Source organism: Candidatus Accumulibacter sp. ACC012 (assembly GCF_907163155.1).
Classification (GTDB): domain Bacteria; phylum Pseudomonadota; class Gammaproteobacteria; order Burkholderiales; family Rhodocyclaceae; genus Accumulibacter; species Accumulibacter delftensis.
In genome coordinates, this window is record NZ_CAJQUC010000020.1 from 1 (window position 1) to 55,659 (window position 55,659).

General features: G+C 62.1%; 58 protein-coding genes and 1 pseudogene (1 of these 59 only partly in view). 15 read left to right on the forward strand and 44 right to left on the reverse strand.

What is annotated here, in order from left to right; genetic code table 11:
• Positions 1 to 2,084: 2,084 nt before the first annotated feature.
• The 6 genes from QZ648_RS19350 to QZ648_RS19375 all read right to left on the reverse strand — a co-directional run bounded on the left by QZ648_RS19350 (position 2,085) and on the right by QZ648_RS19375 (position 6,948).
• Positions 2,085 to 2,381 carry a hypothetical protein gene (locus QZ648_RS19350; RefSeq protein WP_291998068.1) on the reverse strand — a complete coding sequence of 99 codons (297 nt, stop codon included), beginning with the start codon at positions 2,379 to 2,381 and terminating at the stop codon, positions 2,085 to 2,087.
• Entirely contained in the window at positions 2,344 to 2,457 is a 114-nt protein-coding gene (locus tag QZ648_RS19355) for a hypothetical protein (RefSeq protein WP_291998021.1), read from the reverse strand. Before QZ648_RS19355 ends, QZ648_RS19350 begins: the two co-directional genes overlap by 38 nt.
• A complete protein-coding gene (locus QZ648_RS19360) occupies positions 2,454 to 2,591 on the reverse strand; it encodes a hypothetical protein (protein ID WP_291998022.1) in 138 nt (45 codons plus the stop codon). The genes QZ648_RS19355 and QZ648_RS19360 overlap by 4 nt, the downstream gene beginning before the upstream one ends.
• 3,245 nt (positions 2,592 to 5,836) lie before the next feature.
• Positions 5,837 to 5,965: a hypothetical protein gene (locus tag QZ648_RS19365; protein WP_291998023.1), complete on the reverse strand. Its 129-nt coding sequence runs from the start codon at positions 5,963 to 5,965 to the stop codon at positions 5,837 to 5,839.
• 6 nt (positions 5,966 to 5,971) lie between these two features.
• Positions 5,972 to 6,601, reverse strand: coding sequence for an ATP-binding cassette domain-containing protein (locus tag QZ648_RS19370; protein ID WP_366144204.1), 630 nt, complete (start codon positions 6,599 to 6,601; stop codon positions 5,972 to 5,974).
• A gap of 137 nt (positions 6,602 to 6,738) precedes the next feature.
• Positions 6,739 to 6,948 carry a hypothetical protein gene (locus QZ648_RS19375; protein WP_291998024.1) on the reverse strand — a complete coding sequence of 70 codons (210 nt, stop codon included), beginning with the start codon at positions 6,946 to 6,948 and terminating at the stop codon, positions 6,739 to 6,741.
• On the opposite strand from QZ648_RS19375, the gene QZ648_RS19380 reads away from it, so the two are divergent.
• Positions 6,941 to 7,102, forward strand: a complete 162-nt coding sequence (locus tag QZ648_RS19380; protein ID WP_291998025.1) for a hypothetical protein — start codon at positions 6,941 to 6,943, stop codon at positions 7,100 to 7,102. The two genes, QZ648_RS19375 and QZ648_RS19380, sit on opposite strands and share 8 nt — an antisense overlap.
• Positions 7,103 to 7,195: 93 nt before the next feature.
• Here the strand turns inward: QZ648_RS19380 and QZ648_RS19385 are convergent, their stop codons facing one another.
• The 17 genes from QZ648_RS19385 to QZ648_RS19465 form a co-directional block, all read right to left on the reverse strand.
• Positions 7,196 to 7,345: a hypothetical protein gene (locus tag QZ648_RS19385; protein WP_291998026.1), complete on the reverse strand. Its 150-nt coding sequence runs from the start codon at positions 7,343 to 7,345 to the stop codon at positions 7,196 to 7,198.
• Between the two features lie 226 nt (positions 7,346 to 7,571).
• Positions 7,572 to 8,462, reverse strand: a complete 891-nt coding sequence (pstA, locus tag QZ648_RS19390; protein WP_291997356.1) for a phosphate ABC transporter permease PstA — start codon at positions 8,460 to 8,462, stop codon at positions 7,572 to 7,574.
• Between the two features lie 3 nt (positions 8,463 to 8,465).
• Positions 8,466 to 9,413: a phosphate ABC transporter permease subunit PstC gene (gene pstC, locus QZ648_RS19395; RefSeq protein ID WP_169067324.1), complete on the reverse strand. Its 948-nt coding sequence runs from the start codon at positions 9,411 to 9,413 to the stop codon at positions 8,466 to 8,468.
• Between the two features lies 1 nt (position 9,414).
• Positions 9,415 to 10,500 (reverse strand): PhoU domain-containing protein, encoded by a 1,086-nt coding sequence (locus tag QZ648_RS19400; protein WP_291998027.1) that lies wholly within the window; start codon positions 10,498 to 10,500, stop codon positions 9,415 to 9,417.
• Positions 10,501 to 10,590: 90 nt separating this feature from the next.
• On the reverse strand, positions 10,591 to 11,466 hold the full coding sequence (locus QZ648_RS19405; protein ID WP_291998028.1) for a phosphate ABC transporter substrate-binding protein: 876 nt from the start codon (positions 11,464 to 11,466) through the stop codon (positions 10,591 to 10,593).
• Positions 11,467 to 12,313: 847 nt separating this feature from the next.
• Positions 12,314 to 13,483: a VWA domain-containing protein gene (locus tag QZ648_RS19410; protein ID WP_291998029.1), complete on the reverse strand. Its 1,170-nt coding sequence runs from the start codon at positions 13,481 to 13,483 to the stop codon at positions 12,314 to 12,316.
• A gap of 35 nt (positions 13,484 to 13,518) precedes the next feature.
• Positions 13,519 to 14,361 carry a MoxR family ATPase gene (locus tag QZ648_RS19415; RefSeq protein ID WP_169067328.1) on the reverse strand — a complete coding sequence of 281 codons (843 nt, stop codon included), beginning with the start codon at positions 14,359 to 14,361 and terminating at the stop codon, positions 13,519 to 13,521.
• Between the two features lie 94 nt (positions 14,362 to 14,455).
• Positions 14,456 to 14,884, reverse strand: coding sequence for a DUF1841 family protein (locus tag QZ648_RS19420; RefSeq protein WP_169067329.1), 429 nt, complete (start codon positions 14,882 to 14,884; stop codon positions 14,456 to 14,458).
• Positions 14,865 to 16,037, reverse strand: coding sequence for an FIST C-terminal domain-containing protein (locus tag QZ648_RS19425; protein ID WP_169067330.1), 1,173 nt, complete (start codon positions 16,035 to 16,037; stop codon positions 14,865 to 14,867). The genes QZ648_RS19420 and QZ648_RS19425 overlap by 20 nt, the downstream gene beginning before the upstream one ends.
• Positions 16,034 to 16,687 carry an endonuclease III gene (gene nth, locus QZ648_RS19430; RefSeq protein ID WP_169067331.1) on the reverse strand — a complete coding sequence of 218 codons (654 nt, stop codon included), beginning with the start codon at positions 16,685 to 16,687 and terminating at the stop codon, positions 16,034 to 16,036. The genes QZ648_RS19425 and nth overlap by 4 nt, the downstream gene beginning before the upstream one ends.
• A 21-nt stretch (positions 16,688 to 16,708) precedes the next feature.
• On the reverse strand, positions 16,709 to 17,404 hold the full coding sequence (locus QZ648_RS19435) for an electron transport complex subunit E (RefSeq protein ID WP_169067356.1): 696 nt from the start codon (positions 17,402 to 17,404) through the stop codon (positions 16,709 to 16,711).
• Positions 17,404 to 18,102, reverse strand: a complete 699-nt coding sequence (gene rsxG, locus QZ648_RS19440; protein ID WP_291998030.1) for an electron transport complex subunit RsxG — start codon at positions 18,100 to 18,102, stop codon at positions 17,404 to 17,406. Before rsxG ends, QZ648_RS19435 begins: the two co-directional genes overlap by 1 nt.
• Positions 18,099 to 19,124, reverse strand: coding sequence for an RnfABCDGE type electron transport complex subunit D (locus QZ648_RS19445; protein ID WP_169067333.1), 1,026 nt, complete (start codon positions 19,122 to 19,124; stop codon positions 18,099 to 18,101). Before QZ648_RS19445 ends, rsxG begins: the two co-directional genes overlap by 4 nt.
• Positions 19,121 to 20,959, reverse strand: coding sequence for an electron transport complex subunit RsxC (rsxC, locus tag QZ648_RS19450; protein WP_291998065.1), 1,839 nt, complete (start codon positions 20,957 to 20,959; stop codon positions 19,121 to 19,123). Before rsxC ends, QZ648_RS19445 begins: the two co-directional genes overlap by 4 nt.
• 108 nt (positions 20,960 to 21,067) lie before the next feature.
• The gene (gene rsxB, locus QZ648_RS19455) at positions 21,068 to 21,619 is read right to left on the reverse strand and encodes an electron transport complex subunit RsxB (RefSeq protein WP_169067334.1); all 552 of its coding nucleotides are present in this window, start codon (positions 21,617 to 21,619) and stop codon (positions 21,068 to 21,070) included.
• A 13-nt stretch (positions 21,620 to 21,632) separates the two neighbouring features.
• Complete coding sequence (rsxA, locus tag QZ648_RS19460) at positions 21,633 to 22,217, reverse strand: electron transport complex subunit RsxA (protein WP_169067335.1); 585 nt, start codon at positions 22,215 to 22,217, stop codon at positions 21,633 to 21,635.
• Positions 22,218 to 22,314: 97 nt separating this feature from the next.
• Positions 22,315 to 23,370, reverse strand: a complete 1,056-nt coding sequence (locus tag QZ648_RS19465) for a quinone-dependent dihydroorotate dehydrogenase (protein WP_169067336.1) — start codon at positions 23,368 to 23,370, stop codon at positions 22,315 to 22,317.
• A gap of 311 nt (positions 23,371 to 23,681) precedes the next feature.
• On the opposite strand from QZ648_RS19465, the gene QZ648_RS19470 reads away from it, so the two are divergent.
• The 3 genes from QZ648_RS19470 to QZ648_RS19480 are packed head-to-tail and all read left to right on the forward strand — an operon-like array spanning position 23,682 to position 25,869.
• Positions 23,682 to 24,503, forward strand: a complete 822-nt coding sequence (locus QZ648_RS19470; protein ID WP_291998031.1) for a substrate-binding domain-containing protein — start codon at positions 23,682 to 23,684, stop codon at positions 24,501 to 24,503.
• An 11-nt stretch (positions 24,504 to 24,514) separates the two neighbouring features.
• Positions 24,515 to 25,207 (forward strand): ABC transporter permease, encoded by a 693-nt coding sequence (locus QZ648_RS19475; RefSeq protein WP_291998032.1) that lies wholly within the window; start codon positions 24,515 to 24,517, stop codon positions 25,205 to 25,207.
• Complete coding sequence (locus QZ648_RS19480) at positions 25,204 to 25,869, forward strand: ATP-binding cassette domain-containing protein (protein ID WP_169067339.1); 666 nt, start codon at positions 25,204 to 25,206, stop codon at positions 25,867 to 25,869. Before QZ648_RS19475 ends, QZ648_RS19480 begins: the two co-directional genes overlap by 4 nt.
• A gap of 55 nt (positions 25,870 to 25,924) precedes the next feature.
• Here the strand turns inward: QZ648_RS19480 and truB are convergent, their stop codons facing one another.
• From truB to QZ648_RS19560, 15 genes and pseudogenes are all read right to left on the reverse strand, one after another.
• A complete protein-coding gene (truB, locus tag QZ648_RS19485; protein WP_169067340.1) occupies positions 25,925 to 26,818 on the reverse strand; it encodes a tRNA pseudouridine(55) synthase TruB in 894 nt (297 codons plus the stop codon).
• Positions 26,815 to 27,201, reverse strand: coding sequence for a 30S ribosome-binding factor RbfA (rbfA, locus tag QZ648_RS19490; RefSeq protein WP_169067341.1), 387 nt, complete (start codon positions 27,199 to 27,201; stop codon positions 26,815 to 26,817). Before rbfA ends, truB begins: the two co-directional genes overlap by 4 nt.
• 86 nt (positions 27,202 to 27,287) lie before the next feature.
• Positions 27,288 to 30,221 (reverse strand): translation initiation factor IF-2, encoded by a 2,934-nt coding sequence (gene infB / locus QZ648_RS19495; RefSeq protein WP_291998033.1) that lies wholly within the window; start codon positions 30,219 to 30,221, stop codon positions 27,288 to 27,290.
• Between the two features lie 19 nt (positions 30,222 to 30,240).
• Entirely contained in the window at positions 30,241 to 31,713 is a 1,473-nt protein-coding gene (nusA, locus tag QZ648_RS19500; protein ID WP_169067343.1) for a transcription termination factor NusA, read from the reverse strand.
• 14 nt (positions 31,714 to 31,727) lie between these two features.
• Entirely contained in the window at positions 31,728 to 32,195 is a 468-nt protein-coding gene (gene rimP, locus QZ648_RS19505) for a ribosome maturation factor RimP (protein WP_169067344.1), read from the reverse strand.
• Between the two features lie 142 nt (positions 32,196 to 32,337).
• Positions 32,338 to 33,057, reverse strand: a complete 720-nt coding sequence (locus tag QZ648_RS19510; protein WP_336511700.1) for a ribosomal large subunit pseudouridine synthase B — start codon at positions 33,055 to 33,057, stop codon at positions 32,338 to 32,340.
• A 244-nt stretch (positions 33,058 to 33,301) separates the two neighbouring features.
• Positions 33,302 to 33,892: an SMC-Scp complex subunit ScpB gene (scpB, locus tag QZ648_RS19515; RefSeq protein ID WP_169067346.1), complete on the reverse strand. Its 591-nt coding sequence runs from the start codon at positions 33,890 to 33,892 to the stop codon at positions 33,302 to 33,304.
• Positions 33,870 to 34,697, reverse strand: a complete 828-nt coding sequence (locus tag QZ648_RS19520; RefSeq protein ID WP_248595466.1) for a ScpA family protein — start codon at positions 34,695 to 34,697, stop codon at positions 33,870 to 33,872. Before QZ648_RS19520 ends, scpB begins: the two co-directional genes overlap by 23 nt.
• A gap of 41 nt (positions 34,698 to 34,738) precedes the next feature.
• A complete protein-coding gene (locus QZ648_RS19525) occupies positions 34,739 to 35,941 on the reverse strand; it encodes a tryptophan--tRNA ligase (RefSeq protein WP_291998034.1) in 1,203 nt (400 codons plus the stop codon).
• Positions 35,942 to 35,958: 17 nt separating this feature from the next.
• Positions 35,959 to 36,624, reverse strand: coding sequence for a site-2 protease family protein (locus QZ648_RS19530; protein WP_291998035.1), 666 nt, complete (start codon positions 36,622 to 36,624; stop codon positions 35,959 to 35,961).
• Positions 36,625 to 36,637: 13 nt separating this feature from the next.
• On the reverse strand, positions 36,638 to 37,264 hold the full coding sequence (locus QZ648_RS19535; protein ID WP_169067350.1) for an L-threonylcarbamoyladenylate synthase: 627 nt from the start codon (positions 37,262 to 37,264) through the stop codon (positions 36,638 to 36,640).
• 15 nt (positions 37,265 to 37,279) lie between these two features.
• Positions 37,280 to 38,203, reverse strand: a complete 924-nt coding sequence (locus QZ648_RS19540) for a 3',5'-nucleoside bisphosphate phosphatase (protein ID WP_291998036.1) — start codon at positions 38,201 to 38,203, stop codon at positions 37,280 to 37,282.
• Positions 38,204 to 38,335: 132 nt separating this feature from the next.
• Positions 38,336 to 38,530 (reverse strand): hypothetical protein, encoded by a 195-nt coding sequence (locus QZ648_RS19545; protein WP_291998037.1) that lies wholly within the window; start codon positions 38,528 to 38,530, stop codon positions 38,336 to 38,338.
• Positions 38,518 to 39,569: pseudogene (locus tag QZ648_RS25150) on the reverse strand (peroxidase family protein). The gene QZ648_RS19545 and the pseudogene QZ648_RS25150 overlap by 13 nt, the downstream one beginning before the upstream one ends.
• 275 nt (positions 39,570 to 39,844) lie before the next feature.
• Complete coding sequence (locus QZ648_RS19560) at positions 39,845 to 40,255, reverse strand: universal stress protein (protein WP_169067354.1); 411 nt, start codon at positions 40,253 to 40,255, stop codon at positions 39,845 to 39,847.
• 694 nt (positions 40,256 to 40,949) lie between these two features.
• On the opposite strand from QZ648_RS19560, the gene QZ648_RS19565 reads away from it, so the two are divergent.
• On the forward strand, positions 40,950 to 42,245 hold the full coding sequence (locus QZ648_RS19565; RefSeq protein WP_291996641.1) for an ISL3 family transposase: 1,296 nt from the start codon (positions 40,950 to 40,952) through the stop codon (positions 42,243 to 42,245).
• Between the two features lie 267 nt (positions 42,246 to 42,512).
• Here QZ648_RS19565 and QZ648_RS19570 read toward each other — a convergent pair whose 3' ends face one another.
• Positions 42,513 to 43,322 (reverse strand): class I SAM-dependent methyltransferase, encoded by an 810-nt coding sequence (locus QZ648_RS19570; RefSeq protein WP_291998039.1) that lies wholly within the window; start codon positions 43,320 to 43,322, stop codon positions 42,513 to 42,515.
• Between the two features lie 1,023 nt (positions 43,323 to 44,345).
• Here QZ648_RS19570 and QZ648_RS19575 point away from each other — a divergent pair.
• The 5 genes from QZ648_RS19575 (at position 44,346) to QZ648_RS19595 (ending at position 47,585) form a co-directional block, all read left to right on the forward strand.
• Entirely contained in the window at positions 44,346 to 44,735 is a 390-nt protein-coding gene (locus QZ648_RS19575; RefSeq protein WP_291998040.1) for a hypothetical protein, read from the forward strand.
• A gap of 246 nt (positions 44,736 to 44,981) precedes the next feature.
• Entirely contained in the window at positions 44,982 to 45,191 is a 210-nt protein-coding gene (locus QZ648_RS19580) for a hypothetical protein (RefSeq protein WP_291998041.1), read from the forward strand.
• A 394-nt stretch (positions 45,192 to 45,585) separates the two neighbouring features.
• Complete coding sequence (locus QZ648_RS19585) at positions 45,586 to 46,563, forward strand: hypothetical protein (protein WP_291998042.1); 978 nt, start codon at positions 45,586 to 45,588, stop codon at positions 46,561 to 46,563.
• 432 nt (positions 46,564 to 46,995) lie between these two features.
• Positions 46,996 to 47,301 (forward strand): type II toxin-antitoxin system RelE/ParE family toxin, encoded by a 306-nt coding sequence (locus QZ648_RS19590; RefSeq protein ID WP_291998043.1) that lies wholly within the window; start codon positions 46,996 to 46,998, stop codon positions 47,299 to 47,301.
• On the forward strand, positions 47,298 to 47,585 hold the full coding sequence (locus QZ648_RS19595; RefSeq protein ID WP_291998044.1) for an addiction module antidote protein: 288 nt from the start codon (positions 47,298 to 47,300) through the stop codon (positions 47,583 to 47,585). The genes QZ648_RS19590 and QZ648_RS19595 overlap by 4 nt, the downstream gene beginning before the upstream one ends.
• Positions 47,586 to 47,828: 243 nt before the next feature.
• Here QZ648_RS19595 and QZ648_RS19600 read toward each other — a convergent pair whose 3' ends face one another.
• On the reverse strand, positions 47,829 to 48,191 hold the full coding sequence (locus tag QZ648_RS19600) for a hypothetical protein (RefSeq protein WP_291998045.1): 363 nt from the start codon (positions 48,189 to 48,191) through the stop codon (positions 47,829 to 47,831).
• 134 nt (positions 48,192 to 48,325) lie between these two features.
• Complete coding sequence (locus QZ648_RS19605) at positions 48,326 to 48,697, reverse strand: VOC family protein (protein WP_291998046.1); 372 nt, start codon at positions 48,695 to 48,697, stop codon at positions 48,326 to 48,328.
• Positions 48,698 to 49,109: 412 nt separating this feature from the next.
• Here QZ648_RS19605 and hpnC point away from each other — a divergent pair, with 412 nt between their 5' ends.
• From hpnC to hpnE, 3 genes are all read left to right on the forward strand, one after another.
• A complete protein-coding gene (gene hpnC, locus QZ648_RS19610) occupies positions 49,110 to 49,919 on the forward strand; it encodes a squalene synthase HpnC (RefSeq protein WP_291998047.1) in 810 nt (269 codons plus the stop codon).
• A 61-nt stretch (positions 49,920 to 49,980) separates the two neighbouring features.
• Positions 49,981 to 50,814, forward strand: coding sequence for a presqualene diphosphate synthase HpnD (hpnD, locus tag QZ648_RS19615; protein WP_169065406.1), 834 nt, complete (start codon positions 49,981 to 49,983; stop codon positions 50,812 to 50,814).
• Entirely contained in the window at positions 50,811 to 52,118 is a 1,308-nt protein-coding gene (hpnE, locus tag QZ648_RS19620; protein ID WP_169065405.1) for a hydroxysqualene dehydroxylase HpnE, read from the forward strand. The genes hpnD and hpnE overlap by 4 nt, the downstream gene beginning before the upstream one ends.
• Before the next feature lie 8 nt (positions 52,119 to 52,126).
• Here hpnE and QZ648_RS19625 read toward each other — a convergent pair whose 3' ends face one another.
• Together QZ648_RS19625 and QZ648_RS19630 are read right to left on the reverse strand one after the other, a co-directional pair.
• Positions 52,127 to 52,582, reverse strand: a complete 456-nt coding sequence (locus tag QZ648_RS19625) for a hypothetical protein (protein WP_291998048.1) — start codon at positions 52,580 to 52,582, stop codon at positions 52,127 to 52,129.
• Positions 52,583 to 52,676: 94 nt separating this feature from the next.
• Complete coding sequence (locus QZ648_RS19630; RefSeq protein ID WP_169065403.1) at positions 52,677 to 53,366, reverse strand: ABC transporter ATP-binding protein; 690 nt, start codon at positions 53,364 to 53,366, stop codon at positions 52,677 to 52,679.
• Between the two features lie 27 nt (positions 53,367 to 53,393).
• Between QZ648_RS19630 and QZ648_RS19635 the strand changes: the two genes are divergently transcribed.
• Both QZ648_RS19635 and mnmH read left to right on the forward strand, forming a co-directional pair.
• Entirely contained in the window at positions 53,394 to 54,011 is a 618-nt protein-coding gene (locus QZ648_RS19635; protein WP_169065402.1) for an arylesterase, read from the forward strand.
• A 43-nt stretch (positions 54,012 to 54,054) separates the two neighbouring features.
• Positions 54,055 to 55,107 (forward strand): tRNA 2-selenouridine(34) synthase MnmH, encoded by a 1,053-nt coding sequence (gene mnmH / locus QZ648_RS19640; protein ID WP_169065401.1) that lies wholly within the window; start codon positions 54,055 to 54,057, stop codon positions 55,105 to 55,107.
• Between the two features lie 40 nt (positions 55,108 to 55,147).
• Here mnmH and QZ648_RS19645 read toward each other — a convergent pair whose 3' ends face one another.
• On the reverse strand, positions 55,148 to 55,659 hold the 3' portion of the coding sequence (locus tag QZ648_RS19645) for a class I SAM-dependent methyltransferase (RefSeq protein WP_248595220.1). Its footprint extends 52 nt past the window's final position; 512 of the gene's 564 nt are visible here — the last part of the coding sequence; its start codon lies beyond the right edge, outside the window — the gene reads right to left on this strand; it ends in the stop codon at positions 55,148 to 55,150.

Here is a 55,659-nt window from a genome sequence, read left to right on the forward strand (position 1 = left end):
GCCGACGGCGAGCGCAGCTTCGTCGTTCGCCACGCAAGGGCGAGATGTGCAACTGCGGACCCTCGCCTATCCAACCATCCGACCTGCACGCCGTGCTCCGAAGCGTTATCATGGCCCGAAGATACCTTGGCTACGGACTCCGAATGTCCGCCTCTACCAATTAGCTGTCAACCCTTCTGTCCCCAGGTCTTGCCTATCATCGCGGCCGCGAACCCGGCTCGTTGTTTTTGCTGAGATGGTGACCAGAGGCGGATCGCTGTAGCGCGTGCGCGACAAGATTATCGCATTCCCTTGAAGGCGGTTTCGCTCGCGACGGCGACCGCCATACGAGCTCGGCCGCGTCGTCCGAGACAGCGCCGCGCACCGCCTACGAAACGTGCGCTGGCCACCCGAAGTGTTCGCCGTCCCTGCTTTCCGAGTACATCGCGCTCGGTACTGGCGGCTGTTCTTCTATGCCCGTGCTCCTCTCGACCAGATCACGCCGCGCAGGTGCGACGCCGCCGCGGCGAGTATTTTTGGTGCGTGACAACCGCGTTTCGTCGTCATTTTCTTCCCGAAGATCACCGCAGCGCGCCGAGATTCCGCCCGCCCCGCCCGCGTGGAACTCACGGCTAACTTCAAGGGCAGTGAAAAGGGAGACGCCGGTGAAACCTTCGAAGCGTCGCATGAGAAGCATAAACCAACGCTCGCAACGGCCGAGCGTCGGCGACGTGCCAGTGGCGCTGCTCGCGAAAAAGAAACCGCGGCCAGACAGTCCACGGGCCTATGAGCTTCCGCTGGGTGGTGAAGACTACATCGCTCGCAATCCGGGATATGGCCGTGGCACACACTGTGGCGAGGCCATAGCTCACCGCGGCTTTGCCAACTAACCGCCAGCAGCTCGCCGACGATTCCCTCGCCTGAAAATCGCGCGACCTGACTCAGTTTGAACCACCCGTGAGCAGCTACCGGTAAGCGTCCAGGGCTGGTCGCCCTGTTGTCTCAAAGAGGCCGATCTTCCCGGCGCGAATTCGACGAACTGAAACACCAGACGAGCTGACTGCGCTGCAGGCCCCACTCGACAACCACCGCAAGACACTCTCCAGTGACGCTCTGGGCCTCGCACTTCAACACACTCCCCGCCCGGTGACCCTCTCTAACCATTCGCAACTCGCGAACGCTCGCCCATCTCGGCGACGACGCTCGGCAGCTTGTCGCCTATCACCTGCGAGCTATGTCACGGGCGCGTGGCGAAATAGCCTCGTTGGTCGCGATTTCGTGAAGCGGCGATCAGCGCCGAGCTCAAGCAACTCTTCCCGATTACGTCTCGCGATCGCGTACGCGCCCGCGTATGATCGCGATATCGTCGCCGTTACGCCGCAACGCCTCGCATCGACACCCTCCGACAAGAGACACGCCTTCCTGCGCGCGCTTGTCTATCTGAAGCTGAGTTTCGACGACGACGACACACCTGCCCTGTACGTCAAACAGTATTTTTTGGCGGCATAGCGTGGACTTTCGACCGCCTTATGGATCGCCTGCTCCAGAAAGACGGCCTCATCTACAGCGCGTCTTCGTCCTTGCGATGGTAGGCGCAAAATCTGTCGGCTGGTCTTTGCCGTCTATGGCAGCACCGCAGAACCTGTATCGCGCCAGCGCTCGCCTTCCTCGAGGAGCGACGCGCGCGCTGCCGCGAACGGCTTCACGGCTGAAGAGTTTGCCGAGGCCAATACGGGAATCTCGAAGCACGCGCCGTCTCTCGCTCACAGGACAGCGCCGTTGCCCGCGCGCTGGAAGATCTCCCTTCTCTAACCGCTCTGTCAGACTGGCTGTACTTCCGAGACTTCGCGCGCTAGTCATGGCGCTGACGCCCGGAACAGGAGTCAACAGCCGCTTTCCGCAAATACATCGACCCCGACAGCTGACGGCCTGGTCTCGCCGGGAACGCCAGCACGGGACACGCGAACTGACGAGTGGCGGTAACTGCCTGCGCATCCTGGCGAACTGCAGAGTGGCTATTCGTCACGGCAGCCCTGTCGGCGATACGCGCTGGCAGGGATTGGCCATTTACGCGCCGTCCCTGCCCCCGGTCGCTGACATACTCTTCAGTCCTGCCGCGAATCTCGCGCAAGAGCATCACATCTCTCGGGCAGGCGCGGCAAGTCTGAGCCGGCGGCTTCGCTCCGCTTCAGACGATTCACTTCTTGATCATCATGAAGATGAAAGGCAAGAATGATGAAGTTGACCAGGATTGTCAGGAAACTGCCATAGCGAAACGGGAACCTGCGCCGTCCTGAGCGCATCCGCTGTCTTCGCCGTCCCTTCGGAGCACCGTTGCACATCACCAGAACAGTCCCGCGAAAATCAAACTTTCCCGCCCATGATGAGGCGACCAACGGCATGATCAAATCGGCGACGACGGATCACAATCTTGCCAAAGGCACCGCCGATGATCACGCCAACGGCAAGATCCCTCACGTTGCCTTCATGGCGAACTCTTTGAACTCCTGCATCATGCTCCTCATTTCTCCTTGGTGTTTTACCCGAAGGACACCGGCTCCGCGGCACGGGAATTCATCGTGGCGCCGGTCATAGCCGCGCAGTTTTTTCACCGGCGGCGCCAGGTTGCTTCTGCTTGGCGAAACAGAAGCGTACGACGCGTTTTCGTCACAGCCCTCGGGTTGAAATACCGACACCGGGAATAACCGCCACAACCGACCTCCCGGTCATCCAGCGAGCAAACTCCTGGTCCGGCAGGTCGGCAATGTCGCGTACCGCGCCATTGGGAGTAGGTGCCGCGGGTCAGTGGAGCGTTTCGAAGCTGAGCGCCAGCTGCGCGAAGAACTCCCGCTTCCCGTCTATAACGCCGCCATACCGGGGGGGAGATGTTCGCGAGCGTCGCGCATGTACTCGGCAATCCCAGCTGGCACGGCGTATTGACGTAACCCACGTTGAAACTGATGAACCTTGCGAAACTCGCGCATCATTCGCGAGGGCCCCGCACTATCCACCGTCCAGCCCAGTGATGTATAGGTCTTTCCGAAGGACGAACAACGAATGCGCCGTGCGGCCAGTGTCGGGTCAATGCGCAGCTACGCTTTGATGCATGCGACCGTCGAAACGATGTGTTCGATAACTTCCGTCGGCGATACGACGATAGAGTGTCGCGGGTCCTTTCGCCAGTGCGCAATCGTCGGGCGTTCGAACATGCTGCCGCTCCGCGGGTTGTGCGGGCTGAATTGAGGTGATCCTCCGCGCGCGGACTGAGCAGGGAGCGCATGGCAGCTGCTTCCAATCGTGCCGTTAGGCCGGCTAGCGCAGCGCCGCGTTAACGGCTTTGGCCCCAGCCCACGTTTCGATTGCCGCACGTAGCTGTCATCGACCGCTCGAACCCGACACACGTCGGCGCTGCGCACGAAGGCGCAATCGCCGTGAACGATGGCTCGTGGCACCGGCGTTTACCGTGATTCGTCTTCGACGTCGTAGTCCGCTGCCATAGAGCGCGGCCACCTTGTCGCGATGGCCACGCGCATTCGCCCACCCGGCCTCGCCGGGTACTGGTTACGACCGGCAGGCATGGCCCGTGAAGTTGCTTCAAAGAGTGCCGCTCGGCCTGAAAATCAGGAAAGCCCCGCCCTGCGACAGATTTGATTTGCCCGCAGTCCGCGGCGAGCTTCGACATAACCTGAAGATGGTGGTCCCGCCCAGGGGAAGCTTGGAGTCATTCGACTGGAGTATTGGGCGCTGCGAGCCGCGACAAGCGCGGTGGAGGAGTGAGGCCATCGCCTAGTTAGGGGCGCCCCGACCGCGTTCAAACAAGGTCTGCGGCGAATCCCTCGAATCGGCAACTTCAGCCACGCAGCGATAAGATCAGGGGCGTTGCCCGCCCGCCCGTCTGTGTCTCGTCAAGACGAGCTGCTAATCATTCACCCCATTGTTCATTCTCTCTCCGATCGTCATGGTCGTTCCCGCCACCATACCACAGCAAACCGTCTTGTGGCAGCCTCGCCAGCGCGCTCTCGTTTTCCCTTGCTGAGCACCGAAACGCGGACCGCGCAGCCGAACCCCAGCCACAGTGCAGCACTGCCACGCTGGCGTCCGAATTGAGCGAGCCTCACCGTCTCTCCGGCATCTCCTCGGTTGCCTACATGGCGGTGTCAGTTCAGGTCGCGCCACTCGAAGCTGTGCGCGGCTCCGTGCGTGCTTGCTGCGGCCCCTATACTGTGCCGAAGGCTCGATCCGGCGGGGCGCTCACGTCCTTGCATTCGCCCTCCTGTGGGCCGCAGCTCTCCTTCGTAGCCGAACTGCGCGCCCAGGCTGAACGCTCGCCAAGGCGGGCCTCATCGATCGCGCTCGACGGCTTGCGCTACGACCGCGTTGCGTTTTTCAGAGGCCAGGACACGGTCGTCGCACGGGGGGGGCGGTGATGAGCGGCTGGCGTCTTTCTACGCCAGTGGCTCGCTCCGACGGCTGATTCGCTTCGTCCACTGCCAGACTATCCGGGCACTCCATGATCTCGGTCTCCTACCCCCATGCCAATGCTGCAGCAGCGAGCAAACACCGTTCATCAAATGCGCTGCGCGTAGCTCGACGCGCCGGCGAAACTTCTCCAGCACCTTCCTTGGCCCCTTGCATCGCCATGCGCGACCGCCAAAGGCTACCGCTACGCTTCGATGCAAAACCGCCCCAACCAAACAGAGCCCGTTTGTAGAAGGCAAAGTCCGCGTATTCGCCGCGGAATACCGGCCGACGAGGCTTACCTTTATGATGCCGCAGGCCTGCCTCGGTAGCGCCTGCCGGGTAACATGTCTTCTTTCATGGTTGTCGTCAGACGGCCTGGCGCAGATCGGCCGACGCTTCGTCGATGGCGCCGGCTATCACCGCTGGGCATAACAGCAATCGGATCGTCGTCCTCTACCCGGCAGTAACAAGCGCGCTATGCGCCTGACCATAGGCTCCTGGCGGTGCTTGAACAATCCCTTTGGCCTGCTGACTGGGGGGCTAATGCGGGCACGACCCTACTCACGCAGGGCGGCGTGCAGATCAAAGGGTGCGCGCTATGCACGATCGCCTGGCCCCCCCCTCCCGGCCGCAGAACAGACGCTGCGGCAGGACGCCTGCCCTAGCCGGCCAGCGCGCAATTCGCTCAAGTCCGAGGGAGAATTCCGCAAGCCACTCTGGACCGGGATAGATCTTTTCCGGATGACCGTAGCAGCGGTTTGTTGGCCTCGAAAATGACCATGTATTTGTTTCTGAGGATCGGTCGTCTAGTGCAGCTTTGCAATTCTCGACAGGGTTGTTCGCCTGACGACGTATAGAATCGAGCGCTCTCCGGCGCGCTCTGGTACTCACACAGCATGTCAGATTGACCCGGTAACGCCATTCACTGCCCACAGCAGATCAGGACGCTATCTCCTGCTGCTCTTATCGCCGCGACCCCCTCGTGAAAACTCTATGCATCGCACCTGCTGCGCCCCATCGAAAGTCACGGTCCGCCCGGCGACCGTCAGCCCGGCTGTTGATGTAAGCTCGATCGCATCACGGCGGCACGGTCGTTCATAACGTCCAGCTTTCTTTCGCGCCGCATTGTCACCGGCGCATTGCTCACCGCGTCCAACGCAGCTGTCGCGCTCACGAGCTGAAAAGGCTTCTCGCCTCGCCTTGACAATCGATATGGCCCATCGTTTTTTTTTTCCTCCGTTAGGTTGGCCCGTCTGCGCCGGACAGTGCCTTGACGGCTGTTTGAACTATGGTCTGTAACCGCCTCGAGTCTAGGGCAGTTCTCCCGGACTTGGCAAGCGAGGGCTTGCCAGCGTTGAGCCCCAACGCAACACCGTCCCGGCAGCGCGGGCCGTTCTCATAATGGGTGCCGGGCCTGCGCGCTCAGCCGTAACGGCCCTTCGATGTAGTCGGAAGTCTCCTTGTGGATCGGGGTCACGAACATCTCCTCGGTCAGCGTGTGCTCGACGACCTTGCCCATCAGCATGAACGATCATTCCTCGCTGGCGCGGCGCGCCTGCGCCATGTTGTGGGTGGACGATGAGAATCGGTGTATTGGCCACGCAGCTCCCAGAGCAGTTCCTCGACCGCTTTCGGTACCCTTGGGGTCGAGCGCCGAGCACGGCTCGTCCATCAGCAGCAACTTCGGCTTCACCGGCAACAAACGCGCGATGCAGAGCTTTTGCTGCTCTTCGAGCGACAACTCGGTAGCCTTGCGCTTGAGCCGATCCTTGACCTTGTCCCACAACAGCACGGTGCGCAGCGGACCTCCTCGACGATTTCGTCGGGAGGTGCCCTGGTGTACGTCACCACCACCCTTGGCGTGCAGACGGTGACTGAAGAGGATATTGTCGCGAATCGAAACGGGTAGCGGATTGGGGCGCTGAAAGACCATCACCACCTGTTTGCGCACCTGTATCAACTCGACGCCGGGGTCGTAGATGTTCTGGCCCATGACATCGACTGCTACCTTCGATGCGCACGTAGCGAGGCGCTCATTGATGCGGTTAACGCTGCGCAGATAGGTGCTCTTGCCGCATCCCGAAGGCCGATCATCGAGGTGATCATGCCCTGGCGGATGCGCAGGTCGACATCGTACAGGGCCTGGAAAGTCCCGTACCAGAGGTTCAGTTTTTTGGTATCAATGGCGTATTCTGGAGCTGGCTGCTGCAAGCAGCGGCTTGAACGGCGGTCATCTCGTTGTGTCCTTCGTTGGCATTCAGTCAATACAGTGGCAAGCAGCGTGGCGCGGTATTGGGCTCAGCCGAAGCGTCCCTCTACGTAATCACGCGTCCGCTGGTCCTTCACCTCGCCGGTGAACAAATCCTCGGTGACCCCGATCTCGACGCACTCGCTGTTCAGGAAGAACGCGGTGCGGTCGGCCAAACGCCGCGCCTGCTGCACCAGGTTGGTAACCAGGATGATGGTCACTTCCTTGCGCAGCTCCTTGAGCACATCTTCGATGCGCATCGTGGTGACCGGGTCGACGGCGATCGAGAACCTCGTCGAGCATCAACAGGTCTGGCTCCTGCGACAAGGCCTGGCAATCGTCAGCCGCTGCTGTTGGCCGCCGGAGAAGCAGGCTGCCAAGCGCACTCAGACGATCCTTGACTTCGTCCCATAGAGGGCCGCACGGGTCATGCAGCGTTGCAACGATTACGGTCCAGCTCGGCTCTTTCCCTTGATCCCGCGCAGGCGCGGCGACAGGGCAACGTTGTCATAGACGGTCATCGGCAGACCGGACCGGCAAGGGAAAGACGACGCCAATCCGGCTACGTAGCGCATAGACGTTCTTCAGGTGGCGGGTATCCAGACCGTTGAACTGGATCTCGCCGGCCACGCGCATCCCTGTAGTGAACATGTCCATGCGGTTGACCGCCTTGAGGAAGGAGGTCTTGCCGGCGTTGGCGGGCCAATGATGCCGAAAATTTCGTGCTCGCGTATCTCCAGGTTGACGTCCTTCAGGGCCACCGCCTTGCCGTAACTGATAGTCAGATCCTTGACCGCCAACTTGATCCGCGGCTCACCGGAAGCGGCGTTGGTTTGGCCAGCAGCCACCGGGGCCCGTTCGAGAGCGCTTTGCGCGCCTTGACTTACCATTTCTTCTTCCCCCTGAGCCACATGCGAAACGCGATCGACGCGCTGTTCATCAACAACACCAGTCCGATGAGTACCAGAGCGATACCGAACGGAACCTCTTCGGCGATCCCCGGAACCTGGGTCGCGGCAACAAACAGGTGCAACGACAAGGCCATGGTCTGGTCGAAAACGCTTTGCGGCAGGAATGGCGTGAAGAACACCGCCCCGGTAAACATGATCGGCGCGGTCTCGCCAGCGGTACGCGAAACCTCGAGGATCACGCCGGTCAGAATGCCGGTGATCGAGTTCGGCAGCACCACCTTGCGAATGGTCTGCCAGCGCGTCGCACCCATGTTCCAGCAAGCCTCGCGAAACGCCGGCGGTACCGACTGCAGCGATTCTCGGGTAGCAACGATGACCACCGGCATGGTCATCACCGCCAGGGTCAGACTGGCCGCCAGGATACTCGTCCCGAACTTGAAAAAGATGACGAAGGCGCCGAGCCCGAACAGGGCATGCACGATCGACGGCACGCCGGCCAGGTTGATGATCGCCAGATTGATCACCCGCGTGAACCAGTTGTCGCCGGCGTACTCGCTGAGGTAGATCGCCGCGAAGATGCCGATCGGGACCGACAGCAGAAGCGCCACCATCACCAGCCAGACGGTGCCCAGCAGCGCCGGCAGGACGCCGCCGGTACGCATGCCGTCGGTTGGCGCGGTGAACAGAAACTCCCAGGAGATCGCCCCGCCACCCTTGTGAATCAGGGTTCCGAGAATGATCAGTACCGGCGCAATCAACATCAGGGTCATCAAGCCGAAGAGCATTCTATAGAGGCTCTGAACCCTGGCATTGCGGTGGTTCAGGCTGCTCGCCTGGAACATGGCTGCATTGGCAGTTGTCATTTTCTATCCCTTGCGAATGCCGCGCACGATCAGATCGGCGGTCAGGTTGACGGTGAAGGTAACCAGGAAAAGCAGAATGCCGATGGTGAACAGCGCCTGATAATGCTCGCCGCCGACCACCGTTTCACCCAACTCAGCGGCGATGGTGGCGGTCAGCGCGCGCACCGAGTCGAAGACGCTGTCGGGAATATTGACCGCGTGTCCGGTAGCCATCAGCACGGCCATCGTTTCTCCGAAGCCCCGTCCGACCCCGAGCAGCACGCCACCGAGCAGGCCGTTCTTGGCCGCCGGCAGCACCACCTTGTAGGTCACCTGCCAGCGCGTCGCGCCCATCGCCTCGGCGGCTTCACGGTAGCGATCGGGAACCGCCTTGAGCGCATCTTCGGCGATCGAGGTCATGATCGGCGCAGCCATCAAACCAAGGATGATGCCGGCGTTGAGCACGCAGAGACCCACCGGCACGTCGAACCACTTGATGATCAAGGGGTTCATGATCACCAGGCCGATGAAGCCCCAGACCACCGACGGAATGGCCGCCAGCAACTCGACCAGCACTTTCAAGGTTTCACGGGTCTTGCCACTGGCAAACTCGGCAATGTAGATGGCCGCGCCGAGCGAAAACGGCACGGCGACCAGCATCGCCAGACCGGTGACACTGGCGGTACCGGCCATCAGCGCCAGGATCCCGTACTCGGGGGCGTCGGCGTCGCTCGGGAACCAGTACGGCGTGAGAAAGAACTCCCGGACGTTCATGTGGTGGAGGATGAAGCCGATGCCTTCCTTGAAGACGAAGATGAAGATTCCCAGGACGAAGACGATCGCCGAGATACCGCAGAGGAAGACGATGGCCTGGACGGCCTTGTCTACATACCAGTCGAGATCGCGACGATCGAACGTGCCAGCCCCGCCGGCGGCCATTGCGGCGCCGGGTACAGTGTTGCTGTTGGCCATCTCAGTCGGCCTCCTCGCCCCGCAGGGTGGTCATCAAATTGCTCACCTGCACGGCGATCTCGCGACTCAGCGCTGCGTAGCGCTCGCGTCGCTGATCCTCGGGAAGTTCCGCCGCAACCACGCCGCCGACATCCCACTCCAGCGCCGCGGTGTGGAAGGGCACGTTGTCCACGTATGACTTGACTGGCCCCTGCAGGCTGACGATGACGTGGAAATCGGCGAGATCCTGAAGGCTCAGATTCATCGCCTTTGGTCGGTGGCGAGCCAGGTCGACCCCCGACTCCTGGAGCAAGCCGACCACCTCCGGCAGCATCGCGCCAGCCTGACGGCCCAGGCTGCGGAACTCACCACCTCCGGAAGCAATCTTGCCAGCAACGGTCTCGGCGATCGGTCCGAGCAGGGTGTTGTCCTCGTCAAGGAAGAGGATCCGGAAAGCCTTGGCCGCCTTGGTCTGGCCGGTGACCGCAAACACCGTTTCCTCGCAGATGTTCTTGGCCTGATCCGACACCCGTTCGAGCGAATTGAAAACGCCCAGGTAGGCAAAGAGATCCTCGATGCTGAAGTTCTCGCCCGCATTGACCAGGTCGGCAAAAACCACATCAAAAGTGCGCTCGACCTGATCGGCCATGATCATCGTCGCCCTGGCCTTCTCGGCATTGCCGTCGATGAAGCCGCACATCGCCTGCTTGAACATCTGCCGCGACTCGCCGGCGAGCAATTCGACCTCGCGCTTGATCAACGCGTCGGGGCGCTTGGCGAGATGCACCGATTCGCGGGCGATGGTCACCGCGTAGTCGCCGACGCGCTCCAGCGCGACGTTGGCGTGAATCATCGCCGTCATCAGGCGCAAATGCCCGGCGCTCGGCAGGTGCACGCCGATGAACGCGTGGCACATCTTGTCCAGCTTGCGATTTTCCGCGTTGATCCGCTGATCTCCCAGGACTGTCGCATAGGCGAGCTTGTCATCACCGCTCAGCAGGGCACGTACCGCAGCAGCGAGGGCAGCGTCGACGCGCTTGGCCAGCAGGGTCGCTTGTTGTTTGATCAGGGACAGGTCTCTCTCGAGACGTTCTTCGTAATGGCTCATTGCTTGCGGCTCCCCACAGCGCTAACGGAACACAGATTTCAGAGCGGGCGCGAAGGACTCCCCGTCCCCGCGCCCGCGATGGCGTATGACTTACTTGCAGCTGACTTTCTTGATTGGCGCGTAGCCTTCCTTGGCAACGATGCATTGGCCAACGTCGCTCTTGATCCAGTCCATGTATTTCTTGGTGTCGGCTTTCGGCTGACCATCGGTGTACATGAACAGCGGACGGGCGATCGGATAGGTGCCGTCGAAAGCGGTATCCTCGGTCGGCATGACGCAGGGCTTGCCTTTCTCGGGCGCGATGCACAATGCCTTCAGGTGATCGGTAGCGTAGGCGAGGCCGCTGTAACCGATCGCGCAAGGCGTCTTCTCGACCAGGTCGGCGACATCCTTGGAGCCGTGCATGTCCAGTGTCCCCTGGCGGAACTTGCCCTTCTCACCGAGAACGGCCTCCTGGAAGTAGGCGTAGGTGCCCGAGTTGTTCTGCCGGCTGACGACGACGATCTCGTCCTTGCAGCCTGGAATGGTGATCCCCAGATCGCTCCACTTGGTCGCCCCACCGTCACGTCCGTAGATCTTGGCCAGTTCCGGGATGCTCAAGGTATTGAGCGGAAAGTTCTTGTGTACGAAGATAGCCAGGGCATCGTAGCCGACCACGTGCTCGACCGGATCGTGACCTTTGGCCTTGGCCTCGGCTATTTCCTTGTCTTTCATCTTGCGGCTGGAGTTGGCGATGTCCACGGTGCCGTTGATCATTGCTGCGATGCCGGTACCCGACCCGCCGCCGGAAACCGCGACGGCCACATCCGGATTGATCTTGCCGTATTGCTCGGCCCACGACTGGGCCACGTTGACCAGGGTGTCCGAGCCCTTGTTCTGGATCTCGGTTCGTGCAGAAACGGCACCTGACGCCAGGGCAGCGGCGACGGCAAGACTGACGCTCAAAAACATCGATTTCGAAGTCATTTGGGACTCTCCAAGGGTGGGAAATTTTTTGAAGTCTTTAGATGCAGATCAAAGACTTCAGAGGTGACGCGAAGCATTTGCGCGACGAAGATTATCAGAAAAATTCGATCTGACAAGCCCCCTAGAGGCAGCAAATAATAATAAAAATTGGCCAGCCTGCTGCAAGCAGCAGCGGCGAAAGATTAATGCTCAGCGCATTTTATGCTGCGGACAAAATATCTTCATATGCAGTTATAAACATCTATCGCATTGTTTTTACACAATATTTTTCGTAACTACACAAATGTTATGATCATTTACAAAATACAATAAATGAGGAGAAGCTCATCCCACATCTGATTAACTACTTTAATTGACAAAATGCTGTAAACGGCAGGCCGCGGCCAGAACGCTTTCCGCACGGGAAGCAGTGCCGCGGCCACGAAACGGACTCTATTTAATCGTCACTACGGATATCTAAAGCTTCTTGTTCATGGGCTTACAGGCCGTTCCCAGAGATCTGCCCGATGCCCGCGATTTCTCGCAGATTCTCCAAGGCTCATGACATTGGAACGTTCTGCGGCAGTCACGGGAGGCCTGCATCGTTGAGCCCACGTTTCGACTTTTCCGGAAACGCAAATCATGCGAAAAACATTGAACACAGCGCACTTAAAGGCGACACAAGGCGGCGATTGGTAGGGGTCGGAAGGAAAGGCGCAGCGCCGCCAACAAGCGCGTCAAGAACGGCAGCCGCCGTTGCAGGCAGGCAAGGAAAAGGCGAGCGCAGAGGGAGTCGATCGCCTTGGGCCGACCATCAGGCCTCCTCCCGCAGGCGCGACAAACGCCGTCGAGGACGCCGTCGCCGCGCCTACTTGCTGAGCAGACGCATCCCGCGCTCCAGCCCGTCGAGCGTCAGCGGGAACATGCGCCCGCCCATCAGGTTGTGGATCAGCGAAGTCGATTGCCGGTACTGCCAGGCGTGTTCCGACTCCGGGTTGAGCCAGATGGCGTGCGGCCAGGTGTCGGTCAGGCGGCGCAGCCAGGTGGCACCCGGCTCGGCGTTGTTGTACTCGACGCTGCCCCAGGGCTGCAGAATCTCGTAGGGACTCATCGCCGCGTCGCCAACAAAAATCAGCTTGTAGTCGTTGCCGTACCTGTGCAGCACGTCGTGGGTGTCGATGCGCTCGCTGTGACGGCGGCGGTTGTCCTTCCACAGGTATTCGTAGACGCAGTTGTGGAAGTAGTAGTACTCGAGATGCTTGAACTCGCTGTGACAGGCCGAGAAGAGTTCCTCGCAGACGCGGATGTGATCGTCCATCGAGCCGCCGATATCGAGAAACAGCAGCACCTTGACCGCGTTGTGACGCTCGGGCCGCAGGCGCAGGTCGAGCCAGCCGGCGTTGCGCGCGGTACCGGCGATGGTGCCTTCCAGATCCAGTTCCTCGGGCGCGCCCTGGCGAGCAAAACGGCGCAGGCGACGCAAAGCAATCTTGATGTTGCGCGTGCCAATCTCGACGCTGTCGTCGAGGTTGCGATACTCGCGCTTTTCCCAGACCTTGACTGCCGAGCGGTTCTCGCTCTTGCCGCCAACACGGATGCCCTCGGGATGTGTGCCACCGTGCCCGAAGGGCGAAGTGCCACCTGTGCCGATCCACTTGCTGCCGCCGGAGTGGCGTTCCTTCTGCTCGGCGAGACGCTTCTTGAAAGTCTCCATCAGCTTGTCCCAGCCGAGTTTCTCGAGTTTGGCGCGTTCGGCGTCGCTGAGGTGTTTCTTCACCGCCTGCCGCAACCACTCTTCGGGAATCAGTGCCTCCATCCCGGGCAGCGCTTCGACGCCCTTGAAGTACTCACCGAAGGCGCGATCGAACTTGTCGAAGTGCGTCTCGTCCTTGACCAGAATCGCGCGCGAGAGGACGTAGAAGTCATCGAGGCTGTGCTCGATGACGTGCTGCTGCAGCGCTTCGAGCAAGGCCAGGAACTCCTTGATCGACACCGGCAGGCGATTCTCCTTGAGGTGAAGAAAGAAATCGATCAGCATCGTCGCTAGCGCCTATTGCATTCGCGCATCGCCACTTAGCGGTTCTGGCGGGCCATGAAAATCAGTCGTTCGAAGAGATGCACGTCCTGCTCGTTCTTGAGCAGTGCCCCGTGCAGCGGCGGGATGGCGCTCTTGTTGTCCTTGCTGTGCAAGGCTTCCGGCGGGATGTCCTCGGCGAGCAGCAACTTCAGCCAGTCGAGCAGTTCCGAGGTCGAAGGCTTCTTCTTCAGGCCGGGGATTTCACGCAGTTCGAAGAACACTTCCAGCGCTTCACGCAGCAAGGCGGGCTTCAGGCCCGGGAAATGGACGTCGACAATGCGCTTCATGGTCTCCCTGTCGGGGAACTTGATGTAGTGGAAGAAGCAGCGGCGCAGGAAAGCGTCGGGAAGTTCCTTTTCATTGTTCGAGGTGATGAACACCGCCGGCCGGTGGCGGGCACGAACGTTCTGACGCGTCTCGTAGACAAAGAACTCCATGCGGTCGAGTTCGCGCAGCAGATCGTTGGGGAACTCGATGTCGGCCTTGTCGATTTCGTCGATCAGCACCACCGACGGCGTTTCACATTCGAAGGCCTGCCACAACACGCCTTTGAGAATGTAACTGCCGATATCGGCGACCTTGGCCTCGCCGAGCTGCGAGTCGCGCAGGCGCGAAACGGCGTCGTATTCGTAAAGGCCCTGCTGCGCCTTGGTCGTCGATTTGATGTGCCACTGGAAGAGTGGCCGCCCGAGCGCGGCGGCGACCTCTTCGGCGAGCATTGTCTTTCCGGTACCCGGCTCCCCCTTGATCAGCAGCGGCCGCTGCAGGGTAACGGCGGCATTGACCGCCAGCGTCAGGTCACCGGTGGTGACGTATTTGTCGGAGCCGGAAAAGCGCATGGGAGATGTTCCTCGCGAAGCAACTGGCCGATTCTACCCGCAAAGCGTTGAGCGGGGTTTGCTGCCGCGCTTTGCGGGCCCGCCGTGGCAGGCCTCAGGCGCCCGCGGCACGCCGCACACAATCCAGGTAGGCGATGCCATCGATGGCGCTGCCGTCACGTTGCGAACGCCACAGCGCCTCACCGAGACACTCGAGGATGGCATGTTCGGCGGCATGGACTTCGAGGCGTCCGCGCAGCACCTGGTAGGCGGCACGGATGCCCGGCGGCTGGTCGATGCTGATCTGCTCGGCGACGGCCAGGTGCAGGGAGAGGTGCAGGAAGGGATTCATCTGCCCGCTTTCCGGTGTGAAATCCTGCGCCACCGCCAGCTCCGGGTTTTCGAGCAGCGCGTGATATTCGGGGTGTTCGACGATCAGATCGGCGGCAGTCACTTCTGCACCTTCAAGGACGGCGCGCTCGCGATGCTTGCGCCAGGCGCCACAGAAGAACTGCCGTACCTGCTCACGACTGGGATTGAACATTGGGCCTCCGGGGTGGGTGACTGATCAGGGCAGTGACCACGGCGTTGTGCAGCGAACGGTTGCCACCCGCGACGCAGGCTGCGATCTGCCCGGTTCCGTAAACACCGAGCAGCGGCAGACCGGGAAAGCTTTGCCGCAGGCAGTCGAGCTCGCGGTCGTCGCCCCCATGAAAATAGGGGCCGCGACCGAAACAGGAGAAAACCAGGCCGGCAAGGGGTTTCGCAACCACAGCGGCCAGTTGCCCGACACTGCGGCGCATATCGTCTACGGCCGACTGCGGCCGGCGAATCGCCCACGCCAGCCGCTGCCCCGGCTTGCTTCCTTCGGCCAGGCTCACCGAGCGATCAGCCGCGTTGGCGGAGAGAATGGCGGTCGAATGCCAGGCACCCGCCGCGAAAGCGTCCTCACTGGCGAGCGTGCTGCCAAGGCTGGCGACCGCGCCAGCGCTGCCCGCACCGTCCTCGTCAAAGAGCACGGCCGACAGGGCGCCAAGTGGCAGCGGTGACTGCTCGCGCAGGTCTGCGGGCAAGGCGGCGAGGAGGCTGTCGAGCGCAGTTTCGCCACCCAGTTGCAGCAAGTCATAGGCGCGGCTGCGCTCGATCGGCCGTGCCTCGGCGAGCAGGCTCCAGCCGCTCGATACAGCGACGTCGACCTGTGCGCCGCACAGGTGCACGCTGCAGCTCGGCGCCAGACGGCTGTGCTGCCAGGCGGTCGGAGCGCTGCCGCCGCCGCTACCCGCGAAGCTGCCGCCGAAACGCTTGTTCGTCGCGTCGCCCCACGGGTAGGGGAAGCTGCCGCCGGCATAGCTCAGGACGGCCTGCCGATCCGCGTGGCCAAGGGCAAGGCCGCCTTGGCCATGATGCAGCGAAAGATCGCCCGCAAAGACCATCACCGCCGCCGCGGGTCGGTCGAGTACCCAGCCGTACTCACTGAAGACCCCCGCCGCGATGCCCCCGGCCACCTCGGTGCACTGGGCTGCCCGGGCCACTGCGCTGACCGTCTGCTGCGCGTGCCGGGCAAAGTCCGGCGTCAGAAACAACAGCACACCCGTGGCGTGGCAGGCACCGGTCCTGGCCAGCGCCTGCGCCAAGGCTTCTTCCGCCAGAGCGGGCCGCGGATCGTTGCCGGCGACCAGCGCGCTGGCAACGCTCATCGCAGCTGCGCTCCGAAGGGGTCGGTCTTCGCGGGCCAGGCGCAGAGATCGGCGATGTCGCAACGCCAGCATTCGGGTTTGCGCGCCTTGCACACGTAGCGTCCGTGCAGGATCAGCCAGTGATGTGCCGATTGCAGGAATTCCTCGGGAACTCGCTTGAGCAACTGTCGTTCAACCGCCAGCGGCGTTTTGCCAGGCGCCAGCCCGCTGCGGTTGGCGACCCGGAAAATATGCGTATCGACGGCAATCGTCGCTTCGCCGAAAGCCGTATTGAGGACCACGTTGGCCGTCTTGCGACCAACTCCCGGCAGAGCTTCGAGCGCCGCCCGCGCGGACGGCACTTCGCCGCCGTGTAGCTCGATCAGCTGCCGACAGGTGGCAGTGACGTTTCTGGCCTTGCCCGGATAGAGACCAATGCGATTGATGTACGCGGCCAGGCCCGCCTCGCCGAGCGCCAGCATCGCCTGCGGCGTCGGCGCGTCGGCGAAAAGCTTGCGCGTCGCCAGGTTGACGCTCTTGTCGGTGGCCTGCGCCGACAGGATGACGGCAATCAGTAACTGGAAAGTCGTGCCGTACTCAAGCTCGGTAGTCGGCTCGGGATTGGCCGCGCGTAGGCGCGCGAAGAGTTGTTGCCGCTGCTGGATATTCATCCGCGCACGATTCGCTGGCGCTCAGGCGCCGTCGGCAAGAGGCAGCGGCGACGCCTGGTCCGATCCGGAATCGGGCTTGCGCGCCGCGGCGCGCGCTTCGACCCAGTTCTTCCAGGCGATCAGGAAGCCGAGAAGAATGAAAGCACCTGGCGGCAGAATGGCGAGCAGGAATCCGGGATAGTCGGCCGGCAGTAGTTGCAGCCCCTGCGCGCCGGGGAAAACCATGTCGATCCCCGAAAACAGCGTGCCGCCGCCGATCAGTTCGCGCAGGCCGCCGAGCAGGGCCAGGGTCCATAGCAGGCCGACGCCCATGAAGATGCCGTCGAGCAGCGATTGCAGAGGCGGATTCTTGTTGGCAAAAGCTTCGACCCGCGCCAGGACGATGCAGTTGGTGACGATCAGCGGGATGAAGATACCGAGAACCAGATACAGCTCGTGGAAATAGGCGTTGAAGAGCAGGTCGACGACGGTCACCAGCGCGGCCACGACCAGGATGAAGACAGGAATGCGAATCTCGTGCGGGATCAGATTGCGCAGTGCAGCAACGGCGACATTGGCCACGGCCATGACCATGATCGTCGCCAGCGAGAGCATCACCCCATTGACCAGGGTCGTGGTCACCGCCAGCAGCGGGCATAGTCCGAGCAGCTGTATCAGGCTGGCGTTCTGGTGCCAGACGCCGTTGTCCACGATCTGGCGGAATTGTTCGCGATCGATCACTTGCTTCCTCCTGGGCTGGCTGAGGGGGGTACAGGCACTTCAGGGTTGGCAAAGAGCTGCTGGCGGTTTTCGGCGACGTACTGCATTGCCTTGTGCACTGCCTTGATCACCGCGCGCGGCGTGACGGTCGCGCCGGCGAGCGAGTCGAAACGACCGTGATCTTTCCTGACCGCCCATTCGCGCTCGGAAACGGTCGCCAAAGAGAGATCGTTGAACTGGGTGATCCACGGCCGCTCCTTGTTCTTGTCCTTGCGCGGGTCGATGTAGTCGCCGAGGCCGGGCGTCTCCTTGTGCTGCGTGACGCGCACGCCAAGCAGCCTGCCGTCGGCGGCCACCGCCAGCAGCAGGCGAATCTTTCCGGAATAGCCATCCGCAGCGACGGCTTCGAAGATCAGCGCGCTGGCGCTGCCGCTCTTGCGCCCCAGATACGCCGTCGACGGCTCGTCGAGGCCGAGCCCGGCGCTTGCCGGCAGCTGCCGCTGGTCGTTGAGCAGGTCGTTGTCGTAGAACTCGCGCGGCAGAACTTCGCCGATCAGTTTCATTTTCTCGGCCGCTGCCGCGGCTCCGATGGCCGGCTCGGTCGCCTGGTAAGCGGCTGCCAGCAGGCCGGTAAAGACGACGACGAAAATGAACAGGACGATGGCCGTGCGCACGGCCATCGATGCGGCGCTGAGCGTCTTGAGTGGCGGCGTCATGGCTCGTTCTTCAGACCGAAGACCGGCGGCTGCGAATACATGTCGATCAGCGGCACACAAAGATTCATCAGCAATACGGCAAAAGCGACGCCATCCGGAAAACCGCCGAAGACGCGGATGATGTACGCCAGCAGGCCGGCGAGCAGACCGAAGATGAGCTTGCCTTTCGGCGTCGTGCAACCGGAAACCGGGTCAGTGACGATGAAGAAAGCGCCGAGCAACGCGCCACCGGAGAAGAGATGGAAGACCGGACTGGCGAACTGCTGCGGGTTCCACGCCCAGAGCGCAGCCGCCAGCAAGCTCAAGCCGAGGATAAAACCGAAGGGCGCGTGCCAGCTGATCAGCTTGCGCTGCCATAACCACAGGCCGCCGAGCAGATAGCCGGTGGCCACCCACTCCCAGCCACGACCGGCGAAATTGCCGAAAACCTCCTGCGTCGCCAGCAGCATCGGCACATCAATGCTGCCATCGGAGAGCTTCAGCGCCGTCTTGAGCGCATCGAGCGGCGTCGCGCCGCTCATCACGTCGATGCGTGGCGCCAGGCCGGCAATGATCTGCAACTGCTCGAGAAAACCAAGCTTCAGGCCGAGCGCCGGCCATTGCGACATCAGCGCCGGAAAGGAGACGATGCAGGCGGCAAAGGCGACCATCGCCGGGTTGAACGGATTCTGGCCCAGGCCGCCATAGAGATGCTTGGCGACGACGATGGCCAACAGCGTAGCGACGACGATCAACCACCACGGCGCCAGCGGCGGGAAGCTCAAGGCAATCAGCCAGGCGCTGACGATGGCGCTGCCATCGCTCAGGAACAGGGCCAGGGGCTTGCGCCGCAGGCCAAGCATCAAAGCCTCGCCGGCGAGTGCCGTCAGCGTCGCGATCACCAGTTGCACGACGATGCCCGGGCCGATCAGCCAGACGTAGGCGGCAACACCGGGTAACAGGGCCAGCAACACCTGCACCATGACGCGGCGCACGCTGATGCGCTCCTGCAACAGATAGGGGGGCGTACTGAAATCCATCATTCGGCCATCGGCCCTTGTTTTTCGACCTGTTTTGGCGTTTCGACGGATGCCCTCGCCGCGCCCGCCTCTGCCGCCCCTTCTCGCTCTTCTGCCTGCAACGCGGCCCGCCTCGCATCGACGGCAGCCAGCTGGCGCTTCTGCTCGAAAGTCAGTTGATCGGTGTTTCTCGGTTGCACCGCCGCGCGCTGGGCGCGCGCACGCTCCATCGCCGCGACGATGGTTGCTTTCTTGATCGCTTCGGCATCAAGCTCGGGAGCTTCGGGAGGCGCAGGGCTGGCGAGCGCGGTCGAGGCCACTGCTGCAGGCGCGTCGGCCGGTTTCAGCTGCGGACTGGCGACACTAAAAGCCGAGTCAGCGACCGCAGGCTCGACCGCCGCTACCGCGCGCGCCTGCTTCTCGGCTGCGCGCGCGGCAGCGCCTTTGGCCAGCCGTGCCGCTTTCTCCGCCTGTTCGCGCTCCTCGCGCGCGTTGCGCAGTTCGAAGCGCGCCTTGGCGGCGTCGGCGCCTTTCTTTTCCCGCTCGCGCGACCAGATCTCGCTCTTGGCGAAACGAAAATACTGCACCAGGGGGATATGCGAAGGGCAGACATAGCTGCAGCAGCCGCACTCGATACAGTCGAAGAGGTGGTATTCCTGCGTCTTGCCGAAGTTGCGCGCCCGCGAGAACCAGTACAACTCGAAAGGTTGCAGCTCATGCGGACAGACTTCGGCACAGGCGCCGCAACGAATGCACGGCATCTCCGGCGGGCTCGGCGCGAACAGCGTCGGCGACGCGGCGATGATGCAGTTGCTCGCCTTGACCACCGGCGCGTCCAGGCTCGGCAAGGCGAAGCCCATCATCGGCCCGCCCATCAGGTAGCGATCAGTGTCGGCTTTCGGCCCGCCGAGCGCGACCAGATCGCGCAGCGGCGTGCCGAGTCGCACTTCCCAATTGCGCGGTCGCTCGAGATTGCCGGCCAGGGTGACGATGCGCGAGATCACCGGCTCACCGAAGGCCAGTGCGCGATACGCCGAGTACACCGTGCCAACGTTGAAGCACTGCACGCCGAGTTCGGTCGAGCGCTTGCTGGCCGGGACTTCCTTGCCGGTCAGAACGCGAATCAACTGCTTGGCGCCGCCAGCCGGATAGCGGGTCGGGACGGCGACGACCTGATAGTCTTCGCCAACGTCCTGCACCGCTTGCTGCATGGCGGCGACGGCTTCCGGTTTGTTGTCTTCGATACCGATCAGCACCCGCCGCGCCGCCAGGAGGTCGCGAAAGATGGCAATGCCGCGGACGACTTCCTCGGCGCGCTCGCGCATCAGGACGTCATCGCAGCTCATGTAGGGCTCGCACTCGGCGCCGTTGATGACCAGTTCTTCCACGGCCACGCCTGCGGCCGCCGTGAGCTTGGCGTGACTCGGAAAAACCGCCCCACCGAGGCCGACGACGCCGGCGTCGCGAAGCGCCTCGCGGATCCGCTCGGGCGGCAGGCTGCGATGATCGAGCGGCGAGCGCTCCACCCACTCGTCGCGACCATCGGGTTCGATGACCACGCTCAGCGTCGGCAAACCGGAGGGATGCGCGGCCACATGCTCTTCGATGGCGAGCACGCGGCCAGAAGTCGACGCGTGCGCGGCCGCCGACAGCCAGGCGTCGGCACCGCCTATCGCCTGCCCCTTGCGTACCCGCTCACCGACTTCGACCAGCGGGTTGGCCACACCCCCGATGCTCTGATGCAGCGGCACGTAGAGGCGCGACGGTAGCGGCGCCACGGCGATCGGCTCCTGCACCGAAGGCGTCTTGTGGGTCTGCGGTTTGACGCCTCCCTTGAAGCTGAACAGTCGCTGCAGCATTGCCGTCGCTTTACCGTGAAAGTCGCGTACGCGACTCACGAATCGGCCTTCTCCGCGCTGCGGGAGAAGGGTCGGGAAAGAGGGGGGCGGTCATGACTTTCATGACCGTCAGGCCGCACGCTTGACGGGCTTTATTTCGATCACCGGGTATTTCCATTTCCAGTTCTCGAGGTTTTCGGTGATCGGCCGCATTTCGATGCACTCGACCGGGCACGGTTTGACGCACAGCTCGCAACCGGTGCAGAGGGACTCGATGACCGTGTGCATCTGCTTGGCGGCGCCAACGATGGCGTCGACCGGGCAGGCCTGGATGCACAGGGTGCAGCCGATGCAGGTCTCTTCGATGATGATCGCCAGCTGTTTCGGCTTTTCCTCGGCGTCCAGTGGTTTGACTTCGCGGCCGAGCAGGTCGGCGAGTTTGCGCACCCCATCCATACCGCCCGGCGGACAGAGGTTGATGTCGGCTTCGCCCGCCGAAATGGCCGTCGCGTAGGGTTTGCAACCCGGGTAGCCACACTGCCCGCACTGCGTCTGCGGCAGGATGGCGTCGATCTTGTCAACCACCGGGTCGCCCTCGACCTTGAACTTGATCGACGCATAGCCGAGCGCCGCGCCGAGGACGATGGCCCCGAGCGCCATGATTACCAGGGCAGTGATCATTGCCTGTCCACTCTCACTGGTAGCGGTCCAGCCCGGCAAAACCCATGAACGCCAGGCTCATCAGCCCGGCCGTGACCATGGCAATCGCCGTGCCCCGAAAGTAGACCGGAACGTCGGCGCCTTCGACGCGTTCGCGGATGCCGGCAAAGAGCACCAGCACCAGCGAAAAACCAACGGCGCTGCCGGAACCGAAAAGCAGCGATTCGACGAAGTCATTCTTGTTGGCAATGTTCAGCAAGGGCACTCCGAGAACCGCACAATTGGTGGTGATCAACGGCAGATAAATGCCGAGCACCTGATGCAGCAGTGGACTGGTTTTCTGGATCACCATTTCGGTGAGCTGCACAACGGCGGCGATGGTAACGATGAACGACAGGGTGCGCAGGTATTCGAGGCCGAAAGGCATCAACAGGTAATGGTCGATGATGTAGCTGGCACCGGTGGCCACGGTGAGCACGAAAGTCGTCGCCGCACCCATGCCGAAAGCCGTCTCCAGTTTCTTGGAAACGCCCATGAACGGGCAAAGGCCGAGGATTTTCACCAGCACGACGTTATTGACGAGGACCGCGCCGATGATGATGAACAGGTAGTGGGTCATGATGTGCGTAGGCGGTGGGCCGCGCAATCCGGGGCGCAGCGATTATCGCGTGTCGAAAGCGTGCGTACAACCACCTTGTCAGTAGCGCCTTCCCGGCTCAGGCCGTGCGCGGCGAGTGCAGCGTGCGCTGCTTGGCGATTGCGGCGGCGGCCTCGGCGACCAGTTCCGGGCCGCGGTAGATAAAGCCGGTGTAGAACTGAACCAGACTGGCGCCGGCGGCGATCTTGGCTGCGGCATCGTCCCCGTTCATGATCCCGCCGACGCCGACGATCGGCACTTCGCCGCCCAGGGCTGCCGCCAGCTTGCCAATCACGGCCGTCGACAGGGCCAGCACCGGTGCGCCGGAAAGGCCGCCCGCCTGCTCGGCATTCGGCATTCCCTCGACGCCGGCTCGCGACAGCGTGGTGTTGGTGGCGATGACGCCGTCCATACGGTGCTGGCGCAGCAGCGCCGCGATCGCCTGGATCTGCGCGTCTTCGAGGTCCGGGGCGACCTTCAGCGCCAGCGGCACGTAGCGGCCGTGGCGGTCGGCAAGCCTGGCCTGCGCGGCTTTCAGGCTGCCGAGCAAGGCGTCCAGCGCGTCGTCGCGCTGCAGTTCGCGCAGGTTCTTGGTATTCGGACTGGAAATATTCACCGCCACGTAACTCGCGGCGGTATAGACGCGCTCGAGGCAAAGCAGATAGTCGTCGGCTGCTTTCTCGATGGGCGTATCGAAATTCTTGCCAATATTGATGCCAAGAACGCCGCCCTCGCGCGCAAACCTGGCGCCAGCGATGTTGCTCAGCAGTTTCTCGACGCCGTCATTGTTGAAGCCCATGCGGTTGATGATGGCCTGCTTTTCCGGGATGCGGAAGAGGCGAGGTTTGGGATTTCCCGGCTGCGCACGCGGCGTCACCGTACCGATCTCGATAAAACCGAAGCCCTGCGCAGCCAGTGCGTCGACGTGCTCGCCGTTCTTGTCGAGACCGGCAGCCAGGCCGACCGGGTTCGGGAACTCCAGCCCCATCACCGTCACCGGGTCGGGAGCGACCGGGCGCGCCAGCAAGCACGCGATCCCAGTGGCCTTGGCGAAGTCGATACCGGCCATTCCGACGCCATGAGCAGTCTCGGCGTCGAGGGCGAAGAAAAATTTGCGTAGCAGCGGATAGATCATCGCCGCATTTTACCGCATGGCAGCATCCGGCGCGTGCAGCGGCGAGCGGGAATCAAGCGCTATCCATCATCCCGCAGCCAGCGTCATTGCCAGGAGGCGCGGCGGGTCGTCCGGGGCAGTCGCCGGAAGCGCGAATAGGGCTTGGTCGGGCTCGAGTTTGTCGATAAACTCGCTTTCCAGCAGCCCTCTCGGGTCGCTTGACTACGGCAGCGGCATGCTCCTGACCAAGGCCGTGGTGCCGGCATCGACAAAGCGCGGCCCAGCGCTTGTCGGCGGCAAGCGGGGGACAAAAAACCAAATGGAGTCCCATCATGACCGTTAGCCTCTACCGCCTGGCAACAGCATTCATCCTGCTCTTCGTCTTGCATTCGAGCGCCATCGAAGCGCGCGATCTGCGCCTGGCGACGACCACCAGCACCGACAATTCGGGTCTCCTGCGCGCCATCCTGCCGCAGTTCGAAAGGCAACGGGGGATCAAGGTGCATGTCATCTCGGTAGGTACCGGCAAAGCCCTCAAGCTGGCGGAAAACGGCGATGTCGACGTCGTTCTGGTCCATGACCGCGAGGCCGAAGAGGCCTTCGTCGCCGCCGGCCACGGCAGCGAACGGCGTGACGTGATGTACAACGACTTTGTCCTCGTCGGCCCGAACAGCGATCCGGCCGGGGTGCGCGGTGGCGACGACGTACTGGCGGCGCTGCGGCAAATCGCCGCCACGCAGGCGCGCTTCGTCTCGCGCGGCGACGATTCCGGAACCGAGCGCATGGAGCACAGCTACTGGCGAGCACTCGACATCACCGCCCGGGGAAGGCCATGGCACCTATCGGCGGGTCTCGGCATGGGCGAGGTGCTGACCATGGCTGGCGAAATGCAGGCTTACACCCTTTCCGATCGCGCCACCTTTGCCAGCTATCAGGCAAAGACCGGACTGGAGATCCTGGTGCAAGGTGATCCGCGCATGTTCAATCCCTACGGAATCATGGCCGTCAGCCGCAGCAAGTACCCGGACATCAACTTCAGCGACGCGCTGGCGCTGATCGACTGGTTGACCAGCGCCGCCGGGCGGGCGGCAATCGGCGCCTTCAAGCCAAAAGGAGAACAGTTGTTCTTCGTGGCGCCGGCCAGCAAGCAGTAGCGGCCCACTCTTTGGGCCTCCTCGACGCCACTCGCGCGGCACTGCGGCTACTGCTCTCCGGAGATGCTGGGCTGTGGACCATCGTCGGCGTCTCGCTATCGGTGACCCTGCGCGCCATGCTGATCGCCATGCCGGTCGGGGTTGGTTGCGGCTATCTCCTGGCCACCCTGCGCTTCCCGGGGCGGCGTGCGCTGATCGTGGTCATCCAGGGACTACTGGCCTCACCGACGGTGGTCGTCGGTCTGCTGCTCTACCTGCTGCTTTCACGCCAGGGCGTCTTCGGGCAACTGAATTTGTTGTTTACGCAGACGGCAATGGTCATCGGCCAGGTGCTCATCGCCCTGCCCGTACTCATCGCCTTCTCACTGGCGGCGATCCAGGGCGCTGACCCGCGCGCACGCGAAACTGCCGTGGCGCTCGGGGCGTCGGCGACACGCGTTGGCTGGACGATGCTCGTCGAGGTACGTTTCGCGCTGCTGGCAGCGGTGTGCAATGCCTTCGGTCGCATCGTCTCGGAAATCGGCTGCTCCTTGATGGTCGGCGGCAACATCGCGGGGGTGACCCGCAACATTCCGACGGCGATTGCCCTGGAAACCAGCAAGGGAGATTTTGCGCAGGGAATTGCCCTCGGCATTGTGCTGCTGGTGGTCGCCCTCGGCGTCAATTCGGCTTTCGCCTTCTTTCAAGGGGAATCGCGCCGATGAACCTGCTGGCAGTGACTGCGCTGAGCAAATCCTTCCGCGAACGACGCTTGCTGGCGATCGACGCACTGAGCCTGAGCGCCGGCGAGCGTTACGTTCTGACCGGCGAAAACGGCAGCGGCAAGTCGACCTTGCTGCGCATTCTGGCCGGCATCGATGCACCGGACAGCGGTGTCGGCCACTTCGGCAAACGCCATTTCGACTGGTCGCCCTATCCGAACTGGCTGCGCCAGGAAGTGATCTACGTCCATCAGCAGCCGTATCTTTTCCATACCAGCGTGGTCGAGAATATCGCCTACGGTCTTCGCGCCAGGGGTGTCGAAGCGGGCGAGCGCGAACGCCGGGTTGCCGCGGCAATTGCCTGGGCGCGCCTCGGCCACCTCCTGCGGACACCGCCGCAGAAGCTGTCGGGCGGCGAAAGGCAGCGCGTGGCGCTGGCACGGGCCTGGGTGTTGGCACCGAAAGTGCTATTGCTCGACGAACCCACCGCCAACCTCGACGCCGAATCACGCCAGCAGACGATCGATCTGGTGCAGGCCTTCTGCGGGCCAGAGACCACGGCGGTCATTGCCTGCCATGATCGCGACATGATTGCCCTGGCCGACCGGCGTCGGCTGCACCTGGTCGACGGGCTAATTCAACAGAACAGCACGCCTGCGCTGTGAGCGGCCCGCGTGCACGGCGGACCGGCGGCGCCGAATCCTGCCCCGCGGACCCGCGCTACGCCGAACCAATCACCCGGCGCGGCTGCACATTGCCCTGGCCATCGACTTCGCCGAGACCGAGGAGCCGACCCTGCCCATAGACGCGGCACTTTCCGGGCGCCGCAGCGCTGCCCACCGGATTGCCGTGCGTGAAACGCAGCGCGGCCTCGTCGTCGAGACTGACCGCTGGCAGACTCTGCAGTAAAGCGTCGGGAGGCAACAGCCAGCGTTCACGCCCCTCTTCAGTGAGTGCCGCCAACTCATCAAGGGTCACGGCGTCGGCAACGGCGAGTGCGCCGACGGCGACGCGACGCAGAGCGGTGAGATGCGCGCCGCAGTCGAGCACCCGACCGAGATCCTCGGCCAGGCTGCGGATATAGGTGCCTTTGCTGCAGGCGACAAACAACCGGCAACGCTCGCCACTGTAATCCAGCAAGCGTAGCTCGTGAATCGTCACCGCGCGTGCCTCGCGTTCGACTTCAATGCCCTGGCGCGCCAGCTCGTAAAGCGGTTTTCCGTCGCGCTTCAAGGCCGAGTACATCGGTGGGATCTGGCGAATCGGCCCGCGCAAGCCGGCCAGAGCAGGCTCGAGTTCGTTGCGCTGAAAAGCGACCGGGCGACGCTCGACGACACTGCCATCGGCGTCACCGGTATCAGTCGTGACGCCGAACAGGAGATCCGCCTGGTAGGTCTTGTCGGCGGCGAGCAGATCGACCGCGAACTTGGTAGCGTCGCCGAAACAAAGCGGCAGCAGGCCGCTGGCCATTGGGTCGAGAGTGCCAGTGTGACCACCCTTGGCCGCTGAGAACAGGCGCCGGGCAGCTTGCAGCGCCGTGTTGGAAGTCATCCCCGTCGGCTTGTCGAGGAGCAAAACGCCGTCAACGCGTCGCCAGCTCTTGCGGATACTCAAACCTGTTCTGGAGGATCGGTTTGATCCGAGATCGCCGCTGCCTCGCTGATCAGCTTGGACATTTTCTCGCCACGCTCCAGGGACTCGTCGAAAATGAAGTGCAGCTGCGGAGTGCTGTGAATGCTGATCCGTTTGCCGAGTTCGCTACGCAGAAAACCCGATGCCTTCTGCAGACCGAGCATCACCGAATCGAGATGTTCGCTACCGGCCAGGCTGCTGAAGTAGACCTTGGCATGCGCGTAATCGGCGCTGATATGCACCTCGGTCAAACTGATCATGCCCACGCGCGGGTCCCGCAGCTCGGTTCGGATGACTTCGGCGAGCTCGCGGCGGATCTGCTCGCAGATCCGGTCCCGGCGCAAAAAACCTTTGTTGGCAGGCATTTAATTGGCCAGTCGCGCAAGCGACTCACGAAACTCCCTTCTCCCCTTGCGGGAGAAGGGCCAGGAGAAGAGGGCGGCGGTCATGGCTAGAGTGTCCGTGCAACTTCGGTAACGTCGTAGGCTTCGAGCTGGTCGCCCTCTTCATAGGCATTGTAGTTCTTCAGCGACAGACCGCATTCGAAACCGCCACGCACTTCTTTGGCGTCATCCTTGAAGCGCTTCAGGCCATCCAGTTCGCCGTCCCAAACGACAATATGGTTGCGCAACAGGCGGACGCGCGAGTTGCGTTTGACGACCCCCTCGAGGACGTAGCAGCCGGCAATGGTGCCAATTCGGGTGGCATGGAAAACCTGTCTGATCTCGACCAGGCCGGTGATGTGTTCGCGCTTCTCGGGCGCCAGCATGCCGGAAAGCGCGTTCTTCACCTCGTCTACCGCATCGTAGATGATGTTGTAGTAGCGAATATCGACACCCGAATGCTCGGCTCCCTTGCGCGCACCGGCGTCGGCACGAGTATTGAAACCAATAATCACCGCATTCGATGCTTGCGCCAGATGGACATCGGACTCGCTGATGGCACCGACAGCTGCGTGGATGACGTTGACCTTGACTTCCGCGGTCGACAACTTTTGCAGCGACTGCACCAGCGCTTCCTGAGATCCCTGCACGTCGGCCTTGATGATCAACGGCAACACCTTGGCTTCGGCGGTGGTCATCGTATCGAGGATACTCTCGAGGTTGGCCGCCTGCTTGGTCGCCAATTTGACGTCGCGGTACTTGCCCTGACGGAAGAGCGCGATTTCGCGCACCTTGCGTTCGTCGGCCAGCACCACGGCCTCTTGCCCGGCCGTCGGGACATCGGAGAGACCCAGGATTTCGACCGGGATCGACGGTCCGGCCTCCTTGATCACCTTGCCGTTTTCGTCAAGCATGGCGCGCACCCGACCGAAGACCTGGCCGGCCAGCACGACGTCGCCCTGACGCAGCGTTCCGGACAAGACCAGCATCGTTGCCACCGGTCCGCGACCCTTGTCGATCCGCGCTTCGATGATCAAACCTTTGGCCGGCGAATCCTTCGGCGCCATGAGTTCGAGCATGTCGGCCTGCAGCAGGACGTTTTCGAGCAGCTCGTCGATACCCTGCCCGGTCTTCGCCGAAACCGGGATAAACGGCACGTCGCCGCCATACTCTTCGGGTACGACCTGTTCGGCAACCAGTTCCTGCTTCACGCGTTCAGGTTCTGCGCCGGGCTTGTCGATCTTGTTCACGGCGACCACCAGCGGTACGCCGGCGGCCTTGGCATGGTGAATCGCCTCGCGCGTCTGCGGCATGACGCCATCGTCAGCAGCAACGACCAGGATAACCAGGTCGGTGGCCTTGGCGCCGCGGGCACGCATCGCCGTAAACGCTTCGTGACCCGGCGTATCGAGAAAAGTCACCATCCCGCGCGCTGTTTCAACGTGATAGGCACCAATGTGCTGGGTGATGCCACCCGCTTCACCGCTGGCAACACGAGTACGGCGAATGTAGTCGAGTAGCGAAGTCTTGCCGTGGTCGACGTGGCCCATGACGGTCACCACCGGCGCACGCGGTTCGAGCGGTGCATCCTTGTGGTCGACGCCTTCGTCATCAAGGAGGAAGGCATCCGGATCGTCGAGCTTGGCGGCAAACGCCTTGTGGCCCATTTCCTCGACGATGATCATCGCCGTTTCCTGATCGAGCACCTGATTGATGGTCACCATCGAGCCCATCTTCATCAGCGCCTTGATCACCTCGGTGGCCTTGACGGCCATTTTGTGGGCAAGGTCGGCCACCGAGATGGTCTCCGGGACAGAAACGTCGTGCATCACCGGCTCGAGGGGTGCCTGGAAGGAATGTTCTTCATCGGCAGTGCTACCGCGACCGCCGCGCTTGCCATGCTTGTTGTCCCGCCAGCCGGCAGCACCGGTTGCGCCGCGCGTGCGCAGCCCCGCCCGCTTGTTGGCACCTTCGTTCTTCCACTGCCCCTTCTTGTCGGGAGCGGCCTTCTTCTCCGGTATTTTCTTGTCGGTGCTGGCAGGCTTGCCAACCGGCTTGTGCAAGGTCTTGTCTTCCGCCGGCCGTTCGCTGGCGGTTTGTGCGGCGACCTGCTTGGCAACCCCGGCGGCCTTGGCCGCGACGGCCTTGGCTTCGGCATCCTGCTTGGCCCGCGCCAGGTCGACAACGCGTTGCTGCTTGTTCTTGAACTCGGCTTCCTGCAGCGCACGCAACTCGGCGTTACGCCGCTCTTCCTCGGCGCGCAGTTTCTGCTGCTCCTCGCCGATGATCGATGCCCGCGTCACCACTTTTCTGCCGCCGGCTTCGACCTTGGCTTTCTTGGCAGGTGGCTTGGCATTTTCCGCGACCACTGGCTCGGCCTTCGCTTCGAGCGCCGCTTCGACCACCGCTTCGGGCTTCGCTTCGACCGCCGCATCGACCACTGCTTCGGCCTTCACTTCAAGCGCCGCTTCGACCGGCGTCTCGATGAGCAGTTCGGCGGGCACTTCGCGCACTGGCTCGGCCGTTTCCTCGACAGCCGGCTCGGCGACCAGCTCGACAGCGGCAACAAGCTCCGGCGTGGCGTTGTCCGCGACCACCGGCTCAAACACCGACGCCAGGACTGCCTCGGCCATTTCCTCACCCGCGCCAGCAGCTACGGCAGCCACTGGCGGCGGCACTGCGGCAGCGGCTCCTCGCGCCTCGGTCGGCTCGCGCTTGACGAGCACGCGCTTCTTGCGCACTTCGACCTGGACCGTGTGCGATTTTCCGTGCGAATCCTGCGAGCGGATCTCGCTGGTTTCTCTGCGCGTCAAGGTAATCTTGGTCTTGGCCTCACCACCATGCGACCGCCGCAGGTACTCCAGAAGCCTGGACTTGTCCTGCTCCGAAAGCAGATCATCCGCCTCGCTCTTGGTAACGCCGGCGCGATTCAGCTGCTCGAGCAGGGCACCCGCCTGCATCTTCAGTTGGGTAGCAAATTGGGCAACACTCGTTTGCGCCATATGAATTCCTTTTTCCCGCTTACTCGAACCAGTGCGCACGCGCCGTGGTGATCAGTTGTTTAGCCCGCTGGGTATCCATGCCGGTCAATTCGGTCAGTTCATCGACCGCCAGATCGGCGAGATCGTCGCGCGTCTTGATACCGCTTCCCGCCAGCTTTCCGGCCAGGGACTTGTCCATCCCTTCAAGGCTCAGCATATCCTCGGCGACATCCTCGATCTTCTCTTCGGTAGCAATCGCTTCGGTAAGTAGAACATTTCGCGCACGCTCGCGCAGCTCCTGAACCGTCGCCTCGTCGAAGGACTCGATTTCCAGCATTTCGTGGACCGGCACATAGGCAACTTCCTCGAGCGTCGAGAATCCTTCCTCGATCAGGATATTGGCCACTTCCTCGTCGACATCGAGCTTTTCCATGAACAAGACGCGAATCGCTGCGGCCTCGGCCTCGACCATCGTTTGCGCCTCGTCTTCGGTCATCAGATTGATCGTCCAGCCGGTCATTTCCGAAGCGAGACGAACGTTCTGGCCGCCACGACCAATGGCAATCGCCAGGTTCTGCTCGTCGACCACCACGTCCATGCAATGCTTTTCCTCATCGACGACGATCGAACTGACTTCCGCCGGCGCCAGCGCACCGACGACAAACTGTGCCGGATCTGGCGACCAAAGGACAATATCGACGCGCTCGCCGGCCAGTTCATTGGTCACCGCGGTGACCCGCATGCCACGCATACCGACGCAGGTGCCGATTGGATCGATACGCTGATCATTGGATTTCACCGCGATCTTGGCGCGCATGCCGGGGTCACGGGCAGCCGCCTTGATCTCCAGCAAGCCGTCATCGACTTCGGGAACTTCCAGCGCGAACAGCTTGATGATGAACTCCGGCGCCGTTCGCGAGAGAATCAACTGCGGCCCGCGGGCAGCACGATCAATACGCAGCAGATAGGCCTTGACGCGATCGCCGACACGCAGGTTCTCGCGTGGAATCATCTGGTCACGCGGCAGCAAGGCTTCGATCTTGCCGGTTTCGATGATCGCGTTGCCACGCTCCATGCGCTTGATGGCACCGATCACCAGATGTTCCTTGCGCGCCAGGAAATCATTGAGAATCTGTTCGCGCTCGGCGTCGCGGATCTTCTGCAGGATCACCTGCTTGGCAGCTTGCGCGCCGATACGACCGAAATCGATCGGCTCCAGCGCCTCTTCCAGGAAGTCACCGACCTCGACCTCGGGATCCTGCACCTGCGCTTCGGACAAGGGGAGCTGTTCCTCCTCGTCAAGAAAGTCAGGATCGGCAACGACCTCCCAGCGGCGGAAGGTCTCGAAATCGCCGGTTTCGCGGTCGACCACCACGCGAACATTCGCGTCGTCGTGGATGCGCTTCTTGGTAGCCGACGCCAGCGCCATTTCCAGCGCGCCGAAGACGATGTCTCTGGTGACGTTCTTTTCACGTGCCAGGACATCTACCAGCAGCAAGATTTCGCGGCTCATTTGCTCATTACCTCCTAAACCAGCCTATCAGTCGATTTTGCCAAGTCGAAGTTGGGCACCAAACGCGCCTTGTCAACATTGACCAGGTCGAACAGCACCTCGCCCGAATCGATCTGCAAGCGCACCTTGCCTTCGTGCACACCCTGCAGGACACCTTTGAAGTTGCGTTGGCCGTTCGCCGGCAAGCGCAGCTTGAGAGTGATCTCGGACCCCGCGAAACGCTCGAAATCAGCCTCTTTCTTCAACGGCCTGTCGATCCCCGGCGAGGAGACCTCGAGACAATCGTAATCAAAGTTCTCGACCATCAATACCCGCGACAACTGATTGCTGACCAGCGCACAGTCTTCGACATCGACGCCGCGCGGCTTGTCCGGCTTGTCGATGAAGACGCGCAGCACGCGGCCACGCGGACTGCGCTCGACATCGACCAACTCGTAGCCGAGGCCGGACACCGTTTTTTCAAGAACTTCGTGCACATCCATGGCTGCAAATAAAAAATGGGCGAAACGCCCATCCCCGAAAAGTTGTGCCCACAAGGGGCGACCGGAAAACCGCTGGATTATAGCGAAAATAGTCGCCGACGTAAATCGGCCTGCGCGCTGACAGAGCTCTCGCGCTGCGCGCTCATCGCTCGCGGCTGCGCCGCGGGGGGCGATCGCCTTCCGGGTTCTCCATGTCGAATCCCGCCAGCAAGCGCTTCACCTCGTCTTCGGCAAGCTCCAGGACCTGCCCGCGCTTCAAGTTCGGCGGCAGCGCAACAGGACCGTAGCGAACGCGCATCAGGCGACTGACGAAGGCGCCGACGGCTTCGAACATGCGCCGCACCTCACGGTTGCGGCCTTCGAAGAGCGAGACGCGATACCAGCGGTTGGCGCCTTCGCCGCCGGCCTCCTGAAAACTGGCAAACTGTGCCGGCCCGTCGTCGAGTTCGACACCCTCGAGCAAACGCTGGCGTGACTCGTCGGTGATTTCGCCGAGAATGCGCACCGCGTACTCGCGCACCAACTGATAGCGCGGATGCATCAGGCGGTTGGCGAGTTCTCCCGAGGTGGTCAGCAACAGCAGACCACTGGTGTTGAAGTCCAGCCGGCCAACCGCCACCCAGCGTCCGGCCGAGAGGCGTGGCATCGAGGTGAACACCGTCGGGCGATGATTGGGATCGTTGCGCGAAACGATTTCGCCTTCGGGCTTGTGATAGAGGATCACCCGCGGCAGACGATTGGAAAAGCGCAGACTTACGAGTCTGCCGTTGACCTTGACCCGGTCGCCGGGGCTGACCGTCTGCCCGACGTGCGCTGGCTGGCCATTGACGTTGACCCGCCCGGCGACGATCAGCTCTTCCATCTCCCGCCGCGAACCGATGCCGCTTTGCGCCAACGCCTTGTGCAGGCGCTCAGGCTTGCTGGGAACGTCCTGGTGCCGGCCACGTTTTGACGGATCAACGGTCGGGCTCGGCGCAGCCCGGCGACGAGCGCCCTCCTCCGTGGCCGCAGGCTCGGGGGAAGGAGCATCGATCGGACGTCGCCGGGGGGCGCCGGCTGCCGCCGGGCGCGGGGAACGAGAAGGGGCGGCAGGCAATCTGCGCTTGCTATTGGCCATCAGCGAGGTCCAGGGTTGAATTGATTTGTTGCAGAGGCGGCAACTCGGCCAGACTGCGCAAGCCGAGGTCGTCGAGAAATTTACGGGTCGTCGCCAGTAATCCTGGCCGCCCCGGGGTGTCGCGATGACCGACGACGTCGACCCAGCCACGCTCCTCGAGCAGCCGGATGACCTGCGTGGCGACGGTGACACCGCGGATATCCTCGATGTCGCCGCGCGTCACCGGCTGACGATAGGCAATGATGGCCAGCGTTTCGAGGACTGCACGCGAGTAACGCGGTGGCTTTTCCGGGTTCAGCCGCTCGAGATAGGGCATGAACTCGGCGCGCGTACGAAAGCGCCAGCCACTTGCCACCTGCAGCAACTCCAGGGGGCGCATGCTCCATTCCTGGCGCAACTCGTCGAGCAAGGCGCGCAGAAGGTCGGCGCCAATCCGCTCGTCGAATACCTTGCCTAGTTCAAAAATCGACAAGGGCGTACGGGTGCTCAAAAGCACCGCCTCGAGCACCCGCTTGAGATCGGCGTGAGTGCCCGGCAGCGCTTCAGCGCGCAGCGGCTTATCGAGATTCGTGGCGCTCATCGCTCAACCTCAGGTAAATCGGCGCGAAGGCTTCGACCTGCGTCATTTCGAGCAGGTGCTCGCGCGCCAGTTCGAGCAGCGCCAGAAAGTGCACCACCAGCACCGGGGCCCCCTGTTGCGGGTCGAAGAGATCAACGAACTCGACGAAGCCGCCGGCATCGCGCAGATGACGCAGGATCATCGTCATGTGCTCGCGCACCGACAATTCCTCGCGCTGCACCCGGTGATGCGAGTGCAGCCTGGCCTGGCGGAGAATGCCCCGCCAGGCATTCTGCAAATCCAGCACGCTGACCTCGGGCAGGCGCCGCAACAAGGTCTTCTCGACCCACACCTCGACCCACTCGAAATCGCGCTCGGCCTGTGGCAGTTCATTGAGCCCATGCCCTGCCAATTTCATCTGCTCGTACTCAATCAGGCGGCGCACCAGTTCTGCGCGCGGATCGTCGGCCTCATCATCGGCATCGATCTTTGGGCGTGGCAACAACATGCGCGATTTGATCTCGATCAGCATGGCCGCCATCACCAGATAATCGGCAGCCAGTTCGAGATTGTGCGTGCGCATCGCTTCGACGTAGAGCAGATACTGTGCAGTCAGCGGCGCCATCGGAATGTCGAGGACATTCACGTTGGCCTTGCGAATCAGGTACAGCAGCAGGTCGAGCGGCCCCTCGAAGGCGTCGAGCATCACCGCCATGGCATCTGGCGGGATATACAGGTCGAGCGGCAACTGCGTCAGCGGCTGGCCGTAGATGCGGGCCAGCGGACTCACCACTTCAGGAGGCGGCGGCTGTTCTGCTGCGCCCATGGTCGCGCTATCGCTCATTTCCGTGCGCCTCGAAACCGTGCTCAGCTGTAGTTCAAGCCCATCGCGTCGCGCACGTCGCGCATCGTCTCGCGAGCGAGCTGGCGCGCCTTGTGGTTACCTTCGGCGATGATCTCCTGCACCAGGCGCGGGTCGTCCAGGTACGGTTGCGCGCGCTCGCGCATCGGTGCCTGCTCGGCGAGAATGCCATCGATCACCGGCTGCTTGCAGTCCAGACAGCCAATACCGGCGCTGCGACAACCCTGCTGCACCCAGGCCTGGCAGGCCTCGTCCGAATACACCTGATGCAATTGCCAGACCGGACACTTGTCCGGATCACCCGGGTCGTCGCGACGCACGCGCGCCGGGTCGGTCGGCATGCGCCGGACCTTGTGTGTCACCGACGCCGCATCCTCGCGCAGAGTGATCGTGTTGCCATAAGATTTCGACATTTTCTGGCCGTCGAGGCCGGGCATCCGTGACGCGGCGGTAAGCAACGCGCCGGGCTCGACGAGAATCATTTTGCCGGTGCCTTCGAGATAGCCACAGAGCCGCTCACGGTCGGCGTGCTCGAGGCCGGGAACTTCGTCGAGCAGCGCGTGAGCACGCTCGATGGCCGTCTTGTCACCGTTCTGCTGAAAATAGGTGCGTAGCTGCGTATAGGAGCGGGCGCGCTTCGACCCCAGCTTCTTGACCGCCTCCCTGGCCTTGTCCTCGAAGCCCGCTTCGCGTCCGTAGAGGTGATTGAAGCGCCGCGCCACCTCCCGCGAGAACTCGATGTGCGGCACCTGATCCTCGCCCACCGGCACCTTGTCGGCACGATAGATCAGGATGTCCGCCGACTGCAGCAGCGGATAGCCGAGAAAACCGTAGGTCGACAGGTCCTTGCTCTCCAGCTTTTCCTGCTGGTCCTTGTAGGTCGGCACCCGTTCCAGCCAGCCGAGCGGCGTCATCATCGACAGCAAGAGATGCAATTCGGCGTGTTCGGGAACCTGCGACTGGATGAACAGCGTCGCTCGTTGCGGATCGACACCGGCCGCCAGCCAGTCGATGACCATGTCCCAGGACGCGGCGACGATGCCTTGTGGATCGTCGTACTGGGTGGTCAGCGCGTGCCAGTCGGCGACGAAGAACAGGCAGGGATGCTGGTGCTGCAGCGCGACCCAGTTCTTGAGCACGCCGTGGTAGTGGCCAAGATGCAGGCTGCCGGTCGGGCGCATACCGGAGAGGACTCGTTCTGCGTACATGTTCGCTCTCTGGACGTTCAGCCGGAAAATTGAAAAACGAAGTAAATCATGCCCATCACCGCACTCATCACCGGCATCAGGAGCTTGCTCAGGATGCCGGTAAACAACAATAGCAGCAGGATCGGAAAGCCGAAGGGCTCGAGCTTCGCGAAGCGCCAGGCGGCTTTTGGCGGCAGCAGACTGACCGCGATACGGCCACCGTCGAGCGGTGGCAATGGAAAGAGGTTGAGCACCATCAAGGCCAGATTGACCAGGATGCCGATTTCGGCCATTCGCGCCATCGCTACGCTGAAGAAATGGATCGGCAGCGTCACGGTCAGCTTCATCAGCATCGCCCAGAACAATAGCATAGCCAGATTGGCGGCCGGCCCGGCGGCGGCGACCCACAGCATGTCCTGCTTGGGGTGGCGCAAGCGGCCGAAATTAACCGGCACCGGCTTGGCCCAGCCAAACAGGATGCCGCCCGCGCCCGAAGACCACGACAGCGCCAAAATGATGATTGGCACCAGGATCGTTCCGACGGGGTCGATGTGCTTCAGCGGATTGGCGGTGATGCGGCCCTCTTGCCAGGCCGTCGGATCGCCGAAGTAGCGCGCCGCGTAGCCGTGCGCCGCCTCGTGCAGGGTGATCGCCAGGATCACCGGCAAGGCGGCGATGGCGACAGTCTGGATGATTTCTTGCATGTAGTCGCCTTCCTCAATCGAGGCCGAGAGGCGCCAAGGGCCCCAGTCCGGCGCGGACCAGCGTCGGCAGCGCAGCGGTCAGATCGACAACGGTCGTCGGCTCGATGCCGCAATTGCCGCTGTCAAGGATGAATTCGAGCTGGCTTTCGAGCCGTTCCTGGATTTCCCAGCCTTCGGTCAGCGGTCCCTCGTCGCCGGCAATAATCAGCGTCGAAGTCAGCAGCGGCTCGCCAAGCGCTTCAAGCAATGCCAGGGTGACGGCATGCGCCGGCACGCGCAGGCCGATGGTCTTCCGTTTCGGGTGCAGGACACGCCGTGGCAACTCGCGCGTTCCTTCGAGAATGAAGGTGTAGCTGCCCGGCGTCGTCGCCTTGAGCAAGCGATAGGTGGCATTGTCGACGCGTGCGAACTGACCAATCTGCGACAGGTCGCGGCACATCAGCGTCAGCAGATGGCGCTCATCGACACCACGGATACTGCGAATTCGCTCGACCGCCGCCTTGTCGCCGAGTTGGCAACCGAGGGCGTAGCTGGAGTCGGTCGGCAAGGCGATGACGCCGCCCTGGCGAACGATCTCCGCCGCCCGCTTCAGGTGTCGCTGTTGCGGGTTATCGGGATGTATCGAAACGTACTGCGCCATCGCTCTCTCCCCGGCTCAGAACGCTTTCCAGATGGGTTTCAACCCATCCGGCAAGGCGGCCAGTTGCCCCAGATCAAAATAGCTCTCGCCCGGCCCATGGAAATCGGAGCCCCGCGAGGCCAGAAAGCCATACTCCCTGGCGTAACGCCCGAAAGTATCGACGTGCTCCTGGGTGTGGCTGCCGGATACCACCTCGATCGCCTCGCCGCCAAGATCCTTGTATTCGGCCAGAAAGCGACGCATTTCGGCGCGCGTAAGCTTGTAGCGCCCGGGATGCGCCACCGCCACCAGCCCCCCGGCGGCATGGACCCAGGCCAGAGAATCGGCGAGAGTCGCCCAGCGGTGATCGACATAACCCGGTCGACCGGGAACCAGGTAGGACTCGAAGACGCTGCGCAGATCCTTGGCCACTCCGGTCTCGACCAGGAAGCGGCCGAAATGCGCACGACTGATCAGGCTGGGATTGGCCGCGTAGCGCATCGCACCGTCGAAAGCGCCCGCAATGCCGACTTTCTCGAGTTCGGACGACATCTGCTGTGCGCGATCCACGCGCCCTGCGCGAATACTTTCCAGACCGGCGTTGAGCGCCTGATGGCTACTATCGAAGGCGTAGCCAAGAATATGAATCTGCAGCGCCTGCCACTCGATCGAAATCTCGACGCCGTTAACGAAACCCATTCCCGCCGCTGCTGCTGCCGACCGCGCCGCCAGCAAACCGTCGAGCGAATCATGGTCGCTCAGCGCCAGCAGGTCGACGCCGTTGGCGGCCGCCCGCGCGGCGACATCAGCTGGCGCCAGAAGGCCGTCGGAGCAAGTGGAATGGCAATGAAGATCGCAGTTGAACACGGCAGAAGATAGGCCCAGGCAGCGCAAAATCGTAAACCACGCATGATAGCACAGCCGCCGGATGGCTCCCCGCGCCGGGCTCGCCTTGTCCATCCAGGAATACTCTGCTGAGCGGCCTCGCGCCGCTTTCACGCCGCAAGCCCACACAAAAAAGTGGCCACTTGCCCTTGCCTTGCCTTGCCAAAACCAGGCTGGCGTTGGCCAGTCAACAGGAGCCTTCTCGGCTCAGCCTTTTCCGTCCAGCCGTCGACGACGCATAGCGGCCAGGAGAGATGCCAGGTCGAACCCGCCCGGGATGGGTTCGCCGAAGAGAAAGTCGCGGACGTCGTCGACCACGTGCATGTCAACTTCCTGTTGTTTGTCGGAGGCCAGCCCTTTGCGAAAGAATTCGAGTTCGCCCGCGCCACTCAGGTTTTCCATCTGGAAGAAGGCATCTCGCAAGAGCACGTGGCCACCGGGTGCTGCCGTTCCGTCGCTCCGTCGTTCTGCACACGCATCAATTGCGGCGAGAGCATGGTATGACCGACCCGGAACAATGCCGTCGAAAACTCACTGAGGATCGCCGCACTGCTGTTCGCATCGTAGGTGCCGGTGATGCTCGGTGCGGCATCGCCCAGGAGCGCCGGCAGGAACTCGTTGAACGTGATGACCTGGATTTCGGCGCCAACCAGTTTACGGGCTCGTTGATAAATCGCCTCATCATCCCAACTGGGGTTGACGATGGCGATTTGTTCCGCCAGGCGGTTATGCTCGCGCATCATCAAGGTGTGCACGGCAGTGAGTCCGATCTCGTCGTTGGCGCGCAGGTCGCCGGCGACATAGAACTTTGTCGGATCAACGGACCCACCGGTGCCATTGTCCAGGCCGAAGGTATTGAGCGGTAGAAGATTTCCCGAACTGGTCTTGAGTTTTCCGTCGCCGCCGAGCGTTCGCAGCGCCAGCGCGCGCGCTTCGTCCGAACCATAAATCATCGACGCGTCGAGATACGACGTAATTTCGTTGATCTGCTCGCGAGGGCTGCTGATGCCGGTCGATGAATCGTAATTCGAGCGCAGAAAAGGCTTGATCTGCGTTCCCGTGGTAGCGGATCGAACATCGGCTCGCCGGCCGGGATGATGATGTTGAACGGCTCCGGCGGAGAAGCCGCGTTGCTCAAATCGAGATCGTGGTCGACGAACTGCCCCCATTGAAAAACCCAGTCGCTCATCTGGTGGGTATTGGGCAGCATCGTCAATTGGGCGACGACCAAGTTGCTGATCAGCCTCGGATTGGGAAGGCCGGAGCCACTGCTGCCGCGCGGAGCCGAGAGACCATCGTCATAGGCCGCGGCAGCCGCCCGCACCAGCGTGGTCCCGGCAGCTCCCCAGCTCGGGTTGGCCAGGTTGTTGCCTGAGCCGTCGTAGCTACGACCTTCCGCCTGAGCCGCCAGGGGGCCAAGGCGATTTCTGTCAAAAAACATACCATCTTGCTTGTCTTTTCGCCCGCCTTCTGTGTTGCGACAACAGTTACATAGTTCGACTATGCGCCTGTTGTCGCGCCTTGAAGCCGACCGAAAATCCGGCGCAATCTGGTACGTTCCTTTCCGGCAATCGCCTAAGCGCAGCTTCGGAGGTTACTGTTAGCTTTGATGTGTTTGCCCCCCGCGAGACGAAGACAGCAAACCGGGCTCCGGATTTCAGTAGGTCGGGAGCCGGTTCTCGAGATCCGGGGGCGACGCAAGGACAGGAAACGGATCTAGCGAACCACCAGTACCGAACAGTTCGCGTGACGCACTACCTTGGCCGCGGTCGAGCCGAGAAAGTAATCCTGGAAGCCGGGTCGATGTGACGCGATGATGATCAAATCGACATTTCTCTCCTTGGCCACCTTGAGAATGGTATCGTAGGAATGGCCGACTCTTACATCAACATCCATGTGCATGCCGCTGGCTTTGGCTATCGCTTTCAGTTCCGTTGTCGTCAATTCGACTGATTTCTCGAACTGACCTGCCGGCAGGTCGATTGCTGCCCAGTTCGGAATGTCTTCCACCACATTCAGCAAAATGACCTTCGAGCCCTGCGCGCAGTGGCTCGCGGCAAGATCGACGTTGGCCTTACCTTCGACGACGTGCGCCATGTCGATGGGTACCAGAATAGTCTTGTACATGTTGATATTCCTCTTTTTTTCGGTCTGAATGAACCTGCGAATGGACGCGCATGCCAGCTTCACCGGCAAGTATTACCGACGCAAGGCGCCGCGGTCAATCACTGCACGGATTGAGGACATGAAAGCGTCAGAAACCGCCAGAAAAACTTCCCTACCATCCCCAACACACGCCATCCAGCAAGGGGAGCGCCGTGAGCGTCGAGGGCGCTGTCAAGGGCGGAGCCCGGCGAAGCAAAGCTTTTACGGCATCCGAAACGCTCATACCCGCAAGGTCCTTGGGCTGATTGCGGCCGTTCACTGTTACGGCTAGCTCCCCCGCCCGTCCGGCGGAGAGGACTTCCCCACCCGCCCTCGGGGGCCAAACCTCGCAACTGGGCATTTCGTCATACGGGCTTGTAGACCTGCTACCAAGGCGGTTGTTGCTGCAGGATTCGAGGCATGGAGCGGTCTGCGACACACTTCCGGAGGGTTTGCAGCGATCTCCTGGATCGCGTGGGTTCAACCGCCGCGTCGCCGCACCGGCGGCAGACTTGGGCTCTATGTCGTTTCGTGTGGAACGGGCGCTGGTTTTGGCGGTTTGAGGGGGCGGCGATGTCAAGGGCGGACGCAGTCCGGGCGCAGCCGAACCCTTTACATCGCTGCCCGCTCGCTTACGCTTCCTCCGGGCCGAGGAAGGCAGTCTGCCGCCCTCGGCATGGAGGACAATAGCGGCCTTTCCTCTCGCGGCCTCTTCCTCATGATTGAAACGCTGTTCACCCAGGCTCTGGGCCTCGTTGCTCCTTGGCAGGTAGCTGAAGTCATCTTCAAGCCAGAGTCGGGACGGATCGATTTCCAGGTCCGATTTGGCGCGGCCAATCATGCTTGCCCGGCTTGCGGTGCGGCAGCGCAGCCGCTGCATGACCGCTTGGCGCGTTCCTGGCGCCATATGGATTTCTTTCAGTACGAAGCCCACCTGCATGCCGAGGTGCCGCGAGTGGCCTGTGCCGGTTGCGGCAAGGTCACGCAGATCGCCGTGCCTTGGGCGCGAGAAGGCAGTCGCTTCACCCTGCTGTTCGAGGCTTTGACGCTGATGCTGGCGCCGACCATGTCGGTCCTGGCGGCCGGCCGACTGCTGCGTGTGCGCAGTCGCAGACTGTGGCGCGTGATCAATCATCATGTGGGCCAAGCGCGTGCGCAGGAAAGTCATGCCGAGGTTCGCGTGATTGGCGTCGATGAGACCGCCAGTAAGCGCGGCCAGACGTACATCTCTGTTTTTTATGATCTTGATGCACAGCGCTTGCTGTTTGCGACGCCGGGACGGGACAAGGCCACGCTCGGGAAGTTCGCCAGCGACCTTACCGAGCATGGTGGTCAGCCGACCGCGATCACCCATGTCAGCATGGACATGAGCGGCTCGTTCCAGGCCGGCGCCGCCGAGCACTTTCCAGCAGCCGAGGTCTGCTTTGACCGCTTTCACGTCGTTGCTCTGAGCAGCACGGCGCTGGACGAGGTGCGACGAGCAGAGGTCAAGAGCGAACCCGAACTGAAGGGCACCCGCTGGGGCCTGCACAAGAAGCCCGCCGACTGGACCGTCAAACAAACCGAGACCATGCACTGGTTGCAGCGCTCGAACCTCAAGACCGCACGGGCCTGGCGGATCAAGCAGGCGCTGCGCTCCATCTACGCCACCGCCACGACACCTGACGAGGCCACGCCCCTGCTCAAGCGCTGGCTCAGCTGGGCCAGCCGCTGCCGACTCGAACCATTCAAGCGCCTCGGCAGGACGATCAGCAAGCATCTTCCTGGCGTACTCAACGGTTTTAACGCCGGCAAACACAACGGCCGCGTCGAAGCGATGAATCGATCGCTCCAGGAGGCGCGCGCACGGGCGCGCGGCTATCGCCGCGTCGAAAACTTCATCGCCATGGCCTACCTTATCGCTGGGAAGCTCACTCATTTGCCCGCCTCGCCCTTCGCCCCGTTCTTGCCCGTTCCACAGGAAACGACCTAAACCCCAGACTTGGCGATTCGAGCCAAGCAATCGCGAGGCAAGCACTGGACGCACGTCGATCTTGCCTTAATGCCTTCCGGCTGCGGAACGTCCACCCAGCAAGGAATGATGAGTAGCGCCACGGCCTTGCTCCGCTTTTCGTGTTTTAAATTCCTCATTCGGATCGCTCATTCATATATGCCATTGAAAAATTGCGCCCGGGCACGAAGGAAAAAGAGCTCCGCCAAAAATCTCCCCATGGAGGAATGGCCATCCGGACCGCAGGCTCTAAAACTGATAGACATCATAACGAATCAGCCGGCCTTCCAAAAAATATCGCGGCTTCTCAAATAGCGGCTCAGCTTTGCGAGGCCTCTTAATAACCAGCCTTGCGACTTTCACTTCGGCAGCCCGTTTTACAACATCGACGGAATCCAGATCTAGGCCCACAAGCTCTCGAAAAATCTGCATTTCCTTTTTCGGAAGGGCATCTTTTTTTGTTTCTGGAAACATAGGATCAAAATAGAAACTTTGTTTCTTGAGATCCGCTTGGGATAACCGGGAAAGCACATTCAGACTGTTCTCATTAATAAACCGAATCGTTTTCACTTCTGGTCTCGTCGATAGTTTTTGTGCCTCCACAAGCATATACCACAAGACCGCGCACCGCTCATGGGCCTGAACCTGAAAACCCAACTGTGACAAGAGCACCGAGTCGCGGGCCAATCCACAACTAAGGTCCACGACTCTAGTGATACCTTTCTCTATTCCCAGCGCCCGGGCGAGGAGGTTTTTTCTTCCAATTTCTCTTTTTCGATAATTAATATGATCAAGATCGAAGTCAATCTCGAATGCCAACCCGCTTTTGTTATCAAGTCGCAATCTTTCTCCAACAATCAAATACAAACTTGTTCCAAGGCTGGAAGCAGATTCCAACAGCTGACCTGGCCCTTTCCCAGAAAGACAAACAAAACCTAGAGCTTTACTGAAAAGCTCGGCTTTTGATTGCCAAATCGGCGACGCAGCTATGATTAGCGGAGAGTTCATTGAAAAAGCACTTTTCACGAGATTGAAGAAAATTTTTTCGCTGATCCACAACGCGACTGCCAGAACAAAAACCAATTAAGGCGATTGCCGGAAAAGAACGTACCAGATTGCGCCGGATTTTCGGTCGGCTTCAAGGCGCGACAACAGGCGCATAGTCGAACTATGTAACTGTTGTCGTAACACAGAAGACGGGCGAAAAGACAAGCACGATGGTAGGTTCTTTGACAGAAATCGCCTAAGCTTCGCCCCTGACCGCTATTGTTCCTGGCGCCGCAAGAATCCAACGCTGCCAACCAGAGTATATGAGCCTTTGGCAAGCGCCGGCAATCCGGCATTTGGGCCCGGGAGTCCGTGAAAAGTCATACGACCACAAGCACGAGTTCTCGCACGACGGACGTTGAGCGCTCGTCTTGCTCGAGCCTGGACCTTTGCGCATTGGTAGCTACCAGCAGGCAAATGCGCTGGTTAAAAATTCGTGCTCCGGCAGCGGTTGGGGCTGCGGTTCGTCCTCGCGCAGGATGGCGCCCTGACCCTGGCTCTCCCAGAGCGGGCGCGCACGGGGTCTCGATTGGAGCATCGACATTGGTGAAGCGCGCCGGTGCGTCGGCCACAAGCTCGCGCTGCAATACCAGATCGATCCCAATGGGCCCTTGCCTCGCCTGACAAGATTGGCCACGAAGCGCAAAGAATTCGCGACGGCTATGGTTCCGGGAATACCGGCCCCGTCGTCAACCGTCAACCGCGGGCACGGCATTTCAAAACTTTCCCGCCTGTATGTGTAGCAGCGCTCGTCGAAACGGTGCACCGCTGCAGCAGAATTTGAGAGCAAGAGCGTGCCCTTTTACACGCCCCCTTTTTACTTATACACAGAAAATGAACCGTCCTAACAGAGCCGACACAAATCCTTTCCAGATCAGCAGCTTATTCCTATCCAGTTGATTCACAACAGTAAATTATGTGCCTTGTTTCACGGCAAAGTAGGCCGCCACCTTGCCTTTGCGGTGTTTGAAGGGTTTTTTGGCAACTACTTCACAGACTTATCCACAGAAAATGTGCACAACTGCGAATAAATCCATGAGCCTGTCCGTCCTGTGTCCGCTGATTAGCCGCGAGCGGCTGGAGCGGGGAGAACTGCAACAGATTCTGCGCAAACTGGCGAGTCGCGAATACACCATTCCCGGCACTCGTCGGCGGCATCTGAGCGCGAAGACGATTCAGGCCTGGTACTACGCCTGGCCCCTCCACAAGCTCGATGGGCTGACCCCAAAGGTACGCGCCGACCGCGGGCAATCGAAGGTCTCCGCCGCCACCCAGGCCGCCATTCTCGCCGCCAAGCGCGACAACCCGCGGCGCTCGCTGTGCAAGATTCGCCAAATGATCGAGGCGGCCGGCACACTGTCGCCCGTGGCTTCCTCGCCCGCTCGACCATCCACCGTCTGCTTCAGCACGGCCTGTTGCCGGTAGCACTCGGCGCGGTAATGAAACGCAAGGTCCAGGTGAGGCATCCCGATTCCTCGCTCCGGGAAGGCATCCGCTTTCGCGTCCAGCACGGCAGCCCGATCCCCGTGGTGGTGGAGAGCGGGAAGCTGCTCGGCCTGTTCTCGGTCCAGAGTGTTACCGCAAGACTCTTCGAGGTCGCTGGCGAACAGGGCCGATCGGTTGGCCCGACAAGCTTCAGCGGTGCGGTTGGTGGTGGGATGTGGTGGGGGCGTGGTCATCAAGACACGCGTCGCGGCGCAGGGGACTGACGGCCTGAGCCGCCTGCCGTTCTGCGACGGTCAGATCGACGTCTCTCGCCGTGACGAGCGAGTCGGCGCTCGCGTCCGCGGCGACATCCATGCGCGCGATGTCGGCCTGGCGCTGCTGCCGCTTGGCCTACCAGCATTCCCAACGGCATTGATGCCCGCGCCGTCGAACTGAGCCCCTGCGATACGCCCGCGCACCTTCTCCTCCGCCTCGATGTTGCCGGAGAACTGCTGCTCGCCCAGATCACCAGGCGCTCGGCCGCCACGCTGACAGTCTGCCCCGTCCTGGCACTTCAGGCGCAGATCAGGGCCGTCGCGCTGCTTGCCTGAAATTTTCCCAACGAGCCCTCAGGGGGGGCTGGAAGCGATGTGCCTTCGCGGTGCAGAAAATACCGTTTCCGGACCCGCAATGCACCTCCCGGGAGCGCACCTGGCAGTGCCGTATCTACTGAAGAAAATTTATCGTATAAAAGCAGTGCAGTAGGAGTTGTGAAAATCCGTACCAAGCCATGCAACACGAGCATGATTCTTGCTGCAGGTCTGACAACCGTCTTCTGGAAGTCAGCCTGATGAACAATGTATACCGCCTCGAACCTGCCTCGACCTGTGAGCAACTGCCGACCGAGGGAACGCGAAGAGTCATCGCCGACGAAGAACGTGTGCTCTACGACGGCTACTGGATCAAGACCTATCCGGTACCGGTCGATTCGCTGCAAGGAAAGAAATCGCTGATCGAAGCACTCGCCCGGCGACTGTTCAATCACACCGAGCATGGACTCAACATTCCAGGCTGCCGACTAGGCGAAGCGCGGCAGAGTTACGCGACGGAAACCGAGCCGGCGCGGCGGCGGGTCAAGGCCGGGATGCTCGCCGGCGCCCTCTTCAACCGCGCCACCGACATCTTCAGGCGACTGGTCGAGTTGCAGGCAGATGGCATCGACATTCTCTGTGACAATGCCCTGATGCGCGAATGCGGCCATTGCCTGCTCGAAGCCATGGAACTCGGCCGCTACGTCCTGCACCGCAGCGGCGAGGAAGGAATCGACGAATTGTGGGGCGAACCCTTCCGTGCCTTCTCGATACCTGCCGAGGACTTCTACGAGAGCCGCTACGTCAAGATCGGCCAGAGCATGCGCGACATCGACCTGGTCGCCGCGGCGATGATCAGCACCTTCAGCCGCATTCCCACGTTCGAGGCGGTCGAAACACCGATTCGAGACTTCGCCAACGCGGCCAAGGTCAAAAGCGAAACACTACGCACCGACCCGGGCATCTTCGACGTCTGGTCGCACCTGGTCACCGCCGGTGAACGACTGGCAAACTTCACGCCGCAAGCGGCGGCGGAAGCGGGCGAAAAGCGCCCAGGCAGCCCGCTGCACAGCCTATCGGACGGCTTGCAACTGCTGCGCAACGGCCGCGACCTGGTGTTCTACATCGCGCGCGCACGCACGCCAATGCCCAAGAGCACGCACGAATACATTGAACGCTGCGAGGCCTACCTGAGCAGCGGTCGCGTGTCCTTCATGCCGGCGCCGCTGCCCGCTTGAGGCGCACCTGCATACCCACCACCCGGCTGCCGAAACAGGGGTTTGTGAGGTGCAGCGGAAAGGAGAACCGGGCTTAGGCTTGGGTCGCTCTCGCCCATCGGCGCCCTAGACGTTTGTCATTTCATGCTCTCGGGCGGGCGTCGGCCACGAACGGTGACTCGACCAGCAGCAAAGGCCCGCCCGATGCGGGCCTTTGCCTGACTTTCGTCAGCAGGCTCGGGGATGAGAGCCTTGCGATCTTACTTTCTGTAGAAAGTGTTTCATCGGCGAACGGTGGCCGGGTGGGCCTGGGTTCTGGCAGCGGGTGGCTGCAGGTGTTCGCGTTGGTCAGATGGCGCTATTAGAGCCCAACGACTCGTATCTGCAAAACATTGTCTTCCTTCAGGTCGCCGCTCAGGTTGACATGCGTATCTATATGGATACACTGACTTGATGAACACTTTTCTTCGTTCTGATGAGTTTGACGCGTGGCTGGCGTCGCTACAGGACAAGGTCGGTCGTGCCCGGATCATTCACCGCATCCGCGCAGCGGAACACGGAAACTTCGGTGACTGTAAGCCTGTCGGCGAAGGCGTTTCCGAAATGCGTGTCCATTTCGGGCCGGGCTATCGCGTGTACTTCACTCGTCGAGGCGATGTGGTCTATCTGCTTTTGTTTGGAGAAAATAAATCCTCCCAAAAGCGCGACATCAAGCGTGCGATTGAAATGGCGAGAGCCATTGAGAAGGAGGAATCGTGACCAAGTACGCCCATTTTGATGCTGCTGACTATCTCGACGATGAACAAACCATCGCCGAGTATCTGACTGCGGCGCTTGAAAACCCAGACCCCGATGTTTTTCTCACTGCAGTGAGGGATGTCGCACGAGCAAAGGGCATGACCCAACTGGCTAAAGATGCAGGCCTGGGCCGCGAGAGTCTTTACAAGGCCCTCACACCGGGCGCCAAGCCACGCTACGACACCATGCTCAAGCTTCTGCAGGCTCTCGGCGTCAAGCTTTCTGCCTCACCGGCTCACCCATGACTTCCGGCGGACGCCGAAGACTACGGATCCAGGGGACAGCCACAAGCTGCGCTTGTGGTTCCCTCGCTTTGCTCGGCCGCCCGTGACCTTCGACGTTGAACTTCTGCTTTCCTCGGCGTTGGTGCTTGCCTCCCCGTCGAAAGGGTGAGTAGCGTTTTTTAGTAAGCGGTCATCCGGCCTCGCCGACCCAGCACTTTTGCGCGAACCCGCTTGAACGGCGGCAATGCGCAATACAGGTGACGCTCAAGGCACTCCGGTGTGCGGTGTATCTGGCCGCGGCGGGTGAAAAAGAGGCGAAGCAATGTACAGCAGGAAAGTCACCGGTTCGCTCGCTATGAGCACACGGCCATGCTGGTCGACCACCTGCGCGGCAGCCGTATGCTCGCCCCGCTCTATGTCGTGCAGCACTTGCGCGAGCGATGCTGTCGGTTCTCCTTGGGCATGACCGTCAAGCAGCAACTGGATCCGGTCACCACGCCGGCTGTGGAGCGCCGGATCGACGGCCAGCACCACCTCGACATTGCCCTGGTTATCGTGAACGATTTCGCGCGGCGCCGGCTTGACGATCGACAGGCGCTTGTAGACGTGCGCAGCGGAATCGTCCACTGCGCCGGACTTCCTTGAGTTCTTGTTGGCGTAGGGCAACAAACCACCCAAACTCGACGCACGGAATCCGAACAAGCAGCCGTTTGAAGTGAAGCAATCGAGCAGACCTGGTGTTCCCAGGCCTGCTATCGGCCTTAGCCGAACTGGAAGAAAGCGATCTTGTTGCCATCCGCATCGCGGATATAGGCGCCGTAGAACACATCGGGAACACGCTGGCCGGGCTCGCCTTCGGAGCTGGCGCCCAGAGCGATTGCTTTGCGGTACAGCTCGTCGACTTTTTCCTTGGAGCCGGGATTGATGGCGACCATGTTACCGTTGCCGGGGCTGGGGTCGTTTTTATCGTAGGGGACGCAAATGCTGAGCATCGGGGCGTCCATACTGCTGCCGAGAAAGGCGATGCGACCCATGTCCATCAACACCTTGGCGCCCAGGTCAGCGAGCAGTTCGCTGTAAAACGCCTTGGCCTTGTCCATGTCTCTTACACCGATGGTTACGTATCCGATCACGTTTGTAACTCCTTGCTGGGGTGGGTTTTGCGAGCTGAGCACAGTAGCGGAAAATGCCCGGCGGTGAAAGCAGGAATCGCCGCCGGTCTGCCCGTCCCGTGTGCCGGGAGCGGCCCGCACAACAGGCACACGCATTCGGCAAGCACGGTGCCGCCGGCGGAGGCAGGCCTGGCCAATGCCAGTCATTCCTGGAAATGGCCGGGTCTGTCGTCAACAGCGCCATGGCAGGCGAACATGCAGCACTTTCCACGCTCCCCACGATTCCCACGATTCCTTTCCATGGCCGATTTATACTGCCTTCCCGCGCCGATGTTCCGGAGAGAAAGCCACCGCCTGACTCCCTGCGCGTTGCCCATGAGGACCCCTTCAAGCCGCGCGCTTCACCGCAACCAGCCACGCCCAGCCGCTACCGATGCCCGTCGATCACTACGAAAACTTCCCCGTCGCTTCGCTGCTGCTGCCCCGGCGCCTGCGTCGACCCATAGAGGCCATCTATCGTTTTGCGCGCGGCGCCGACGATATTGCCGACGAAGGCGACGCCAGTGACGCGGCACGTCTGCAAGGGCTCGCCGACTATGGCGAAGAAATCGGACGCATCGAACGCGGCGCAGCACCTCTCCGGCCAGCGTTCAACGAACTGGCCGAGATCATCGCCGAATGGCACCTGCCGACGCCTTTGTTTCGCGACCTGCTCGACGCTTTTGCGCAGGATGTGGTCACCAAGCGCTACCCCGATTACCCGCAGTTGCTCGACTACTGTCGGCGCTCGGCGAATCCCGTCGGCCGCCTGCTGGTGCATCTCGTCGGGCGCGCCAACGAAGAGAATCTGCACCGCTCGGACTGTATCTGCACGGCGCTGCAGTTGATCAATTTTTGGCAGGACGTGGCCATCGACTGGCAGAAGGGCCGCGTCTACCTGCCGCAGAGCGACCTCGAACGCTTCGGCGTCGGCGAAACGCAGATCGCCTCCGGACGCTGCAGCGCCGAATGGACAGCGCTGCTCGCCTTCGAGGTAGAACGCACACGCGACTTGATGAACGCCGGCGCAGCGCTGGTCCACCAGCTGCCGGGGCGCATGGGCTGGGAAATACGCTTGACGGTGCAGGGCGGCCTGCGCATCCTGGAAAGGATAGAGCAGACCGACGGCGACGTTTTCCAGCAGCGTCCACAGCTGGGTCCGAGCGATTACCTGTTCATCGCCAGCCGCGCGCTGTTCATGTAAGTGCTACAAGCCGGGCAAGTCATGTGAGAATTGCGACCCTGTGCACCTCCAGAGATTGCGAATGACCCCCGACGAATACTGCCAAGAGAAAGCCGCCCGCAGCGGTTCCAGCTTCTACTACAGTTTTCTCTTCCTGCCGCCGAGCCAGCGCCGCGCGATTACCGCGCTCTATGCCTTCTGCCGCGAAGTCGACGATGTCGTCGACGAGTGTCAGGACGTGCAGATCGCGGCCACCAAACTGGCCTGGTGGCGGCAGGAATTGAGCAGCGTCTACGGCGGTAAACCACAGCATCCGGCAACCCAGGCGCTGCAGGCAGCCTGCGCCGAATTCAACCTTCCGGAAGAGCAATTGCAGGAAATCATCGACGGCATGGAGATGGATCTGCAGCAATCGCGCTACCTCGACTTCAAGGTGCTGTCGCTCTATTGCTACCGTGTCGCCAGCGTCGTCGGGCTGCTGGCGGCCGAGATCTTCGGCTACCAGGACCGCAAGACGCAGAAATACGCGCACGATCTGGGCCTCGCTTTCCAGCTCACGAACATCATTCGCGACGTCGGCGAAGACGCGCGCATGGGACGCATCTACCTGCCGATCGACGAACTGCAGCGCTTCGACGTGACCGCCGCCGACATCCTCAACGCGCGCCACAGCGACAACTTCGAGCGCTTGATGGCTTTCCAGGTCGAACGTGCCGAGAGCTACTACGCGCAAGCCATCGACGCCCTGCCGGCCAGCGATCGCCGCACGCAACGCCCTGGCCTGGTGATGGCGGCGATTTACCGTACCCTGCTCGACGAGATCAAGCGCGATGGCTATCAAGTCCTCAGCCAGCGCACTTCACTGACCCCGATACGCAAGCTGTGGATCGCCTGGCGGACCTGGGCGCGGGGATGAGAGCGGCGATCGTCGGCGGTGGCTGGGCAGGTCTCGCCGCCGCCGTCGAACTGGCCCGGTCAGGGGCACAGGTGACACTCTTCGAGGCCGCCAGACAACTCGGTGGCCGGGCACGCAGCGTCGAGACGCACGGCCAGCGTCTGGACAACGGCCAGCATCTTCTGATCGGCGCCTATCGGGAAACGCTAGAGCTAATGAAGGACGTCGGCGCAGACCCCAGGCAACTGCTCAAGCGCCTGCCGCTCGAACTGAATTTCCCGGCTGGCAAGAACAACCACTTCCGGATGCGCCTGCCGCGGCTGCCAGCCCCCTGGCACCTCGCGGCAGGCCTGCTCGGCGCGCGCGGCGTCGGCTTCGCCGAGAAAATCGGCGCGGTACGCTTCATGCGTTTTCTGCAGGGCGTGCGCTACCGCCTGGACGCCGACTGCACGGTCAGCGCACTGCTCGATCGCCATCACCAGCACGGACTGCTGCGCAGGTATCTGTGGGAGGCGCTTTGCCTGGCCGCGCTGAACACCGCGCCGGAGCAGGCATCGGCGCAGATTTTCGTCAATACGCTGCGCGACACCCTCGGCGGAGGCCGCGCGGCCACCGACCTGCTGCTGCCGGCAACCGACCTCGAGCAGGTATTCCCGGCCGCTGCCGCCCGCTTCATCGTTGCGCACGGCGGGAAAATCCGCCTGGCGACGCGTATCGAAAGCATTGAGAGCATTGACGACAATTTCGAGCTCGCTGGCGAGCGCTTCGATTACGTAGTCGTCGCCGTCGGTCCGCAGCACGCGGCGCCCTTGCTCGCCGGCCAGCCGGCGACGGCCGAAAGCGCACGGCTGCTCGCCGGCTATCGCTTCGAGCCGATCGCCACCGTCTACTGCGGCTATCCACCGCAGCTGCGCCTGCCTTTCCCGATGCTCGGCCTGGCAGCGCAGAACGGTGGCCAGATCGGGCAGTGGGTTTTCGATCGCGGCATGCTATGCGGCACGCCAGGAGTGATCGCCTTCGTGCTCAGCGGCCATGGCGCCTGGGAGAAACTCGACAAGCCAACGCTGGTTGCGCAGCTCGACAGCGAACTCTCGGCAGCGCTGTGCACCCGCCTACCGGCGATCGAATGGCAACAGGTGATCCGCGAACAGCGCGCGACGTTCTCGTGCCGCCCGGGCCTGCATCGCCCAGCCGCACGCACCGCGCGCAACGGTTTGTGGCTGGCCGGCGACTATGTATGCGCCGACTACCCGGCGACGCTCGAAGCAGCGGTGCGCAGCGGCCTGGCCGCTGCGCGCGGCATACTGCTCGAAAGCCGCAGCTGAGCGCGCGCTCAGGCGGGCGCTTTCCAGCTCTCGAGGCGCGTCCGCGAGCAGTCAACGGTCGCCGCAGAGAAGAGCTCGGAGTGGCGGAGGACGACTTCCTCGAAAGCGTAGTCCTCGAGACCCAGTTCGAGCAGTGCCGGATAGCTGCCGACGTCAACGTCACGATTCACGGCGCGCTCGACGGCGCCGATGATGCCATGGCGCTTGATCAGCTGCCAGGTACGCAGATCGCGCGTGGCCTTGCCATTCCTGGCCGAGAGCACGCCTTCGTAGGCATAAACTGCCTCCAGGCACTGCCGTTCGGGCTCGCTGTTCGCTCCGTATTTCTCGGCACGCAATTCGAGCGCACGCTTGCGCGCCGCGACCGCCAGGTCGGGGCGCCCGCGTTCGAGAACGTTCTTCTCGAACATGGTGCACTCTTCCGGCGTCTTGAGGTTTGCTACTCGTTCGACCATCAGCGACATAAGATTCCTAAGCTATTGAACTACAGTGGTTACTACCAGCGCGGAAGGAAATGGGACATCTCCTCCCTCGGCGCCTCGTTTCTCGCCCAGCCTGCTACGACTTCTCCAGCGGCTCGGCACTGACTTCTTCCAGCTGTCCGGCTTCCATACGCAGGCGACGACGGCAACGCGCGGCGATCTCCTCGTCATGGGTGACCAGAATCAGGGTCGTCGCACTTTCAGCGTTGATCGCAAACATCAGGTCGATCACCTGATGTCCGGTCACCGCGTCAAGGTTGCCAGTCGGCTCATCGGCCAGCACCAGTCCTGGCCGCGGGGCAAAGGCGCGGGCCAGAGCCACGCGTTGCTGCTCCCCACCCGAGAGATGCTTCGGATAATGCTTCAGACGGTGCCCCAGCCCAACCCGCTGCAACCAGCGCTCAGCCTCGCTGCGAGCGTTCGGCGTAGCCGCCAGCTCCAGCGGCAACATGACATTTTCGATCGCCGTCAGCGATGGCAGCAACTGAAAAGTCTGAAAGACAAAACCCAACATCCGACCACGCAATACGGCGCGCGCATCCTCATCCAGCGTCCCCAGGTTCTCGCCCGCCAGGACCACCGAGCCCGCACTCGGCTGGTCGAGGCCAGCCATCAGACCAAGCAGGGTAGACTTGCCGGAACCCGAGGCGCCAACAATGGCCACTGTCTCGCCCGCCGCGACGGCGAACGAAATCTCGTGCAGAATGGTCAACGGCTGGCCGCCGCTATCCACCCGTTTGGCCAGATCGCGAACCTCTATCACCATTGCTGCGGCATCTCCTACCACGCTACCATGCTCCGTTTATTGATCTTGCGCTCCCTGCTACTCGCCGGATTGCTGCTACTTGCCCCCGCTGCACAGGCGGCGCGTACCATACTGATCTTTGGCGATTCGCTTTCGGCGGGCTACGGCATCCGCCAGGAGGCGTCCTGGCCAGCCTTGCTAAGCCGACGCTTGCAGGAGAAGAAGCTCGATTATAACGTCGTCAATGCCAGCATCTCTGGAGAAACATCCGCCGGAGGCCGTACGCGCATCGCCGCGGCACTGCGAAAACACTCCCCACAGATCGTCATCGTGGCCCTTGGCGCCAACGACGGCTTGCGTGGCCTGCCGCTGGCGCAGCTGCGCGAGAACCTCAGCGCCATCGTCACCAGCGCCAAGGATAGCAAGGCGCAGGTGCTCCTGGTCGGGCAGCGCATCCCGCCCAATTATGGTGCGTATGCGAGCCAATTCCACGCCAGCTTCGGTGCCGTGGCCGAAGCCCGCAAGGCCGCACTGGTGGACTTCCTGCTCGCTGGAGTGGCGACCACGCCACAACTGTTTCAGGCCGACAACCTGCATCCGACCGCTGCCGCCCAACCCCAGCTACTCGACAACGTCTGGCAAGGGCTGGCGCCGCTGCTAAAATAGCAGGCTGCCAACCAAGGAACTTGCCGAGCATGCAGGCAGCCGTATGAAACGCGATATCGCGACCCTCGAACAACTCAGCGAACTGTCTACCTTTGACCAGGTCATCGACGTTCGCTCGCCCGGCGAGTTTGCCGAGGACCACATCCCGGGCTCGATCAACTGTCCGGTACTCGACAACCAGCAACGTATCGAAGTCGGTACGCTCTACAAACAGGTGTCGCCCTTCGCGGCCAAAAAGCTTGGCGCCGCCTACGTGTCCACCAACATTGCCAAGCATCTGCAGGCACAGTTCTTTGACTGCGCGAAGAGCTGGCGCCCGCTGATCGTCTGCTGGCGTGGTGGCCAGCGCAGCGGCGCCATGACCTACGTTTTCCGGCGTGTCGGCTGGGACGCGCTACAGTTGGAAGGCGGCTACAAGGCCTATCGCCGCCTGGTCGTCGAAGACCTCGCCGAGCTGCCGCGAAAACTGCAGTTCAAGGTCCTCTGCGGCGCCACTGGCAGCGCCAAGAGCCGCATTCTGCAGGCCATTGGCCGGCGCGGCGAGCAAGTCCTCGATCTCGAGGAACTGGCCTGCCACAAGGGTTCGGTGCTGGGCGTCCTGCCCGACTCGGCGCAACCGTCACAGAAAATGTTCGAGTCGCAATTGCTGACCGCGCTGCGCGCACTGGACTCGAATCGCCCGATCTATGTCGAAGCCGAAAGCCGCAAGATCGGTTCGCTGCAAGTGCCGGCCGCACTGATCGAAACGATGCGCGGCGGCGAATGCTTCACTATCGAAGCGTCTTTCGCCGCGCGGGTCGATTTTCTCTTGCGCGACTACGATTATTTCCTGCTTGCCCCGGCACGACTGAACGCCTGCCTGCATCCCTTGCGCACCCTGCAGAGCGCGGAAACCCTCCTGCGCTGGCAGGACTACGTGCGCGACGCGCAGTGGCGAGAACTGGTCAGCGAACTGCTCGAACTGCACTACGACCCGCTCTACAGTCGCTCGCAAACGCGAAACTACGGCGGATTCGCAGCGCCCGCACGCTTCACCAGCGACGACCTGACCCCGGTCGGCGTCGAAGCCCTGGCACTGAAAATTTGCGGCGGATAGTTGCGGAGTCGAATAGTCGGATCAGCAGTGGGAGTCGCCGTCAGAGCCGAGCCGCAATCGCCCCTCGCGTGCCGCACAAGCGTTGCACCATTGCCGGCTTCGGCGCATCGACCTGACCTTCCTCGAAAGCCGCCACCTGCCAGCCGCGCTCGCGCACCCAGCCAAGCATCTCCTGCGAGCGCAGCAGAAAGTCCGGATTCGACGGTTTGCCGTAGCGCTCATTGCCGACCATGAAGGTTTCGTAGAGCAGGACCCCCGGTTCGGCGAGGCAGGCCAGGAGTTCTTCGATGCGCGGGCGATAGAGGTAATTGGTGACCACGATCCCCGCGAACAGGCGGCCATGGTATGGCCAACTGCCGCCTTCCAGGTCAGCCTGGCGCGGCGTCACCCGCGCGATGCCCTGCAGCGACGCAAGCGCCAGGGGACTGCGATCGACCGCCTCGACCTGGTAAGCAAGCCCCGCCAGCAAACGCGCATGGCGGCCAGTCCCACAGGCCAGATCAAGCACCTCGCCATGCTCGGGGATCAGGCGCGCAAAACGGCGTATCCAGG

What these genes read in the sequence shown, in the direction of transcription:
- QZ648_RS19350 (WP_291998068.1), bottom strand. Translation starts at nt 2,381, where the DNA reads ATGCCGTTGGTCGCCTCATCATGGGCGGGAAAGTTTGATTTTCGCGGG.
- QZ648_RS19365 (WP_291998023.1), bottom strand. Translation starts at nt 5,965, where the DNA reads ATGCTGATGGGCAAGGTCGTCGAGCACACGCTGACCGAGGAGATGTTC.
- QZ648_RS19380 (WP_291998025.1), top strand. Translation starts at nt 6,941, where the DNA reads ATGCGCATCGTGGTGACCGGGTCGACGGCGATCGAGAACCTCGTCGAG.
- QZ648_RS19375 (WP_291998024.1), bottom strand. Translation starts at nt 6,948, where the DNA reads ATGCGCATCGAAGATGTGCTCAAGGAGCTGCGCAAGGAAGTGACCATC.
- QZ648_RS19385 (WP_291998026.1), bottom strand. Translation starts at nt 7,345, where the DNA reads ATGGACATGTTCACTACAGGGATGCGCGTGGCCGGCGAGATCCAGTTC.
- pstA (WP_291997356.1), bottom strand. Translation starts at nt 8,462, where the DNA reads ATGACAACTGCCAATGCAGCCATGTTCCAGGCGAGCAGCCTGAACCAC.
- pstC (WP_169067324.1), bottom strand. Translation starts at nt 9,413, where the DNA reads ATGGCCAACAGCAACACTGTACCCGGCGCCGCAATGGCCGCCGGCGGG.
- QZ648_RS19400 (WP_291998027.1), bottom strand. Translation starts at nt 10,500, where the DNA reads ATGAGCCATTACGAAGAACGTCTCGAGAGAGACCTGTCCCTGATCAAA.
- QZ648_RS19405 (WP_291998028.1), bottom strand. Translation starts at nt 11,466, where the DNA reads ATGACTTCGAAATCGATGTTTTTGAGCGTCAGTCTTGCCGTCGCCGCT.
- QZ648_RS19410 (WP_291998029.1), bottom strand. Translation starts at nt 13,483, where the DNA reads ATGCTGATCGATTTCTTTCTTCACCTCAAGGAGAATCGCCTGCCGGTG.
- QZ648_RS19415 (WP_169067328.1), bottom strand. Translation starts at nt 14,361, where the DNA reads ATGCGCTTTTCCGGCTCCGACAAATACGTCACCACCGGTGACCTGACG.
- QZ648_RS19420 (WP_169067329.1), bottom strand. Translation starts at nt 14,884, where the DNA reads ATGTTCAATCCCAGTCGTGAGCAGGTACGGCAGTTCTTCTGTGGCGCC.
- QZ648_RS19425 (WP_169067330.1), bottom strand. Translation starts at nt 16,037, where the DNA reads ATGAGCGTTGCCAGCGCGCTGGTCGCCGGCAACGATCCGCGGCCCGCT.
- nth (WP_169067331.1), bottom strand. Translation starts at nt 16,687, where the DNA reads ATGAATATCCAGCAGCGGCAACAACTCTTCGCGCGCCTACGCGCGGCC.
- rsxG (WP_291998030.1), bottom strand. Translation starts at nt 18,102, where the DNA reads ATGACGCCGCCACTCAAGACGCTCAGCGCCGCATCGATGGCCGTGCGC.
- QZ648_RS19445 (WP_169067333.1), bottom strand. Translation starts at nt 19,124, where the DNA reads ATGATGGATTTCAGTACGCCCCCCTATCTGTTGCAGGAGCGCATCAGC.
- rsxC (WP_291998065.1), bottom strand. Translation starts at nt 20,959, where the DNA reads ATGCTGCAGCGACTGTTCAGCTTCAAGGGAGGCGTCAAACCGCAGACC.
- rsxB (WP_169067334.1), bottom strand. Translation starts at nt 21,619, where the DNA reads ATGATCACTGCCCTGGTAATCATGGCGCTCGGGGCCATCGTCCTCGGC.
- rsxA (WP_169067335.1), bottom strand. Translation starts at nt 22,217, where the DNA reads ATGACCCACTACCTGTTCATCATCATCGGCGCGGTCCTCGTCAATAAC.
- QZ648_RS19465 (WP_169067336.1), bottom strand. Translation starts at nt 23,370, where the DNA reads ATGATCTATCCGCTGCTACGCAAATTTTTCTTCGCCCTCGACGCCGAG.
- QZ648_RS19470 (WP_291998031.1), top strand. Translation starts at nt 23,682, where the DNA reads ATGACCGTTAGCCTCTACCGCCTGGCAACAGCATTCATCCTGCTCTTC.
- QZ648_RS19480 (WP_169067339.1), top strand. Translation starts at nt 25,204, where the DNA reads ATGAACCTGCTGGCAGTGACTGCGCTGAGCAAATCCTTCCGCGAACGA.
- rbfA (WP_169067341.1), bottom strand. Translation starts at nt 27,201, where the DNA reads ATGCCTGCCAACAAAGGTTTTTTGCGCCGGGACCGGATCTGCGAGCAG.
- infB (WP_291998033.1), bottom strand. Translation starts at nt 30,221, where the DNA reads ATGGCGCAAACGAGTGTTGCCCAATTTGCTACCCAACTGAAGATGCAG.
- nusA (WP_169067343.1), bottom strand. Translation starts at nt 31,713, where the DNA reads ATGAGCCGCGAAATCTTGCTGCTGGTAGATGTCCTGGCACGTGAAAAG.
- rimP (WP_169067344.1), bottom strand. Translation starts at nt 32,195, where the DNA reads ATGGATGTGCACGAAGTTCTTGAAAAAACGGTGTCCGGCCTCGGCTAC.
- QZ648_RS19510 (WP_336511700.1), bottom strand. Translation starts at nt 33,057, where the DNA reads ATGGAAGAGCTGATCGTCGCCGGGCGGGTCAACGTCAATGGCCAGCCA.
- scpB (WP_169067346.1), bottom strand. Translation starts at nt 33,892, where the DNA reads ATGAGCGCCACGAATCTCGATAAGCCGCTGCGCGCTGAAGCGCTGCCG.
- QZ648_RS19520 (WP_248595466.1), bottom strand. Translation starts at nt 34,697, where the DNA reads ATGGGCGCAGCAGAACAGCCGCCGCCTCCTGAAGTGGTGAGTCCGCTG.
- QZ648_RS19525 (WP_291998034.1), bottom strand. Translation starts at nt 35,941, where the DNA reads ATGTACGCAGAACGAGTCCTCTCCGGTATGCGCCCGACCGGCAGCCTG.
- QZ648_RS19530 (WP_291998035.1), bottom strand. Translation starts at nt 36,624, where the DNA reads ATGCAAGAAATCATCCAGACTGTCGCCATCGCCGCCTTGCCGGTGATC.
- QZ648_RS19535 (WP_169067350.1), bottom strand. Translation starts at nt 37,264, where the DNA reads ATGGCGCAGTACGTTTCGATACATCCCGATAACCCGCAACAGCGACAC.
- QZ648_RS19540 (WP_291998036.1), bottom strand. Translation starts at nt 38,203, where the DNA reads ATGGACAAGGCGAGCCCGGCGCGGGGAGCCATCCGGCGGCTGTGCTAT.
- QZ648_RS19545 (WP_291998037.1), bottom strand. Translation starts at nt 38,530, where the DNA reads ATGGAAAACCTGAGTGGCGCGGGCGAACTCGAATTCTTTCGCAAAGGG.
- QZ648_RS19560 (WP_169067354.1), bottom strand. Translation starts at nt 40,255, where the DNA reads ATGTACAAGACTATTCTGGTACCCATCGACATGGCGCACGTCGTCGAA.
- QZ648_RS19565 (WP_291996641.1), top strand. Translation starts at nt 40,950, where the DNA reads ATGGAGGACAATAGCGGCCTTTCCTCTCGCGGCCTCTTCCTCATGATT.
- QZ648_RS19575 (WP_291998040.1), top strand. Translation starts at nt 44,346, where the DNA reads ATGAGCCTGTCCGTCCTGTGTCCGCTGATTAGCCGCGAGCGGCTGGAG.
- QZ648_RS19585 (WP_291998042.1), top strand. Translation starts at nt 45,586, where the DNA reads ATGAACAATGTATACCGCCTCGAACCTGCCTCGACCTGTGAGCAACTG.
- QZ648_RS19590 (WP_291998043.1), top strand. Translation starts at nt 46,996, where the DNA reads ATGAACACTTTTCTTCGTTCTGATGAGTTTGACGCGTGGCTGGCGTCG.
- hpnC (WP_291998047.1), top strand. Translation starts at nt 49,110, where the DNA reads ATGCCCGTCGATCACTACGAAAACTTCCCCGTCGCTTCGCTGCTGCTG.
- hpnD (WP_169065406.1), top strand. Translation starts at nt 49,981, where the DNA reads ATGACCCCCGACGAATACTGCCAAGAGAAAGCCGCCCGCAGCGGTTCC.
- hpnE (WP_169065405.1), top strand. Translation starts at nt 50,811, where the DNA reads ATGAGAGCGGCGATCGTCGGCGGTGGCTGGGCAGGTCTCGCCGCCGCC.
- QZ648_RS19625 (WP_291998048.1), bottom strand. Translation starts at nt 52,582, where the DNA reads ATGTCGCTGATGGTCGAACGAGTAGCAAACCTCAAGACGCCGGAAGAG.
- QZ648_RS19630 (WP_169065403.1), bottom strand. Translation starts at nt 53,366, where the DNA reads ATGGTGATAGAGGTTCGCGATCTGGCCAAACGGGTGGATAGCGGCGGC.
- QZ648_RS19635 (WP_169065402.1), top strand. Translation starts at nt 53,394, where the DNA reads ATGCTCCGTTTATTGATCTTGCGCTCCCTGCTACTCGCCGGATTGCTG.
- mnmH (WP_169065401.1), top strand. Translation starts at nt 54,055, where the DNA reads ATGAAACGCGATATCGCGACCCTCGAACAACTCAGCGAACTGTCTACC.